Annotated in this window: 50 protein-coding genes and 1 tRNA gene (2 of these 51 cut by a window edge); 24 read left to right on the top strand and 27 right to left on the bottom strand. The window is 67.4% G+C overall.

Annotated elements, in window-relative coordinates; translation table 11 throughout:
• The 6 genes from DMR_RS03950 to thrB form a co-directional block, all read right to left on the bottom strand.
• Positions 1-442, bottom strand: the 5' portion of a protein-coding gene (locus DMR_RS03950) for an ABC transporter ATP-binding protein (protein WP_012750382.1). The gene continues 260 nt to the left of window position 1, outside the view; only the first 442 of its 702 coding nucleotides appear in the window; its start codon is at positions 440-442; its stop codon lies off the left edge, out of view.
• 4 nt (positions 443-446) lie between these two features.
• Positions 447-1,577, bottom strand: a complete 1,131-nt coding sequence (locus DMR_RS03945) for an FtsX-like permease family protein (RefSeq protein WP_012750381.1) — start codon at positions 1,575-1,577, stop codon at positions 447-449.
• A gap of 467 nt (positions 1,578-2,044) precedes the next feature.
• Positions 2,045-2,833 (bottom strand): acetoacetate decarboxylase family protein, encoded by a 789-nt coding sequence (locus tag DMR_RS03940; RefSeq protein ID WP_012750380.1) that lies wholly within the window; start codon positions 2,831-2,833, stop codon positions 2,045-2,047.
• A gap of 124 nt (positions 2,834-2,957) precedes the next feature.
• Entirely contained in the window at positions 2,958-3,494 is a 537-nt protein-coding gene (locus tag DMR_RS03935) for a hypothetical protein (protein WP_043600038.1), read from the bottom strand.
• 126 nt (positions 3,495-3,620) lie between these two features.
• A complete protein-coding gene (locus tag DMR_RS03930; RefSeq protein WP_012750378.1) occupies positions 3,621-4,229 on the bottom strand; it encodes a hypothetical protein in 609 nt (202 codons plus the stop codon).
• Entirely contained in the window at positions 4,226-4,756 is a 531-nt protein-coding gene (gene thrB, locus DMR_RS03925; protein WP_012750377.1) for a homoserine kinase, read from the bottom strand. The genes DMR_RS03930 and thrB overlap by 4 nt, the downstream gene beginning before the upstream one ends.
• Before the next feature lie 146 nt (positions 4,757-4,902).
• Here thrB and DMR_RS03920 point away from each other — a divergent pair, with 146 nt between their 5' ends.
• The 4 genes from DMR_RS03920 (at position 4,903) to DMR_RS03905 (ending at position 8,206) form a co-directional block, all read left to right on the top strand.
• Positions 4,903-5,517 carry a D-sedoheptulose 7-phosphate isomerase gene (locus DMR_RS03920; protein WP_012750376.1) on the top strand — a complete coding sequence of 205 codons (615 nt, stop codon included), beginning with the start codon at positions 4,903-4,905 and terminating at the stop codon, positions 5,515-5,517.
• 111 nt (positions 5,518-5,628) lie between these two features.
• Entirely contained in the window at positions 5,629-5,865 is a 237-nt protein-coding gene (locus tag DMR_RS03915) for an FmdB family zinc ribbon protein (protein WP_012750375.1), read from the top strand.
• Between the two features lie 94 nt (positions 5,866-5,959).
• Positions 5,960-6,895 carry a hydroxymethylbilane synthase gene (hemC, locus tag DMR_RS03910; protein WP_012750374.1) on the top strand — a complete coding sequence of 312 codons (936 nt, stop codon included), beginning with the start codon at positions 5,960-5,962 and terminating at the stop codon, positions 6,893-6,895.
• Between the two features lie 3 nt (positions 6,896-6,898).
• Complete coding sequence (locus tag DMR_RS03905; protein ID WP_012750373.1) at positions 6,899-8,206, top strand: hypothetical protein; 1,308 nt, start codon at positions 6,899-6,901, stop codon at positions 8,204-8,206.
• Between the two features lie 9 nt (positions 8,207-8,215).
• Here the strand turns inward: DMR_RS03905 and DMR_RS03900 are convergent, their stop codons facing one another.
• From DMR_RS03900 to DMR_RS03885, 4 genes are all read right to left on the bottom strand, one after another.
• Positions 8,216-9,769: a GGDEF domain-containing protein gene (locus tag DMR_RS03900; protein WP_012750372.1), complete on the bottom strand. Its 1,554-nt coding sequence runs from the start codon at positions 9,767-9,769 to the stop codon at positions 8,216-8,218.
• Positions 9,770-10,069: 300 nt separating this feature from the next.
• Complete coding sequence (locus DMR_RS25550) at positions 10,070-11,884, bottom strand: methyl-accepting chemotaxis protein (protein ID WP_043600036.1); 1,815 nt, start codon at positions 11,882-11,884, stop codon at positions 10,070-10,072.
• A gap of 169 nt (positions 11,885-12,053) precedes the next feature.
• Positions 12,054-14,009, bottom strand: a complete 1,956-nt coding sequence (metG, locus tag DMR_RS03890; RefSeq protein ID WP_012750370.1) for a methionine--tRNA ligase — start codon at positions 14,007-14,009, stop codon at positions 12,054-12,056.
• Positions 14,006-15,439: a PSP1 domain-containing protein gene (locus DMR_RS03885; RefSeq protein ID WP_012750369.1), complete on the bottom strand. Its 1,434-nt coding sequence runs from the start codon at positions 15,437-15,439 to the stop codon at positions 14,006-14,008. The genes metG and DMR_RS03885 overlap by 4 nt, the downstream gene beginning before the upstream one ends.
• A gap of 179 nt (positions 15,440-15,618) precedes the next feature.
• Here DMR_RS03885 and DMR_RS03880 point away from each other — a divergent pair.
• A tRNA-Lys gene (locus DMR_RS03880) sits at positions 15,619-15,694 on the top strand.
• Positions 15,695-15,756: 62 nt separating this feature from the next.
• Here DMR_RS03880 and DMR_RS03875 read toward each other — a convergent pair.
• From DMR_RS03875 to DMR_RS03845, 7 genes are all read right to left on the bottom strand, one after another.
• Positions 15,757-16,056, bottom strand: a complete 300-nt coding sequence (locus DMR_RS03875) for an NHLP leader peptide family RiPP precursor (protein ID WP_043600034.1) — start codon at positions 16,054-16,056, stop codon at positions 15,757-15,759.
• A 68-nt stretch (positions 16,057-16,124) separates the two neighbouring features.
• A complete protein-coding gene (locus tag DMR_RS25210) occupies positions 16,125-16,463 on the bottom strand; it encodes a hypothetical protein (RefSeq protein WP_012750368.1) in 339 nt (112 codons plus the stop codon).
• 20 nt (positions 16,464-16,483) lie between these two features.
• Positions 16,484-17,233, bottom strand: a complete 750-nt coding sequence (locus DMR_RS03865) for a hypothetical protein (RefSeq protein WP_012750367.1) — start codon at positions 17,231-17,233, stop codon at positions 16,484-16,486.
• A 12-nt stretch (positions 17,234-17,245) separates the two neighbouring features.
• Entirely contained in the window at positions 17,246-18,007 is a 762-nt protein-coding gene (locus DMR_RS03860; protein ID WP_012750366.1) for a DUF2092 domain-containing protein, read from the bottom strand.
• A gap of 91 nt (positions 18,008-18,098) precedes the next feature.
• Positions 18,099-18,890 carry a hypothetical protein gene (locus DMR_RS03855; RefSeq protein ID WP_043601482.1) on the bottom strand — a complete coding sequence of 264 codons (792 nt, stop codon included), beginning with the start codon at positions 18,888-18,890 and terminating at the stop codon, positions 18,099-18,101.
• Between the two features lie 300 nt (positions 18,891-19,190).
• On the bottom strand, positions 19,191-19,820 hold the full coding sequence (locus DMR_RS03850) for a class I SAM-dependent methyltransferase (RefSeq protein ID WP_012750364.1): 630 nt from the start codon (positions 19,818-19,820) through the stop codon (positions 19,191-19,193).
• A 79-nt stretch (positions 19,821-19,899) separates the two neighbouring features.
• Positions 19,900-20,400 carry a YchJ family protein gene (locus DMR_RS03845; protein ID WP_012750363.1) on the bottom strand — a complete coding sequence of 167 codons (501 nt, stop codon included), beginning with the start codon at positions 20,398-20,400 and terminating at the stop codon, positions 19,900-19,902.
• A 193-nt stretch (positions 20,401-20,593) separates the two neighbouring features.
• Between DMR_RS03845 and DMR_RS03840 the strand changes: the two genes are divergently transcribed.
• The 9 genes from DMR_RS03840 to DMR_RS03800 all read left to right on the top strand — a co-directional run bounded on the left by DMR_RS03840 (position 20,594) and on the right by DMR_RS03800 (position 32,845).
• Positions 20,594-22,978 carry a methyltransferase domain-containing protein gene (locus DMR_RS03840; protein ID WP_043600032.1) on the top strand — a complete coding sequence of 795 codons (2,385 nt, stop codon included), beginning with the start codon at positions 20,594-20,596 and terminating at the stop codon, positions 22,976-22,978.
• 249 nt (positions 22,979-23,227) lie between these two features.
• Complete coding sequence (locus DMR_RS03835; protein ID WP_043600031.1) at positions 23,228-24,766, top strand: methyl-accepting chemotaxis protein; 1,539 nt, start codon at positions 23,228-23,230, stop codon at positions 24,764-24,766.
• A gap of 137 nt (positions 24,767-24,903) precedes the next feature.
• A complete protein-coding gene (locus DMR_RS03830) occupies positions 24,904-26,901 on the top strand; it encodes a proton-conducting transporter membrane subunit (RefSeq protein ID WP_012750360.1) in 1,998 nt (665 codons plus the stop codon).
• Positions 26,898-27,797: a respiratory chain complex I subunit 1 family protein gene (locus DMR_RS03825; protein WP_012750359.1), complete on the top strand. Its 900-nt coding sequence runs from the start codon at positions 26,898-26,900 to the stop codon at positions 27,795-27,797. Before DMR_RS03830 ends, DMR_RS03825 begins: the two co-directional genes overlap by 4 nt.
• Before the next feature lie 2 nt (positions 27,798-27,799).
• The gene (locus DMR_RS03820) at positions 27,800-28,435 is read left to right on the top strand and encodes a hydrogenase-4 component E (protein WP_012750358.1); all 636 of its coding nucleotides are present in this window, start codon (positions 27,800-27,802) and stop codon (positions 28,433-28,435) included.
• Positions 28,436-28,438: 3 nt separating this feature from the next.
• A complete protein-coding gene (locus DMR_RS03815) occupies positions 28,439-29,917 on the top strand; it encodes a proton-conducting transporter membrane subunit (protein WP_012750357.1) in 1,479 nt (492 codons plus the stop codon).
• A 5-nt stretch (positions 29,918-29,922) separates the two neighbouring features.
• Entirely contained in the window at positions 29,923-31,407 is a 1,485-nt protein-coding gene (locus DMR_RS03810; RefSeq protein ID WP_012750356.1) for an NADH-quinone oxidoreductase subunit C, read from the top strand.
• Between the two features lie 11 nt (positions 31,408-31,418).
• Complete coding sequence (locus DMR_RS03805) at positions 31,419-32,195, top strand: 4Fe-4S binding protein (RefSeq protein WP_012750355.1); 777 nt, start codon at positions 31,419-31,421, stop codon at positions 32,193-32,195.
• Between the two features lie 98 nt (positions 32,196-32,293).
• Positions 32,294-32,845: a hypothetical protein gene (locus DMR_RS03800; RefSeq protein ID WP_043600029.1), complete on the top strand. Its 552-nt coding sequence runs from the start codon at positions 32,294-32,296 to the stop codon at positions 32,843-32,845.
• A 172-nt stretch (positions 32,846-33,017) separates the two neighbouring features.
• Here the strand turns inward: DMR_RS03800 and murI are convergent, their stop codons facing one another.
• Positions 33,018-33,830 (bottom strand): glutamate racemase, encoded by an 813-nt coding sequence (gene murI, locus DMR_RS03795; protein WP_012750353.1) that lies wholly within the window; start codon positions 33,828-33,830, stop codon positions 33,018-33,020.
• A 76-nt stretch (positions 33,831-33,906) separates the two neighbouring features.
• Positions 33,907-36,621 (bottom strand): response regulator, encoded by a 2,715-nt coding sequence (locus DMR_RS25545; protein ID WP_012750352.1) that lies wholly within the window; start codon positions 36,619-36,621, stop codon positions 33,907-33,909.
• A 738-nt stretch (positions 36,622-37,359) separates the two neighbouring features.
• On the opposite strand from DMR_RS25545, the gene DMR_RS03785 reads away from it, so the two are divergent.
• Genes DMR_RS03785 through DMR_RS03775 form a run of 3 tightly spaced genes read left to right on the top strand, consistent with a single transcriptional unit; the run spans position 37,360 to position 41,821 of the window.
• Positions 37,360-37,866, top strand: coding sequence for a complex I 24 kDa subunit family protein (locus DMR_RS03785; RefSeq protein WP_012750351.1), 507 nt, complete (start codon positions 37,360-37,362; stop codon positions 37,864-37,866).
• Positions 37,866-39,755: an NADH-ubiquinone oxidoreductase-F iron-sulfur binding region domain-containing protein gene (locus DMR_RS03780; protein WP_012750350.1), complete on the top strand. Its 1,890-nt coding sequence runs from the start codon at positions 37,866-37,868 to the stop codon at positions 39,753-39,755. The genes DMR_RS03785 and DMR_RS03780 overlap by 1 nt, the downstream gene beginning before the upstream one ends.
• A gap of 2 nt (positions 39,756-39,757) precedes the next feature.
• Positions 39,758-41,821, top strand: a complete 2,064-nt coding sequence (locus tag DMR_RS03775; protein WP_148208350.1) for a [FeFe] hydrogenase, group A — start codon at positions 39,758-39,760, stop codon at positions 41,819-41,821.
• Positions 41,822-41,990: 169 nt separating this feature from the next.
• Here the strand turns inward: DMR_RS03775 and DMR_RS03770 are convergent, their stop codons facing one another.
• Together DMR_RS03770 and DMR_RS03765 are read right to left on the bottom strand one after the other, a co-directional pair.
• A complete protein-coding gene (locus DMR_RS03770) occupies positions 41,991-42,515 on the bottom strand; it encodes a hypothetical protein (protein ID WP_012750348.1) in 525 nt (174 codons plus the stop codon).
• A gap of 102 nt (positions 42,516-42,617) precedes the next feature.
• On the bottom strand, positions 42,618-42,959 hold the full coding sequence (locus tag DMR_RS03765; protein WP_043600025.1) for a DUF4405 domain-containing protein: 342 nt from the start codon (positions 42,957-42,959) through the stop codon (positions 42,618-42,620).
• A 166-nt stretch (positions 42,960-43,125) separates the two neighbouring features.
• Here DMR_RS03765 and DMR_RS03760 point away from each other — a divergent pair, with 166 nt between their 5' ends.
• The 4 genes from DMR_RS03760 to DMR_RS03750 all read left to right on the top strand — a co-directional run bounded on the left by DMR_RS03760 (position 43,126) and on the right by DMR_RS03750 (position 45,997).
• Positions 43,126-43,815: a response regulator gene (locus tag DMR_RS03760; protein ID WP_012750347.1), complete on the top strand. Its 690-nt coding sequence runs from the start codon at positions 43,126-43,128 to the stop codon at positions 43,813-43,815.
• Positions 43,812-45,065, top strand: a complete 1,254-nt coding sequence (locus DMR_RS03755; protein WP_012750346.1) for a HAMP domain-containing sensor histidine kinase — start codon at positions 43,812-43,814, stop codon at positions 45,063-45,065. Before DMR_RS03760 ends, DMR_RS03755 begins: the two co-directional genes overlap by 4 nt.
• A 356-nt stretch (positions 45,066-45,421) precedes the next feature.
• Entirely contained in the window at positions 45,422-45,586 is a 165-nt protein-coding gene (locus tag DMR_RS25015) for a hypothetical protein (protein WP_012750345.1), read from the top strand.
• Positions 45,587-45,688: 102 nt separating this feature from the next.
• On the top strand, positions 45,689-45,997 hold the full coding sequence (locus DMR_RS03750; RefSeq protein WP_012750344.1) for a hypothetical protein: 309 nt from the start codon (positions 45,689-45,691) through the stop codon (positions 45,995-45,997).
• 58 nt (positions 45,998-46,055) lie between these two features.
• Here DMR_RS03750 and DMR_RS03745 read toward each other — a convergent pair whose 3' ends face one another.
• Positions 46,056-47,819 (bottom strand): ATP-binding protein, encoded by a 1,764-nt coding sequence (locus DMR_RS03745; protein ID WP_012750343.1) that lies wholly within the window; start codon positions 47,817-47,819, stop codon positions 46,056-46,058.
• Between the two features lie 137 nt (positions 47,820-47,956).
• On the opposite strand from DMR_RS03745, the gene rlmD reads away from it, so the two are divergent.
• Positions 47,957-49,309, top strand: coding sequence for a 23S rRNA (uracil(1939)-C(5))-methyltransferase RlmD (gene rlmD / locus DMR_RS03740; protein WP_012750342.1), 1,353 nt, complete (start codon positions 47,957-47,959; stop codon positions 49,307-49,309).
• Between the two features lie 130 nt (positions 49,310-49,439).
• Here rlmD and DMR_RS03735 read toward each other — a convergent pair whose 3' ends face one another.
• Positions 49,440-50,684 (bottom strand): hypothetical protein, encoded by a 1,245-nt coding sequence (locus DMR_RS03735; RefSeq protein ID WP_012750341.1) that lies wholly within the window; start codon positions 50,682-50,684, stop codon positions 49,440-49,442.
• A 145-nt stretch (positions 50,685-50,829) separates the two neighbouring features.
• Between DMR_RS03735 and DMR_RS03730 the strand changes: the two genes are divergently transcribed.
• Positions 50,830-52,113 (top strand): DUF362 domain-containing protein, encoded by a 1,284-nt coding sequence (locus DMR_RS03730; RefSeq protein ID WP_148208349.1) that lies wholly within the window; start codon positions 50,830-50,832, stop codon positions 52,111-52,113.
• A gap of 237 nt (positions 52,114-52,350) precedes the next feature.
• Here the strand turns inward: DMR_RS03730 and DMR_RS03725 are convergent, their stop codons facing one another.
• The 3 genes from DMR_RS03725 to DMR_RS03715 all read right to left on the bottom strand — a co-directional run bounded on the left by DMR_RS03725 (position 52,351) and on the right by DMR_RS03715 (position 55,674).
• Complete coding sequence (locus DMR_RS03725; protein ID WP_043600024.1) at positions 52,351-54,381, bottom strand: methyl-accepting chemotaxis protein; 2,031 nt, start codon at positions 54,379-54,381, stop codon at positions 52,351-52,353.
• A gap of 200 nt (positions 54,382-54,581) precedes the next feature.
• Entirely contained in the window at positions 54,582-54,896 is a 315-nt protein-coding gene (locus tag DMR_RS03720) for a peptide-binding protein (RefSeq protein ID WP_148208348.1), read from the bottom strand.
• 418 nt (positions 54,897-55,314) lie between these two features.
• The gene (locus DMR_RS03715; protein ID WP_043600021.1) at positions 55,315-55,674 is read right to left on the bottom strand and encodes a hypothetical protein; all 360 of its coding nucleotides are present in this window, start codon (positions 55,672-55,674) and stop codon (positions 55,315-55,317) included.
• A gap of 203 nt (positions 55,675-55,877) precedes the next feature.
• On the opposite strand from DMR_RS03715, the gene DMR_RS03710 reads away from it, so the two are divergent.
• Positions 55,878-56,519 carry a peroxiredoxin gene (locus tag DMR_RS03710; RefSeq protein ID WP_012750336.1) on the top strand — a complete coding sequence of 214 codons (642 nt, stop codon included), beginning with the start codon at positions 55,878-55,880 and terminating at the stop codon, positions 56,517-56,519.
• A gap of 101 nt (positions 56,520-56,620) precedes the next feature.
• Here the strand turns inward: DMR_RS03710 and DMR_RS03705 are convergent, their stop codons facing one another.
• A protein-coding gene (locus DMR_RS03705; protein WP_012750335.1) for a LysR family transcriptional regulator crosses the window boundary here: on the bottom strand, positions 56,621-56,688 show its 3' end. The gene runs 811 nt beyond the window's last position; the window shows 68 of its 879 coding nt (coding positions 812-879); its start codon lies off the right edge, out of view; it ends in the stop codon at positions 56,621-56,623.

Below are 56,688 nucleotides of genomic sequence, written 5' to 3'. Positions count from 1 at the left end.
AATCGCGGGGCAGCATCCGGTATTTGTCGCCAAGGCCCACGGCGTCAAGGGCCTGCCGCGAGCGTTCCACGGCGTCGCCCCCCTTGACGCCGCGCAGGTCCAGGGCTACCCGGACGTTCTCCTCGGCCGTAAGCGTCGGAAACAGGTTGTAGCCCTGGAAGATGAAGCCGAAGTGGGCCAGACGCACCTTGGCCAGCTCCCCCTCGGGCAAGCCGGCCGTGTCGCGGCCAAGGACAGCCACGTTGCCGGCGCTGGGGGACAGGATGCAGCCGAGGATGGAGAGCAGCGTGGTCTTGCCGCTCCCCGACGGCCCCATGAGCAGCGCCACTTCGCCGGCCGCGACGGTCAGGTCCACGCCGCGCAGGGCCGGGACCTCCACCTTGCCCAAGCGGAAGGTCTTGGCCACGCCTTTGGCGGCGAGGAGCGTCTTGGCGGCGGCCATGGCGTCAGGCTCCCCGGAAGACCATGGCCGGGTCGATGCTCGTCACCTTGCGGATGGAGACCAGCCCGGCCGTCACGCACATGACGACGGTGAGAAAAAACAGCCCCACGGCCATGCCCGGCGGCAGCACGATGGACGCCCCACCCCGCTCGGCCAGGCCGACCAGGAAATAGCTGATGACGATGCCAAAGCCGTAGCCCACCAGGGCGGCGGCCACGGCCTGGGCCACGATGATGCGGTGGATGTAGCCCCCGGGCGCGCCCATGGCCCGCAAGGTGCCGAATTCCGGCAGATGGTCCACGGTGGTGGCGTAGAGCGTCTGGGCCACCACCACACCGCCGACCACCAGCCCAAGGGAGGCGGCAATTAAAAGCGCCATGCCGGCTCCGGTGGTGAACATCCAGTAGTGCTGGGTTTTGCGGGCGAACTCCTCGCGGGTGAAGACGTCCACGTCGGGCACACCGGCGGCGATGGCGTCGCGCAAGGCTTCGGCCGCAACACCCGGGGCCGGGCGCACCAGCACGTAGGCGCTCTGGCTGCGGCCCAGGCTCGCGTACTTGAGGCCGTTTTCGTAGGAGGTGAAGATATAGGGCGAGGTGGTGAACGACCGGATGCCGCGCGTCAGCGCCACCACCCTGGCCCGACGGTCGTTGATCTCGGCCCGATCGCCCAGGCCCTTGACCCCGAGCTTGGCCAGATAGATTTCGTCCACGGCCACGGTATCGGGCAGCAGCAAGGCCGCTTCCGAACCGGCCGTGACGATCCACGGCCGCCCCAGGCCCGAGCCAGGGTCAAAGCCGATGATCTCCACCGATTCCTGGCCGCCGGCCGGCTTTTTCCAGTTGGCGAAGCGCACGATGAAGCGCTCGGCCCGGCCCACGCCGGGCACGCCGAGGATCTGGTGGTACTTGTGGTCGGGCAGGGGGTGGGTGACGTCGAAATTGCGCACGCCCCGCGAGGCGACCCAGACTTCGGCCTCGGTATTCTCGATGACGCAGGAGGTGGCCCGGGTGAAACCGACGAAAAGCCCGCCCTGGACGGCGATGAGCACCACGGCGAAGACCACGCCGGTCAGCGTGACGGCCAGTCGCACCCGGTCGTGCAGGAGGTTTCGCAGGGCGATGCGGATGATCATGGCGCTTGGCCGGACATTGGTCGGATTGCCGGCCCCTTGGCGCTACCCCAATGGGGCGGGCGCGTAAAGGGTTTGGCGGCAGGCCCGGGCGGACGCCTGGGCCGGGGCGCACACGCAGAAGCGGCGCTGCATCGCTGCAACGCCGCTTCTGCACGTACGCGGAACGCCTAACCATCGCCATAACCAGCCAAGGAGGGGTGGGGAGGCAGCCTTTCGAGTGGAGGACTTCCCGTCCAGCCGCGTCCCCGGGCACCGGGGTCGATGGAGTTATTACAAGGGGCGTGCCAAAAGTCGAAAATGCCGCCAAGCGGGGCAGGAGGCCGATTTTGCCGTGTCGCCGGCCCGACAAAAAAGCGGCGCGCCCCACAAAGGTGTAGGGCGCGCGACAAATTTGTAGCGCCTCGGCCTTGGCCGCGTTCTGGGGCGACCTGGGACGACGGTCTTGGCCCGACCGTGGCGCGGCGCACCTACAAGGCCGCCTCCCGGGCCCCGGCCACGGTGATGCCGATCCAGCCGACGCTGGCCGTCTGGGCCCGAAGCTCGCCAAGCAGGGACAATTCCTCCACGGGATGCTCAAACGTCCGGACCAGGGCCGTGGCTTCATGCCACTGCGAGGCGACCTTGTCCCGGATGTCGGGCAAAAGCCAACGCAAGTGCGGCGGTTCGCCCGGCCGGGTCAGGTCCGGCCAGCCCACGGAGCCGATGGTGCGGTTGGCCAAAAAGCCCAAGGGACGGCCCGGATTGCCGGTGAGTTCCAGGGCGGCTTCCACCAGCCGCCGATCCTTGACGCACAGCGAGGCCCCGAGCTTGGTGCCCGCCTGAAGTGGAGCGGCCGCCAGGTGGTCGATGGGCAGGGAGCGCGTCATGGAGGTCGCGCCGAATTTCTTGGGCCAGCCCTGGAGCAAGCCCCGGATGAGGGAAATGTCCTGATCCACCCAGATGAAGGGGCAGAAATTGGCCAGGGAGCCGTCCGGGAGTTCGATCTCCACGATGATGATGGTTTCGCGGTACTGGGCGTAGATGGGATCGAGCAGTTCCCGGCCGTCGGTGGTGGCCTGCCAATCGGCGAAATGGATGCAGCCCGAGCCGGTGAGCCGGCCAAGGGCGGGCGGCACGAGACTGGCGCTGGCCGAGGTGTCGCAGGCAATGGCCACGTTGAGGAGCCAGCCGGCGTAATGCCAGGGCGGCGGCGGCACCAGGGCGGCCCGGCCGCTGGCGGTGAACGGCGCGGTGAAACTGGCGAAAGCGTTTTCCATGACCTCTCCTTGGAGCGGGCGGCCAAGCGCGGCCGAGGCGTCGCCTCAAGGGGCGGCCGGACAACCCGCCTGTCTCCGGTGTTTCGTTGCCAAGGCGGCCGGGGCCGCCGGGAAGCCCTGCCGGCTACTGCATCCGCACGGCCCCTTCGCCGGCGAAAAACACGGCCCCGGCCGGGGGCGGACCGCCGGGAGAGACGGCGCCGCGGGCAGCCTTGGAGCCAAAGACGGCCTTGTAGCCAAAGGAGATGCCGTAGTTGCCGGGCTCGTCGCCTTCGGGGGAGAGCGTGAACTCGAAGGGCACGGCCGCGCCGTCGCCGAGGTTCATGCCGGGATAGCGCTTCTCGGCCGTGGACAGCACCGTCCCCGAGGGGTCGCGCAGGTAGGCGGACAGGGTGAGTTCTTCCAGCCGGTCGCACCAGGGCGGCAGATCGTCGGGCACGGGCACGGCCCGGCCGCGAAGGACGTAGCCGGCGTCGGACGGTTTGCCGGTGAATTCGAAGCGGAAATATTTCATGGTCAGGCTGGCCGGCGCGGCGGTCACCGCCGGCCGGGATTCGAGATGCGACACCGTGGTGCGGGCGCAGCCCATAAGGCCCGCCGCCAGAAGCAGACCACCGGCCAGCGCGACGGCGGCCCGCCGCGAACAACGCAAGGCATCCATGCCATCCCCCTTTTCCTGTTCCCGGCGGCAACCGCCGGCCCCCTTACCCCTTTCCCCATCCGGGGGGTCCGGGGGCCTCAGGCCCCCGGCCGCCGGAGGCATCTTCCTCTTTGTCTCCCTCTTCCGCTACTCCTCACGCCCGCCGGGACCGCCGGCCACGATCATCTCGGCCAGGGTCAGGTCGACCTTGGGCGGCCGGCCGGGCTTGCTGCCCCACAGTTCCATTTCGAGGGCGGCCAGGCGGCGCAGCAGCGGCGTGCGGTCCATGGCCTTGGCGTCCTTGCCGCCAGCGGTCAGGCGTTGGCAGGGGCCGCAGCCGGGAAATTCGCGGATATTCATGCCGGCCAAGAGCACATTGGGCACGCCGTGGAGCCGGCAGATCATAAGCCGGTGTCCGTAGAGGCCGCACAGGCCGTCGTCGTTGACCGGGCACATGACTTGCGGCGTCTCGCCGCGCGAGAGCGCTTCCCTGGCCTGGGCCAGATAGTCGCGGGCGCGGTCTTCGTAGGCCTGGCGGCGCTCGGGCGGGAGCTTGGCCAGGCCCTCGCGCAGGTAGAGCCATTCGACGTTGGTGTGGTGCTGAAAAAAGCTTGTGCAGCAGTTTTCGGCGCAGCCGGCGCAGGACAGGCCCGCGGCGGCGGCAGCGGCCGTGTAGGCCGCGTCCATGTCGGCGTAGAGCGCCGTCAGTTTTTTGAGGACCGCCCGGGTGCGGGAGGCGGGAAACGATACGGTCACGACCGGATTCCTTGCAGGATGGTTTCGACGCAGGCCTCGGGCGTCGTGCCGCAGCTGGCGACGGTGAGGTCGGCGGCGGCGGCGTACAGGGGTTGGCGCTCGGCGTAGACGTCGGCCATGGTCAGGCCGGCGGGCATGACAAAGGCGCGTTCCCCGGGATCGCCCACCCGGGCCAGGAAGGTGGGCAGATCAATGGACAGGTAGACCACCGGCCCCATGGATTTGAGGCGGGCCATGGCCCGGGCTCCGTAGACCACGGAACCGCCCGTGGCCACCACGCAACGCTTGACGCCAAGCCCGGCCACCACGTCTTCTTCAAGGGCCAGAAAGCCGGCCAGTCCCTGACCGGCCAGGATGTCGGGCAAGGGGGCGCGGCACTGGGCCTCGATGAGACGGTCGGTGTCCAGACAGGCCCAGCCCAGGCGTCGGGCCAGAAGCCCGGCCAGGGTGGTCTTGCCGGCTCCGGCCATGCCTATGAGACTCACGCACCGTTCATCGGATACCCGGCCTAGAAGCGTCGGTTCCATGCTGCCTTGTCCCGCCTTCGCGTTGATTGCCAAGCCTAGCCTATTTGTGGCGGAATTCAAACCGCAAGCGCGGCGTTGTCAGCGGGCCGCCGTTTGGCTACAAGGGGACCCGGACGGCGCATGCCGCCGTCGCCATAAGGAACCCCATGTCGGAAAACGCCCTTCGTCTCATCGCCTCCTACGTCGAGGAGGCCGCCGCCGCGCGCGCCCGGTTTTTCACCGACCACGCCGAGCTGGTGGACGCCGCCGCCCGCACCATGGCCGTGGCCCTGGCCCGGGGCGGCAAGATCCTTTTTTGCGGCAACGGCGGTTCGGCCGCCGATGCCCAGCACCTGGCCGCCGAATTCGTCAACCGGTTCGAGCTGGAGCGCCCGCCCCTGCCGGCCCTGGCCCTGACCACCGATTCCTCGGCCCTGACCGCCATCGGCAACGACTACGGCTTCGACCGGGTTTTCGCCAAGCAGGTCCAGGCCTTGGCCGGGCCAAGCGACGTGGTGGTGGGCATCTCCACCTCGGGCAACAGCCCCAACGTCCTGGCCGCCCTGCGCGCCGCCCGGGACAAGGGCTGCGTCACCGTGGGACTGGCCGGACGCAACGGGGCCATCGTGCCGCTTTGCGACTACGCCCTGCTGGTGCCCAGCGACCGAACGGCCCATATCCAGGAAGTCCACGCCACCATCGGCCACCTTTTGTGCAAGCTCGTGGACCACTACCTCTTCGAGGCGGTCATGGAGCTTGGCCCTTATCTCGAGGACCACTAAGCCGGCCGGCGCGGACCATCCCCTTGCCGACAGGCCGAAAGGGCTTATCTGACAAGGCATTCGACCAGACCTCCCGGCGCAAGCGCCGGTATTGTTTCAAGGAGCATCGCCATGCCGCTTTACGAATACTGCTGCAACAAATGCGGCGCCGAGTTCGAGGAAATGGCTTCCAGCTCGGCCACCACCACCCCGCCCTGCCCCCAGTGCGCCTCGGGCGACACCAAGAAACTCATGTCCGCCTGCCGCGCCCGCACCAAGCCCGGCCAGACCGGCGCGCGCACGGCCTCCGCCGGCGGCGGGGGCGGCTGCTCGGGCTGCGCCGGCGGCAATTGCGCCACCTGCCACTAGCCAGGCGCATCGAAACGCCTTTCAAGACAGGCCCGGCCGGCGCGGCAAACCACGCCGGCCCTGCCCGCAAACGCCATCCAACCACCGGAACCCCATGCGCGAAAAACTCGTCATCGCCACCCGAGGCAGCAAACTGGCCCTGTGGCAGGCCAACCACGTGGCCGACCGGCTGCGCCAGACCCATCCGGGCTTGGCCGTGGACCTGCTCCCCATCAAGACCAAGGGCGACATCATCCTGGACGTGCCGTTGGCCAAGGTGGGCGGCAAGGGGCTGTTCGTGAAGGAAATCGAGGAAGCCCTTCTCGACGGCCGGGCCGATCTGGCCGTGCATTCCATGAAGGACGTGCCTGCCGAACAGCCGGCCGGCCTGGTGGTCGGCATCGTGCCCGAGCGCGAGGACCCGTGCGACCGGCTGCTGTCGGTGGCCTACGACTCCCTGGCCGCCCTGCCCCAGGGGGCCACGGTGGGCACGAGCAGCCTGCGCCGCAAGGCCCAGCTGCTGGCCCTGCGCCCGGATCTGGCCATCGTGGACCTGCGCGGTAACCTGGACACCCGGGTCAAAAAGCTTCTCGACGGCCAGTTCGACGCCATCATCGTGGCCGCCGCCGGCCTCAATCGCCTGGAACTGTCCGCGCCAAAGGCCGTGCGCCTGGGGCCGCCGGAGTTCCTGCCGGCCGCCGCCCAGGGGGCGCTGGGCATCGAATACCGCCTGGATGACCCGGAAACCGCCGCCATGCTGGCCTTTTTCGACCATCCCGAAAGCCACGACGCCGTGGCCGCCGAGCGCGGTTTCCTGGGACATCTGGAAGGCGGCTGCCAGGTGCCCATCGCCGCCCACGCCGTCATCGACGGGGACATGATCCACCTGGAGGGCTTGGTGGCCGACCCGGAAACCGGCCAGACCTTCCGCGAAGCCGCCTCCGGCCCGCGCAGCCAGGCAACCGCCCTGGGCGTGGCCGTGGCCGAGGCCGTCCTGGCCCGGGGCGCCAAGGCCGTGCTTGACGCCGTCTACAAGGCCGGCGCATCCTGAGGCATGGGTAAAACCGTCGTCAAGAATCTGATCCTGGGGCTCGTGGCCGCCGCCATCCTGGCGGCCATGAGCGCCATGGCGTTTGAGAGCCGCTTCAACGTCCACCCCGACGAGGCCGACCACGTCAGCGCCGGCCGGTTTTTCATCACCTATTGGGATCTGCCGGCCATGGACGATCCCCGGCTGGCCAACACATTCAGCAACTACGGCGTAAGCTACCTGCAACAGCTCGACGTGGTCTATTTCTTCGCTGGCAAGTTCGCCGCCGTGGTCCTGCCGCTGCTGGGCCAGGACTATCTGGCCCTGCGCTTTTTCAACGTCTTTCTCTTCGCCGTGCTCATGGTCCTGTTCCTGCGCCTGCCAGACGACCGCAAGATCGCCTTCCTGCCGCTTTTTATCACGCCGCAAATCTGGTACGTCTTCTCGTATTTCAACGGCGACGCCCTGCCCCTGTTCCTGTCGTTTTGCCTGGTCTACGTGGCGGCCCGGGCCGACGTGCCGGCCTTGCCCGGACCGGGCGGCCCGGACCGGCTCCAGGCGCGACGGCTCGTGGCCATTGGCCTGCTCCTGGGGCTTCTCTGCATCTCCAAGCAAAACTACTACGTGTTCGCCGGATTCGTGCTGGCCTTTTTCGGGGTCTGCGGCCGGGCAGCCGGCGACATGAAGACGGCGGCCAAAAAAGCCGTTCTGGTCTTTGCCGTGGCGGCGCTGCTTTTTGGGGCGCGCTGGAGCTACAACGTCTATGTCAACCGCACGGTGCGGCCGGAAGTGCCGACGCTTAACGCCGAGAAATACGCGGAGAAAGAATACAAACCGTCGTCCCAGGAAGCGGGAACCCAGTTCTGGGGGCTCAAGATGCGCGACCAGGGCCTGACCTATCCCCAGCTTTTCACCATCTGGGACTGGCATATCTGGTCGTTTCGCACCTCCTTTGGCGTCTACGACTACATGAAGATCTACGCGCCGCTGCTGTTTTACCGCTACATCGGCTACCTGTTCTGGACCCTGGCCGGGGCCCTGGCCGTGGCCGTGGCCCTGCACGGCGGCCGGGGCGGGATCAGCGCCCTGCTCGTCTTTCTGGTCTTTGGCGGGCTGACCATCTTCCAGTCCACCTGGCATTCCTGGAACAATGATTTCCAGGCCCAGGGCCGCTACCTCTTCCCCATCGGGGCCATGGCCGGACTGGTGCTGGCCCGGTTCGCCCCGGCGGCCAACCGCACCCTGCCGGTCACCGGCGTCCTGGCCGGGGCCATGTACGCCCTGTCGCTGTATTCCTTCGTCTGGGTGGGACTGGCGCGCATACCGCGCTGATCCCGGCCGTCAATCCTCCAGGGTCGTGTCCTCGCGCAGCACGTAGCGGTTTTTGCCCAGGCGCTTGGCCTCGTACATGGCCTGATCAGCCAGGGCCAAGGCCCGGGACAGGCTCGGCGTGCAGGCCAGACACACCGACACGCCGATGCTGCAGCCGATGCCGAAGCCGATGCCGCCTATGCCCGCCACGACGCGCTCGGCAATGGCAGCGGCCGCGTTTTGCACCTGCCCGACGGGCGCGGCCAGACAGACGGCGAACTCGTCGCCGCCAAGCCGCCCCACCACGTCCTTGTCGCGCACGATGTCGCGCAGCACCTCGGCCGTGCGGCGCAACACCCAATCGCCCCGATCATGGCCATGCAGATCATTTATCTGCTTGAACCCGTCGAGATCAATGAACATGACGGCCAATCCGACATCAGTGTTCTCGCGGCCTTGGCGCTCCAGCTCCCTGGCCATTTCCCAGAAAAGCGCCCGTCCCGGCAGTTCGGTCAGGGAGTCGATCTTGGCCTGTTCCTCGCGGTCCCGGGCCGCCAGCAGACAGGCCCGCACCTCGCCGATCTCCCGAATGATGATGCCGGGATCGATCTGGCAAGCCCTTTGCTCGCCCCCCCGGGCGGAAGCAGGTTCCAGCAACGTGCCCATCTCCCGCCCCAACCGTTTGGCCAGATAGAACGAGGCCACAAGGCCAATGCCGAGACAGACGGCGGCGGCGGCCACAAAACGCAGCAGCAAGGCGCGAAGAGGCCGGGCAAAAGTGGACTCCGGCACGCTCACCGCCGCCCGCCAGCCCCAGGTTCCGACGCCGGCCACCGCCGTTTCCACCAGTTCCTCCTCCCCGATGCCGTTGGCGCGCGGAAAAAAAACGCCCCGCCCCCCTTCGCCGCCATCGGTCATGGCCAGGAGCCGGCCTGCGTCGTCTGCCCGGGCCGCCGCCACCGGCTTGTCCTGGTCCAGATAGGCGGCCATCCAGCCCGGAGAAAGATGCTTGCGGACCAGCAAGGCTTCCACGTCGGCCACGGCAATGACGGCGCGCAGGCAATAGCGCTGGAACATTTCCCCGCTCATGGGCACGTCCAAGGCCACCACACGCTGTCTGGAAACCGGCCCGTCATAGGCCGGCGAGACGCTGGGCTCGCCGGTGGCCAACACGCGGGCGATCTGTTCCGTCTCGCGGGTCTCGCCCAGGGGGTCGCCGTAGGGCTCCATGGTATGAAACAGGATGCGCCCCTGCCGGTCAACCAGGGCCACGGCAAACTGGTCCGAGGCTTTATGGGCGATGCGGCGGGCATGGCGGTAGAGTTCGTCGATGTCGCCGCGCATGGCCGCGTCGCTGGCGGCCAGGGTGCGCAGCATGGCTTCCCGGGCGGCAAAATAGCCGTCGAGGTCATGGGCCAGGATGGTGGTGGCCCGGCGCAACTGACCGGCCTCGAGGACATATTGGCCGCGCGCGATGTAGCTTAAGGAAGTGATGGAAAAGGCGATCATGGGCAGGGCGGAAAAAACCGACAAGATCATGAGCCAGGTGCGAAACCCGATCAGAAGGCGGGGATGCGTTGCCATGGCCTACCCCTTGTCCCGGTAACGACGCCGAGCACCTTAGTATAACCTGTTTCGGCGCAGCGTAACAAGGGGAAAGCGGCGACGGGTTGTCGCTGCCCGGACCGGCTCGCGGCGCGTCCCTGAAAACGCCCTTTCTGCGTTGCCGGCAACCATCAACGCTATAGGCTATTCATAACGCAGCCGGCGTGCTCCAGGGGCGCAGCCCCAGCCGCAAATCGGACGCGCCACCCGACCCAGGGCTAGACAAGGCCGGCTGGACAGGCGGGGCGGGCCTTGCCGGAAGGCCCACGGCCAGCCGGCCTAGCCGAACACCTTGATGTCCGCCCCAAGCACGCCCACGACCTGATCGCCCTGGTGGATGGGCACGGAAATGGTCAGGCAGTATTCGCCCGAGGCTTCCGAAAGATAAATGGGCGAGATGGCCGTGCCCTGGTTTTCCCGGACGCTGGTGAACCAGGGGCGCGAGGACCAGTTCTTGCCGACCATGGAGGCCGTGCTCGTGGACTTGAAGCCGGCCGGGGCGATGTTTTCCGTCACCTGCACGCCCTTGGCGTCGGTGGCGTAGAGCAGCTCCAAGAAGGCGTTGTCGGTAAGCGCCCGGCGCATGAGGCGCTCCATGCCCTCCCGGTCCAGGGCGGCCATGGCCGGCGCGGCGGCCAGGGCCTCCACGGCGTCCTGGGCCGCGCCCTGGCCGATGAGCTTGAACACGCCGTTTAACTTGATGAGTTCCTCGATCTCGCCGCCAAGGGCCTCGATGGTGGCGGCGGAGCGGGCCATGCCGTCGGCGGTGCGCAAGGACAGGTCGCGGATGCGCCCAACAGCCGACTGGACGCGTTCCCCGGCGGCCACCTGGGCCTCGCAGGACCGGGCGATCTCCCCGACCTGGCCGGCGGCGTCGCCGGACAGGGCCACGATCTCACCCAGGGCGGCCCTGGACTGGCCGGCCAGGCTGGTGGCGTCGTCCACGGCCGCCCCGGCCTGATCCATGCCCCGGATGTTGTCAAAGGCTCCGGCCTGGATGGCCTGGATGACCTGCCCCACTTCCTTGGTGGCGGTCATGGTCTTTTCGGCCAGCTTGCGCACCTCGTCGGCCACCACGGCAAAGCCGCGCCCGGCCTCGCCGGCCCGGGCCGCCTCGATGGCGGCATTGAGCGCCAGCAGGTTGGTCTGGTCGGCGATGTCGGAAATGACGGTCATGACCTGGCCGATGGATTCGGCCTGGCGGCCAAGGCCGGCCATGTTGTCCTTGAGGGCGGCGGCCAGGGTCGAAACCCGGCCGATGGCGGCCACGGAATCGTCCACCACGGCGGCTCCGGCGGCGGCCCGGCGGCGGGCTTGTTCGGCGGCCCCGGCGGCCTGCTCGGCGGCCCGGGCCACGGCCACGGTGGCCTCCACCATCACGTCCACGTCGGCGGCGGTGTCGTCCACCCGGGTCTTTTGCTCCTCGGCCCCGGCCGAGACATCGCGGGCGTCCTGGCGCAGCGATCCGGTCGCCTGCTTGATGGAGTCGGCCACGCCCTCCAGGGTTTCGCCGGCCCCGAGCATGCCCTGGCGGCGGACGGCGTCCTTTTTGACGGCCAGCCGGGCTTCGCGGCCGGCTTTTTCGGCCACGGCGGCCTGGGCGTCGGCTTCGGCGGCATGGTCGCGCACCAGGGCGAGCTGGCCGGCCATGGCCGCGACCATGGCCTCCAGGCTGGCCTTGAGCCGCCCCAGGCGACCGATGAAGCGGGGATCGTCGGGCAGCGGTTCGGCCCGGCCCTGGGCCACGCGGTCGGCGTAGGCGGCCAGCATGTCCAGGGGGGTCATGAGATGCCGGCCGATCAGCGCCAGAAAGACCAGGACGATGCCGGCGGCGCAGACGCCGCCAGCCCCAGCCGACACGGCAACAGCCTGCCCCGGCAAGGCGGCCAGCACCCTGTCCAAGGATTCGAGATCGGCCCGGGCCGCCGACGCCTCGGCGGACCCCAGGTCGCGGCGCACCTTGGCGACCTGCTCCCGGGCCGTCCCGGTCAGGTCGGCAAGCCGCCAGGACACGGCCACATTGGCCGCCAGCACCACCAGGACAAAGCCGACGACGGTCGTCAGCGTCAGCCGCAACTGTAAGGAAAGTCGCATACGCCCCCCCACGACAAGAATGCAAGACGTGCGGCGGCCGGCCGAACCCACCCCACGTGGCCCGGCCGGCCGACACGCAAAAGCCCTCTCGCGCGTCCTTTCGTAACACAAGAGGGCTTCAAGTCAACGACGGCTAAAACGCGCCGTTTTTGACAAAAACATGACTTCTCTAGGACACCCGGTCTCCCGGCGCCACCGGAACCGAGGCTGTCATCAGGGCCATGCCCCCGGCATGGCGCACGGCCAGGATCATGCCGTGGGAGACCACGCCCCGCAGCTTGCGCGGTTTGAGGTTGGCCACGATGGTCACCTGGCTGCCGACCAGCTCCTCGGGGGTGAAGTGCTCGGCCAGCCCGGCCACCACCTGGCGCGGGGCCTCCTCGCCGATGTCCGCCTGGACGATGTAGAGCCGGTCGGCCCCGGGCACGGGGGCCACGGAGACCACCTTGCCCAGGCGCAGGTCGAGCTTGGCGAAATCGTCGTATTCCACCTCGGCGGCCGGTCCGGGCTTGGCCGGGGCCTCCTTGGACTTCTCTTTTTTCTTGTCTTCCTTCGCCGGCTTGGCCGCCTTGGGCGCGGCCGCTTCTTCCCGGACCGGCGGGTCCAGGCGCGGGAAGAGGTTGGACGTGGCCGCCACCTGGGCGGCGGCGGCAAGGGGCGCAAAGCCCTTGGCCTCGTCCATGAGGTTGACGGCGGCCGGGTCCTGGCCGAGCTGGGTGAGCAGCGTGGCCGCCGCCTCGGGCATGACCGGCGACAGACAGGCGGCCACCGTGCGCAGGCCGCCAAGGGCGCTTCGCATGACCGTGGCCAGCCGGTCGGTCCGGCCTTCCTTGAAGAGCGTCCAGGGGGCCGTGGCGTCGACGTAGCGGTTGAGCCCGCGCACCAGCTCCCACAAGGCGTCCAGGGCCCGGGAAAACTGGGCCTGACGGAACAGGGCCAGGTAATTGGCCACGGCCGTCTCGGCCAGCTGGGCCAGCTCGCCGTCGGCCGGGTCGGCCTCCTGGCCGGCCGGCAGCACCGAGCCGAAATACTTGGCGGTCATGGCCAGGGTGCGGTTGGCCAGATTGCCGAGGTCGTTTGCCAGATCGGCGTTGAAGCGCCCGACAAAGCCCTCTTCGGTAAAGCTCGCGTCGGCCCCGAAAACCATTTCGCGCAACAGGAAATAGCGCATCCCGGACAGGCCGGCCCTCCCCGCCATCTCGCGCGGCTCGACCACGTTGCCCAGGGATTTGGACATCTTGGTGTCGCGCACCAGCCAATAGCCGTGGACATTTAAGTGCTTATACAGCGGCAAGTCCATGGCCAGCAGCATGGTGGGCCAAAAGACGGCGTGGGGCTTTAAGATATCCTTGGCCACCAGATGCTCGGCCGCGCCCCACCAGGCCCCGAAATCCGGGGCGTCGGGCCAGCCGACGGCGGTCAGGTAGTTGATGAGCGCGTCGAACCAGACGTAGGTGACGAAATTGGCGTCAAAAGGCAGTTCCACGCCCCAGGTCAGGCGCGACTTGGGCCGGGAGATGCACAGATCGTCCAGCGCCCCGGATTCGAGGAGGCTCACGACCTCGTTGCGGTACTGGCGCGGCCGGATGAAGTCCGGGTTGGCCTTGATGTGCTCCAAAAGCTGGCCCTGGTACTTGGACATGCGGAAGAAGTAGTTCTTCTCGGCGATGTAGTCGGGCTTGACCTTGTGGTCCGGGCACAGGCCGTCCACCAGCTCTTTTTCGGTCAAGAACCGCTCGCAGCCCGTGCAGTAATGGCCGCCGTATTCGCCGAAATAGATGTCGCCCTTGTCATAGACGAGCTGCAAGGCCCGGCGCACGGCGTCGATGTGGTCGGTGTCGGTGGTGCGGATAAAACGCGTGGGCGTGATGCCGAGATCCGGCCACAGCGAGGAGAAAAGGCCGCTGATGGCGTCGGCGTATTCCTTGGGCGTCTGGCCGGCCTTGGCCGCGGCCTCGGCGATCTTGTCGCCGTGCTCGTCGGTGCCGGTCAGAAAAAAGACGTCCTCGCCGCACAGCCGATGGAACCGGGCCAGGGCGTCGGCCACGATGGTGGTGTAGGCATGGCCCAGGTGGGGCTTGGCGTTGACGTAGTAAATGGGCGTGGTGATAAAAAAGCGATTCACGATCCGCTCTCCGGTTCACGGGAAGGTTTGCCGCCCTGGGGGCGTCCCTCGGGACGCCGGGACCGGTGGCGGGGGTTATGCGGGGCTTCGGGCGCGCCGTCGCCACCCGGGGCGGACGGACCGCCGGGACCGGTCGGGCGGCCGGGCCGGCGGCCGGAGCGGCGGGAACGCCGGGACGAGCGCGAGGCTCCGTCGCGGCCTTGCGGCTCGCGGGGCTGGTTGTCACGGGGCAGCCCGTCGCGTGGCTGCGGCTCGCGGGGCTGGCCGCCGGCCTCGTGGGTATGGGCGTCGGTTTCGGAGGCGGCCGGTGCGGTGTCGCGGCGGCGCTCGGCCTCGCGGTGCGGGTCGCGCCCGCCCTCGCGGCTGCTCTCTCGTCCGCCGTCCCGGCCGTGGTCACGCCCGCTGTCGCGGCGTTGTTCGCGTCCGCCGTCGCGTCCGCCGTCGCGGCGAGAGTCGCGGCGTTCGCTGGAGGAACCGCCCTCACGGCGGGCATCGCGGCGGCCGTCGCCGCGTCCGCTCTCGCCGCGCGGCGGGCGGCCGGTCTCGGCGCGGCGCGGTTCCGGACGGGGCGTTTCGGCCTTGGCCGCCTCGGCGGCCTCGGCGCCGGGTTCCACCGGGGCGGGACGGTTTTCCAGGGCCTGGGTCCATTCCTCCACGGTCAATTCATGCTCGTCGCCAACTTCGTCCAGGACGCTGATGGTTTCCCGGAACAGATTGGTGCGCAGCACCTTGACCATGCCCAGGGAAGTGGAAAACTTCTTGCCCACGCGCGGGCATTTTTTCTGGAACTGCTCGTAGTTTTCCTGCTCAAAGGACAGGCAGCACAACAGCCGGCCGCAGATGCCGGAAATCTTGGTGGGGTTGAGGAACAGATTCTGTTCCTTGGCCATCTTGATGGTGACCGGGGCGAACTTGCGCATGAACCGGCGACAGCAGCAGATCTGGCCGCAGTTGCCGATGGCCCCGAGCATCTGCGTCTCGTGGCGCACGCCGATCTGGCGCAGTTCGATGCGGGTGTGGTAGGCCTTGACCAGATCCTTGACCAGCTCGCGGAAATCGACCCGGCCCGGGGCGGTGAAATAAAAGACGATCTTGCTGCGGTCGTGGAGCACTTCCACGTCCACGAGCTTCATGTCGAGGTTTCGGGTCTCAATGCACTTGCGGCACCAGGCATGGGCCTCGCGGCCGAGCTGGTCGTTTTCGCGCTTGGTGTCCCGGTCCTCGTCGGTGGGCAGGCGGAAAATGGGTTTGAGTTCGCCCTCATGGGCGTCTTCGGGCAAATCATCGCGCACGGCGACGACATGGCCCATGCCCAGGCCCTGTTCGGTCTGGACCAGGACGTCGTCGCCCAGGGCCACGACAAAGGGGCCGGATTCGAAATAATAGACCTGTCCGTGGTCACGGAACTTGATGCCGAGGATATGGCTCATGTGCGCCCTATGGGTACGCCGCGAGGCGGCGGTAATTTGCGTCCAGGGAGCGCCTATATTCCATATTGGGGCAAACGGCAAATGGCGTCGCCGGCTTGTCGCGATTTTTTTTCAAAAAAGCGTTGACACCCCACCCCTTCCCGCGTAGACATCCTCTTCGCCGCACGTGAGTGCAGCACGGGCCATTAGCTCAATTGGTAGAGCAGCGGACTCTTAATCCGTTGGTTCAAGGTTCGAGTCCTTGATGGCCCACCAGAGATTTCAAGGGGTTCGTCGCAAGACGAACCCCTTTTTCGTTGTCTGACAGATGCGGTCCTCTACTCGGCGCAGCCCGCCGCAGGGTTCTTGCACGTCTTGGGGTCGCAGCCCGCCACCTCGACGCCGTCCACCTCCTGCACGGCGACATAGGGACTCAGGAACTTGATGTGCTCTACGTGGCTTGGCAACACCAACCACAGTTCCTTTGGCGTCGATGCGACGATGTTGACCGTGACGCCCTCAGGAATCGCCACGCCTTCCTCAGCCAGCACTTTTGCCGGTTCGGCAAGCAATCGCTTCTTGAACGCCGCGTCGGAAAAGGCCTTTTCGACAATCTCGCACCATTGCTTATCGTTCATCGTCGCCCTCCTGGGTTCGCGCAAATCGAGTCGCCGATATGGCCGCCAACAATCTGCCGGACCGGCCGCTATTTGCTCTTGGGATACTGGCGCAGGCACTCCTGCTCGCACAAGTCGCTACCCCGCCAATACATGTAGCCGCAGTCCTGGCCGGGAGACTGGTAGCTCAGCTGATTGAAGGCCTGGTTGCAGGCCGTGCGGCAGGCCCCGGCCGTGGCCCATTTCTGGGTGATGACGTCTTCAAAGACCTGGCAGATGCTCATGTCCGAATCGCAGGGATCGGCCCCCATGGGCGTGATGCAGTTGCCGTAAAACATCGACGGCGAGGCGGGCTTGGGCGGCACGCAGCCGCCAAGGCTCGCGCACAGCAGGGCAACGGCCAGACAGGCAAGGCAAAAACGCTTCATGGATTCCTCCGGGGTTGCGGTCAATCGTCGTCGCCAAAGCCGTCGTCGTCGCCCGACTGGGGCGGATTGACCTGGACATAGACGGTGGACCCGTCCTGGATCACGGGCTGGTAGTAGGCGTTGCCCACGGCGTAATAGGTCGCGCCGGCGATGGTCACGGCCGCCGCAGCGGCCGGCAGCGCCCACAGCGCCCCGGCGTAGGGGCCGGGACCGGGGACCGGATAGGGAACCGGCACGGGGGCGATGGGGCGCGGCCCGACCCAGGGCGCGGGCGGCGGCGGCCCCACCGGCCCGAAAGCCGGGGCAAAGGGGCCGGGATGCGGCCCGGGCATGGGCGCGGGGCCAAAGCCCGGTGCGGGGCCGGGCATGGGCGGCCGGGGCGCGTCGCCGAAAGCCGGCGGCCCCATGGGATGGGGCGCGCCCATGGCTCCGACCGGGGCCATGGGCGCCATGCCACCGAAGCCGGCCGGCTCGGGCGGATGCATGCCCCCGCCAAAGCCCATGCCGCCTTCGGGCGCGGGCGGACGGAACCCGTCGCCGCCAAAGCCCATGCCGCCCTCAGGGGGATGGAACCCTCCCCCGCCAAAACCACCTTCCGGCGGATGGAACCCGCCGCCGCCAAACCCGCCGCCGCCGAAACCGCCGTGGAAGCCCCCGCCGCCGAAGCCCCGAAAGGCCTGGCCGGCCCCGGGAACGGCGACAACGAGTCCGGCGGCCAGCCCCAAAACGCCAAGAAGGCGGCAAAAGCCGCGCGTGGAAAGATGTGCCATGGCGCGCCTCCGTTACGGCTTGGCGGCCGGGGCCGGCTTGTGGGGGGCCGTAGCGACCCGGGTCGCGTCCTTGGGCGGCGTCCAGGCAAACGTCTTGGCGCTAAAGCCCGAAACCGGCTTCCAGTCGGCGTATTCGACCAGAGTGCGGGGATCGCCGTGCAGCGTCTTGTCGGTGACGGCCAGACGCAAGGGCCAGGGCGTCTTGCCGGCGTCGATCCACAGCTCGAAATCCCGGGTCAACTGGCGAAAGGCCAGATGATGGCAGGGCTTGCCGCCCACCTCGCTTTGGCCCACGTAGACGGCCTCAAGCACGCCGTCCATGATGCTCTTGTAGGGATCGTCGGCCAGGAAATCGACCATGGGGCCGACCAGCCGCAGCTTGGCCAGGGCTTGCCCCAGGGCCTGCTCCAGGCGCGGCGGCACGTCCAGGGCGACGTAGGCCTTGGTCCTGGCGTCGTACAGCGTCAGGTTCGGGCCGTTGACCAGCCACAGGCCGGACACGTCGTCGCCCGCGGCCTCGGCCCGCAGCTTGTCGGGACGCTCGGCCTTGATGGTCGTTTTGTGGAAAAAGGCCACTTTCTGGCCGTTGGGGAACACCCGGTCCACCAGACTGGCCTCGGTGACGGAAAAGGCGTTTAGGCCTTGCAGGTTGGCGACCATGGCCCGAAGGACCGCCTCGGCCTTGGGATCGACGGCCGGGCCGGCCAGGGCCTGACCGGCGGCCAGGAGCAGGGCCAGGGCGGCGAGGATGACGGCGGGAAAGCGTTTGCGCATGGGGGACTCCTTGGGTTTGCCGCCGGCCGGACGTTACGGCCAATGCCGGCGCGGCTGGTTCCGTGACAAAAGCCGGCCGTGTCCCGCCGGATCAGAAGGTGAAGGCCAGACCGATGATGGGACCATTTAAGGTCGCGTCGAATTTGAAGGCGCTTTTGCCGCTGCCCGTGTTGTAGTTGACGCCCACAGCCCGGTAGCCGGCCAACAGCGTGCCGTGCTCCCAGAAGGTGTAGCCCAGAAGCGCCGTGGCATCCCAGGTCAGAGCGGAGCTGACGGAAAAGCCGCCGATGCCGCCGCGAAGGCTCACAAGCCAGGCGTCGGTGAGCCGGAATTCGGTCCGCGCGCCCACGATGGGATCAGCCCAGGTGCGTTGCTCGTAAATGTCGCGCCCACCGCGCGGCCGGTCGCCGTCGAGCTTCAATGCCAGGCTCCAGATGCGCGCCCCGGCCAGCACGTCGAAGGTCATGGAAGAGGTCTGGTTCTGGCCCAGGGGCACGGTCCCGACCCGGTAGAAGGCGGCGACGTCGGTCAAAAACAGGCTGGTCTTGCCGTCCAGGGAAATACGCTTGCCCGAGGCCTGATCGCCCAAAAGCGAATAGTTGATGTCCGTGAAAAGCCCGACCCGGCCCTGGTAGAGCATCTCGATATGGGCCATGGCCCCGATGTTGAGATACTTGGACAGATCGGCAAAGGAGCAATCGACGGTTGTCTGATAGCCTCTGGCCCCGACGGTTCCGGAAAGGCCGGTCAGCCAGGCGTAAGGGATCACGGTCCACTGGAAATCGCCGCGCGTTTGTTGTTGCGGCGTCTGGGCCAGGGCGGCGTTGGAGCTGAGGATCAGAAGAAAAACGATGATGCCGACAAAATGCAACCTGCTGCGCATGAACTGCTCCACCATATTCGTTTGGCCGCGCCCGGCAGCGCCGGCGGCGTTTGACATTTCCCCCGATCTGGAAGGATGGCCCGAGACGATTGCGGCAAATAGTATCTGATATGACGGACGGCGTCTTAGACGAAAACGAACGCGTTGCGTGAAAAACGAATCCAACGCCCAATCCGCCGCCGGTTCCTGCATCCGGCATCCCACGCCCCAGGCCGTGGAACCGGGCAAGCCCTTTCCCCATACATGGCAGACTAAATACCGATGGCCTGATTTTGTCAATGAACCTGCTTTGGGACAGGCTCAGTCCGTATCTCGCGAAACGTCCTCGGCGCTGTTCGCGGACGCGGCCTTGGGGAGCTTGTGGGCGATGACGGCCACGATGGGGCCGCCGGGCTTGTTGATCAGTTCGTAGCGGGCCACGCGCCAGCCGGCAAAGGGCAGCGACCGGCACCAGGCGGCCACGGCCTCGGTTTCCTCGGCCCCGCCGGCATGGCCGCCGTAGCAGGCCAGGGCGATGACGCCGCCCGGGGCCAGGATTTCCCGGCTCGCCTCCAGGGCGGCCAGGGTGGTTTGGGGCCGGGTGGTGCGGGTTTCGTCGCCGCCGGGCAGATAGCCGAGATTGAAGACCACGGCCGTCGCCCGGCCATGGTCAGCTTCCGGCAGGACCTCGGCCAGGCGCTCATGGCCCAGGACATGGAGGCGCACGCGCTCGGCCAGACCGGCGGCGGCCAGGAGCCGTTCGGCCGAGGCGATGGCCTCGGCCTGGACGTCAAAGCCGTGGACCAGGCCCGACGGGCCGACCAGCCGGGCGAGCAAGGCCGTGTCGTGGCCGTTGCCCACGGTGGCGTCCACGGCCAGATCGCCGGGGCGCACGGCCTCGGCCAGGATGTGCTGCAAAAACGTGAGCGAAGCCGTGATCCGAGCCGCCATTGTTCCCTCGTTGCGCACCGGCAACCCGTTGGGGGGTCCGGGGGCCTCAGGCCCCCGGCCGCCGGAGGCTTCTTATCCCCTACTTACCGCAGCACTTTTTATACTTCACCCCGGAACCGCAGGGGCAGGGGTCGTTGCGGCCGGCCGGGGCGCGTTTGGGGGCGGCTTGGGGTTCGGCCGCTTCCAGCTTGCCGTCGAGGTAGTACCAGCGACCGCCTTTTTTGCGAAACCGGGCGTGTTCGCGGATGTCGCCGGCCTGGCCGTCCTTTTCGTAGGAGGCCACGAAGCGCACTTCGCCGCGCTCGTCGTCCGGGCCGCCCTGGGCGGTTTCGAGGATCTCCAGCCCTTTCCAGACCACGTCGGCATTCCAGGCGGCGATGGTCGAGGCGGAAAAGCCGGGCCGTTTGGCCGCGACCAAGCTGGCCCCGAGGTAGGCCATGTCGTTTTTGACAAAAGCGGCGTAGCGCGAGCGCATGAGCGCCTCGGCCGTGGCCGCCTTGGCCGTGCCGGCCAGGATCGGGCCGCAGCAGTCGGCAAAGGGCCGGCCGGAGGTGCAGGGACAGAGTTCGGTATCGGTCATGGGGCATCCTTTGGCGGCGATGGCCGCCGCAGGGCTGTTTCCACAGCCGGGCGGCCGGGTCAATCCCCTATCGGTGGATCGCGCTCTTGCCCGTCAACCGGCCGGCCTTGTCGCCAGCCCCGGCCCTGGGTTAGGGATGGCAGGCCCGGCCGCTTACCGTCCGGGGATACGCCTTGCCGCCCGGGAGACCGCCATGCCTTTCGAACCCGACCGCTGGACCCATATTGCCGTCGACGACGCCGCCGTTTATCTTTTTCCTCAGGGGCCGGACTGGTTCGTGCCCAACCCGGCCGGCCAGGCCGCCATTGAGCGGGCGGCTGCGGGCTGCGCCGGGTCCGTGGACGACGCCCTGTTCCTGGCCCGGCTGCCCGAGGCCGTGGCGACGCCCTACGCCGGCCGCCACGAGGCCCTGACCCTGTCGCGCCTGGGTGAGCTGTGGCTGCACGTCACCGACCGCTGCAACCTGGCCTGCCGCCACTGCCTTTTTTGCTCCGGTCCGGCGGCCGGAGCCGAGCTGCCGACAGCTGTCGCCCTGGCCCGGGTGGCCGAGGCGGCGGCCCTGGGTTGCCGGGTCTTCGCGCTCACCGGCGGCGAACCGTTTTGCCATCCGGGGCTTTCTGACATCGTGGCCGCCGCCCTGGCCGTGCCGGGCAGCCATGTGGCCATCCTCACCAACGGCACGGGCTTTTCCGACCAGTCCGCCCTTGTCGCCTCCTGGCCCCGGGACCGGGTGCATTTCCAGGTGAGCTGCGATGGTCTGGCTCCGCGCCACGACGCCCTGCGCGGAACCGGCGCGTTCGCCCGCCTGGCCGACGATCTGGCCCGGGCCAGGGCCATGGGCTTTGGCGTCACCTTGTCGGCCTGCCCCACCAGGGACAACGTGGCCGACCTGCCGGACCTGGCTGATTTGGCGGCTAACGTCGGCGCGGCCGGACTGCATTTCATGTGGCATTTCGCCGCCGGCCGGGGCCGCGACGATCATCGCCCTGACGACGACGCGCTGTTTGCCGCCGTCACCGAGGCAGCCCGGCGGGCCGAGGCGGCCGGCGTGGCCGTGGACAACCTCACGGCCCTGGCCGGCCAGGTCTTTTCCCCGGCCGGCACCCGCCACGACGGCGCGACGTCGGGCTGGGAATCCGTGGCCATCGGCCCCGACGGCCGGCTCTACCCGAGCCCGGCGCTTATCGGCGAGGCGGCCGTGGCCACGCCCGTCGGCCCCGGCGGGCTGGCCGCGGCCTGGCGGCACAGCCCGGTTTTGGCCGGACTTCGCCGGGTCACCTGCGCCGATTCGGACGACCCCTGGCGATTCGTGCTGGGCGGCCCGGACCCGGACCATGCCTGGCGGCATGACGGCCGTTTTGACGGCGAGGACCCCTATCTGCCCCTGCGCCGCCGTCTGGCCGGCTGGATGATCGCCCGGGAAGCGGCGGGCGTGCCTGATGGCCGGCCGGACCGGCCCGGGCTGCGGCTCAAAATGGGCGAGACCCACGAGAGCTGCCATGCCCACGGCGAGGTGGCCCTGGCCCACGCCAACTGTCTGCTGTCCATGGCCGGCACGACGAGCCTTGGCCACATCAAGGACTTCTACACCGAGGCCGCCGCCGTGGAGAAAGGCGACATCGTCAATCCGGTGCGCTATCCCCTGGAACTGGTGGACCATATCCCGGAATTTTTCCGGGTGCGCGGCTATGGCTGCGGTTCGCCCGTGGCCGACGCCGCCCTGGCCCCGGGCGAGACGGTCATGGACCTCGGCTGCGGGGCCGGGGTGGAATGCCTCATCGCCGCCCGCCAGGTGGGGCCGACCGGCCGGGCCATCGGGGTGGACATGCTGCCGGCCATGCTGGGCCGGGCGGCCAAGGCCGGAGCGGCCACGGCCGAGGTGCTGGGCTACGCCAACGCCGTTTTTCTCCAGGGCTATCTCGAAGCCCTGCCCGTAGCCGACGGGTCGGTCGACTGCATTGTCTCCAACTGCGTGCTCAACCTCTCCACGAAAAAGCGCCGGCTCTACGCCGAGATCCTGCGGGTGCTGGCCCCGGGCGGGCGGCTGGTCTTTTCCGACGTGGCCACCGAAACCCCGGCCCCGGCCGTCATCCGCAACGATCCGACCCTTCGCGGCGAATGCATCTCCGGCACGCTGACCCAGACCGATCTGGTCGCCATCCTCGAAGAAGCCGGATTTGCGGCCGTGCGCATCCTGCGCCGCTTTCCCTACCGGGTGGTGGGCGGCCACGATTTCTATTCCGTCACCGTGGAAGCGAAAAAACCGCTGGCCGCGCCGGCGCGCCGCCGGGTGCTCTACCGGGGGCCATTTCGGGCCGTGGCCCTGGCCTCGGGCGAGCTGCTGCCGGCCGGAGAGGTGCGCGAGGTGGAACTCCATGAGGACGACCCGGCCGGGGCCTTTTTGCTGGTCCTGGACGACCGAGGAAACATCGCCAATCCGGATTTCGACGCCGGCGGCTCCTCATGCTGCTGCGGTCTGGCCCCGAACGAAACCGTGGCCGCACTTTTACAAAAAACGGCCAACCAGCCGGCCTTGGCTCCGTTCAATATCGGCCCGCCCGTTCGGAACAATTCCTAGCCGCCGCGTGCAAAACCGGCCGTTGCACCAACAACGGCCGGCTCCCGACGACGCCTCGCAGTGACAGATCTACACAGTTGCACTGCTTTCCTCGGTCTGGCTCCAACCTCCTGCGGACCATCGCCGTGCGGCAAAATCCTTCACGATTCCCGGGCCGACGCGTGTCCGGCGTGTTGCGCTTTGCAGTCCGTTGCGTTACGCAAACTCCACCCGTGCTTACGGAGTCGCCCATCGGCGTCGGAGGATCGTATGAAATCGTTCCCGGTTGTCTGCTGCGTCATTGTCAATGCCCTGCTCCTGGCCGCCGCCGGCTTTCTGGGCAGCGGACCGGCCGCCATGGCCTTGTTGGCCGCCTCCTTCGCCCTGACCACGATTTTCGTCTTCTGGACCCAAAGCGCGGTCAACGGCGCCTGCGCCCAGATGCAGGACACCTTCGCGGCCATGACTTCCAACGCCTTTACCTGCAGCATCACCGACCATCCCCTGCTTGAAACCGCCGCCCTGCGCGAGGCGCTGATTCCCCACGAGACCGCGCTCAAGGCCCGCCTGTCCCGGGACGAAGCCATGATCGGCAACATCATCACGCCCATGGCCATTGTCGACGAACAGGGCAAGATCAAATGGCTCAACGAATACATGGTGAAGCTGACCGAAAACGACGGCGCGCCGGAAAAACACATCGGCACGTCCTTCTCGCGGTTCTTCTACGGCGACTCCCGCGAAACCGTGGCCGAACACGCCCTGCGCACCCGCCAGAAACAATCCTCCAAGACCGAGTTCGACACCCGCAAGGGCCACCACAAGTTCATCAGCATCTTCTCCGCCCCGGTCGTCGATTTCGACGGCAAGCTCATCGGGGCCTTCGTGTCCGTGGCCGACTTCACCGGCGTCGTGCTCAAGGAACGCACCATCACCGAGCAAAACAACCGCATCGCCAGCGGCGTCAAGGAAGCCACAGCTGTGGCCGAAAGCCTGGCCGAAGCGGCCGAGCAGATGAGCGCCCAGATCGGGCATTCCACCGAAGGCATGGAAGAACAGCGCGCCCGCACCGCCGAAGTAGCCACGGCCATTGAAGAAATGAATTCCACCATCCTCGAAGTGGCCCGCAACGCCGGCGACGCCGCCGCCACCGCCGGCCAAGCCAACTCCATGGCCGCCACCGGCGCGGGACTCGTGGACAAGGTCATCGAGGTCATGGAATCGGTGAGCGAAAAAGCCAACGGCCTCAAATCGGAAATGCGCGGCCTTGGCGAACAGGCCCAGGGCATCGGCCAGATCATGCAGGTCATATCCGACATCGCCGACCAGACCAATCTGCTGGCGCTCAATGCCGCCATCGAGGCGGCCCGGGCCGGCGAGGCCGGACGCGGCTTTGCCGTGGTGGCCGACGAAGTGCGCAAGCTGGCCGAAAAAACCATGACCGCCACCAAGGAAGTCAGCAACTTCATCCGGGCCATCCAGGACAGCGCCAGCCGCAACATGGCCGCCACCGACGAGACCACCCACGTCATCGAAAAGGCCGACGCCCTGGCCCACGACGCCGGCGACGCTCTGCGCCAGATTCTCAACTTCGTCGAGCGCACCTCGGATCAGGTGCGCGGCATCGCCACCGCCGCCGAGCAACAGTCGGCCACCTCCGAAGAGATCAACCGCTCCACCGACCACATCAACACCATCGCCGAATCCACGGCCGGAGCCATGGCCGTGGCCTCCTCGGCCGTCAGCGACCTGGCCCACCTGGCCAGCGACCTCAAGACGTCCATGACCCGGATGCATCTGGAGCAATAATGGCTTTTTCCCCTTCGTTTCCGGTGCGGGCTTGACATTTCGCGGCCCCGGGGCTTACCCCGGGGCCGTTTTTCTTGTGATCGGCAACGGGACCGACCGGATGCAGTGCGCCGGCCCCGCGACAAGGGTGGTCGTCCATGGAACTGTTCGGACTGTCGCTGGCCTTCTATCTTTTGGGGGCCCTGGCCTCCCTGGCCTTCGCCGGCCGGGAAACGGCCAATCGCCTGGGGCCTGCTGGAGCCGTGGCCGGCTCCCTGGTCGGCTTGGCCGGCCTGGCGCTGACCCCGGCCAGCGCCGTTGCCCAGGTCACCCTCCCCTGGGGACTGCCCTTCGGGTCCCTGGCCCTGGGCCTGGACCCGTTAAGCCGCCTCTTCCTCCTGCCGGTCTACGCCGTGGGCGCGGCCGCCGCCGTGGCCGGCGTCCTGGCCTTGGCCGACCGTGACCCCGACCATGCCGGCCCGGACCGGCGCGGACCGCACTGGTTCTTCTTCAATATCCTGCTGGCCGGGCTGGCCCTGGTCATGGCCGCCCGGGACGGGGTGGTGTTCCTCATCGCCTGGGAAGTCATGTCCCTGGCCCCGTTTTTTCTGGGCAGCCTGCATGACGACGAGGTCGAGGTGCGCGAGGCGGCCTGGACCTACCTTGTCTGCGCCCACCTCGGCGCGGCCCTGCTCATCGCCTTTTTCGCCCTGGCCATGGGCCAGGCCGGAGCCACGGGCTTTGCCGCCCTGGCCGAGGCCGCCCGGGCTGGGCACCTGACCATGCCCAGTTTGCTGTTCTTCCTGGCGTTTTTCGGATTCGCCGCCAAGATCGGGCTGGTTCCCTTCCATGTCTGGCTGCCGGCCATCTATCCGGCCGCGCCGGGCCACGTGGCCGCGCTCATGTCCGGCGGCATGATCAACGTGGGCCTCTACGGCTTGTGGCGGGCCCTGGAAATCCTGCCCCCGCCCGCGCCCTGGCAGGGCTGGACCATCGCCGGCCTGGGCCTGGCCAGCGCCCTGCTCGGCATCCTGGCCGCCCTGGGACAGGGCAACCTCAAACGTCTGCTCGCCTATTCCAGCGTGGAAAACATGGGGCTTATCTGCCTGGGCCTGGGGCTCGGGCTGGTCGGCCTGTCCTGCGCCAACCCGGCCATGGCCGCCCTGGGCCTTGGCGGGGCGCTTTTTCACATGCTGTGCCATGCCGGCTTTAAATCCCTGCTCTTTTTGTGCGCTTCCGAGGTGCTCGCCGCCGTGGGCAGCGCCCGCATCGCCCACCTGGGCGGCCTGGCCAAGCGGATGCCGGCCGTGGGGACGCTCTTTCTCCTGGCCGGAGCCGGCATCGCCGGCCTGCCGCCCCTGCCGGGCTTTATCGGCGAGCTGACCTTGGCCCTGGCCATGCTGGCCGGCCTGGATCTCCCGGGGCTGTTGCCGCGTACCGCCTCGGCCGCTTCCCTGGCCGCCCTGGCCGCCGTGGGCGGCTTCGCCCTGGCCGCCTTTGCCAAGGCCGGCGGGCTGGCCTTTCTCGGCGCGCCCCGCACCCCGGCCGCGGCCAAGGCCGAAGCGCCCCCCCGCGCCGCCCTGCTCGCGCCGCTTTTCCTGGCCGCCGGCCTGGTCGCCGCCGCCGCCCTGGCCCCGGCGCTGCTGCGCTTTGTCGGCCAAGCCGTTCTGGCCTTCCCGGGCATGGACCCGGCCCCGGCCCGGGCCGCCCTGGAGCAGGCCGCCATGGCCGCCCGCACCGTGGGCTTTTTCGGGGCCGGCATCATCACCCTGGCCGGGGGGCTCTTGTGGCTGCGCGCCCGGGCCGCGGCCGCCCATGGCCGCCGCCGCGAGCCGACCTGGGGCTGCGGCTACACCGCCCCCACCGCCCGCATGCAGTACGGCGCGGCCTCGTTCGTGGAACCCACCGCCAAGCTCCTGGCCGGCCCCATGGGCCTGACCCGCCGCCTGGACATGGACCAGGGCCTTTTCCCCAAGCGCGCGACCCTTTTCGTCGTCAGCCGCGACGCCGCCCGGGACAAGCTCTTCACGCCGCTGTTCGAAACCGTGGCCCGACTGTGCGACGCCGCCAAGGTGGTGCAGCACGGCAAGGTGCATCTCTACATCCTCTACGTGCTGGCCACCGTCGTGCTCCTCTTGGCCTGGAAGCTCTCATGAACGCCTGGCTCCACATCCTCGCCGCCCTCGTCCTGGCCCCGCTGGTCCCCGGCATCGTCAACCGGGTCAAGGCCCGCCTGTCCGGCCGCGTCGGCAAGCCGCTGCTGCAGACCTATTTCGATCTGGCCAAACTGACACGCAAGGGGCTGGTCGAAAGCCATACGGCCAGCGCCATGCTGGGGGTCGGGCCGGCCGTGTCCCTGGCCGCCATATGCGGCGCGCTGTGCCTGCTGCCCGGGCCGGCCAGTCCCGCCCCGGCCAGCTTTGCCGGCGACTTCATGCTGGCCGCCTATTGCCTGGGGCTGTCGCGCCTGGCCATCATCCTGGCCGCCCTGGACACCGGGTCGAGCTTCGAGGGCATGGGGGCCAGCCGCGAGGCCGCTTTTTCCGCCCTGGCCGAACCCGTGCTGTTCCTGGCCCTGCTCGCCCTGGCCGCCGACGCCCCGTCCCTGTCCCTGTCCGGGATGCTTGGCCAGGGGCTTTCCGGCGCGCTGGCCCCGGAGCGGCTCTTTGTCCCCTTGCTCCTTTTCATCCTGCTTCTCACCGAAAACTGCCGCATCCCGGTGGACGATCCCAACACCCACCTGGAACTCACCATGATCCATGAAGTCATGGTGCTGGACCACTCCGGCCCGGACATGGCCATGATCAGCTACGGCGCGGCCCTCAAACTGTGGTTTTTCGCCGCCGCCGTGACCCTGTCGTTGCTGCCGGTCCAGGCCATGGCCCCCCTGGCCGCCTGGGCCGCCTTCCTGGCCGGCGTCGTGCTGGTCGCCGTGGCCGTGGGGCTGGTCGAATCCTCCATGGCCCGGCTGCGGCTGCTGCGCGTGCCGCGTCTGCTCGGATCGGCCGGGGCCCTGGCCGCCTTGTCCCTGGTGCTTACGGTGTGGAGGTAGCCATGGCCGCGATACAATCCCTGCTCGTCGCATTGGTGGTGGTCAATCTGGCCTATCTGGCCGTCACGCGCCTCAAAACCCTCACCCGCATCACCGCCCTGCAAGGGGTGCTCCTGGCCGCCACGCCCCTGGCCATCGCCGGTCCCCACGGCCACGGGCTCGTTTTGTCCCTGGCCGTGCTGGCCATCAAGGGCATCGGCTTTCCCTGGCTGGTGGCCCGCACCCTGTCGCGCCTGGAAGTCAATCCCGTGGTCGAACCCTACTTCGGCTTCAACATGTCGCTTTTGGCCGGCGTGGGCGGCCTTTTATTCTCCCTGTGGCTGGAGTCGCGCCTGCCGTTTCCGCCCGGGCTTTTCCCGCCGCTGCTCTTCCCGGCGGCGCTGACCTCCATCTTCTCGGGCCTGACCCTGGTGGTGGCCCGGCGCAAGGCGCTCACCCAGGTCATCGGCTATCTGGCCGCCGAAAACGGCATCTTCCTCCTGGGCGTGCCGCTTGCCGCCCAAGGCTCGGTCTGGCTTGAACTGTCCGTGCTCCTGGACGTCTTCGTCGCCGTCTTCGTCATGGGCATAGCCCTTCACCACATCAACAAAACCTTCGAGTCCATCGACGTCGGACGGTTTTGCAGCCTGCGGGACTAACCCATGCTTGCCGCCTTGCCCCTTATCCCCTTGCTGGCCGGCCTCATGGCCCTGGCCCTGCCCGCCGACGGCCCGCGCCGCTGGCTGCTGGTGGTGGTCGGCTGCCTCCATCTCACCCTGGTGGGCACGACATGGGTCCATCCCCCGGCCCCGGCCTACGGCGGCCTGCTCGAACTCGATCCCCTGGGCCAGCTCTTCCTAACCTTGGCCAGCCTGCTGTTTACCGCCGCCGCCTTCTACGCCGTGGGCTACCTGCGCCACGAAGGGGCGGTCCACGAAAAGCGCGACTTCCAGGACGGCGCGACCTTTGTGAACGCCCCGGAACGGGTCTTCAGCCTGTGCCTGTGCCTGTTCCTAGCGGCCATGACCGTGGTCTGCGCCACGCGCAACCTCTCGGTGTTGTGGGTCGGCATCGAGGCCACCACCCTGTCCAGCGCGCCGCTGATCTACTTCCACCGCCACCGCCGCTCCCTGGAAGCCACCTGGAAATACCTCGTCATCTGCTCCGTGGGCATCGCCCTGGCCCTTCTGGGCAACATCCTCGTGTCCGTGGCCTTCTACGATCCGGTGGCCCCGGCGGCCTCCATGGACCTGGCCGAGCTGCTGCCCCTGGCCCCGGGCGCGGCCAAGCCCTGGCTGCGGGCGGCCTTTATCTTCCTGCTGGTCGGCTACGGCTCGAAAATGGGCCTGGCCCCCATGCACAACTGGCTGCCCGACGCCCACAGCCAGTCGCCGTCCCTGGTCTCGGCGCTTTTATCCGGCGCGCTTTTAAACTGCGCCTTCCTGGGCATCCTGCGGGCCGTGCAGATCCTGTCTCCGGCCGGGCTTGGGGCGTTTTGCGGCGAGCTGCTGGTGCTTTTTGGCCTCATCTCCATGGTCACGGCCGCCGTCTTCATCGTGGGCCTTGGCGACTACAAGCGCATGCTGGCCTACTCCAGCGTCGAGCACATGGGCATATTGGCCCTGGGCGTGGGCATCGGCGGCGGCGCGGCCTTCGGGGCCATGCTCCACGCCGTCAACCATTCCCTGACCAAGGGCGCGCTGTTTCTGATTTCCGGCAACATCCTGGCCGTCTACCACACCCGCTCCTGCCACGACGCCCGGGGCGTGTCCCGGGCCCTGCCCATAACCGCCGCCCTGTGGACGGCCGGGTTCCTGGCCATCTGCGGCTCGCCGCCTTTTGGGCTGTTCGTCAGCGAGCTGGCCATCCTGCGAGCCATGTTCGCCGGCGGCCACGGCCTGGCCGCCACCGTCTACGTCGTGGCCCTGGCCGTCATCTTCGTCGGCATGGCCACCTCCGTGTGCCGCATGGTCCAGGGGCCGCTGCCGCCGGCCGTGCGCCATCCCGGCCCCGAGCGCGTCCTGTCCGTGGCCTCGCCCCTGGCCCTTTTGGCCGCCGCCTTGACCCTGGGCCTCTATGTGCCCAAGGGCCTGGCCGACGTCTTGGCCCGGGCGGCCGCCGCCGTCTCCCTGGGAGGATAGCAGGCATGGAATTTCCCCATTGTCAGGCCGTGCCCCTGGCCGGCGCGGCGGTGCTGCCGCCGGTGCTGTTTCGGCGCGAGATCCTGGCCCGGGTGGACGCCGGCTGGCGGATGCTGGCCTTATTTGGCTTGCCCTGTCCGGGGGGCGTCGGGCTGTGCTGCCTGCTTGGCCGCGACGCCGACGGCCGGCTGGCGTTCTTGCGCCAGGTCCCGGCCGAAAGCTATCCGTCGCTGACCCCGGACTGCCCCCAGGCCCATCTGTTCGAGCGCGAAGTCCATGAACAGTGGGGCATCGTCCCCCAAGGCCATCCCTGGCTCAAGCCGGTGCGCTTCACCGGCTGCCCGGCCCGGCCCGAAGAGCCCCGCCCGGCTCCAGGCGTGGCCGACCATTTCCATCTGCGCGGCGAAGAAGCCCACGAGGTGGCCGTGGGGCCGGTCCATGCCGGCATCATCGAACCCGGGCATTTCCGCTTCCAATGCTCCGGCGAGGACGTCTACCACCTGGAGATCAGCCTGGGCTTCCAGCATCGGGGCATCGAGGCCCGGCTTATCGGCGGCCCGGACAAGCGCACCGTCCATTTCATGGAGACCCTGGCCGGCGACACCACCATCGGCCACAGCCTGGCCCACGCCGCTCTCGTGGAGGCGCTGACCGAAACCGCCGTGCCGGCCCGGGGCCGGGCCATCGCCCGCATCGCCCTGGAGCTGGAACGTCTGGCCAACCATACCGGCGACCTCGGGGCCATGGCCGGCGACGTGGGCTACCAGCCCACCATGGCTTACTGCGGCCGCATCCGGGGCGATTTCCTCAATCTCACCGGGCTTGTCTGCGGCAACCGCTTCGGCCGGGGGCTGGTGCGGCCCGGCGGCGTCGCCTTTGACCTCGACAAGCCGATCATCCGGGAACTGCTCTCCCGCCTGGAGCTGACCCGCCGGGCGGCCTTTGGCGCGGCCGAGCTGCTGTTCCTGTCTTCCACCACCCTGGCCCGGTTCGAGGGCACGGGACGGGTCAGCGCCGAAACGGCCCGGGAAATCGGGCTGGTGGGGCCGCCGGCCCGGGCCTGCGGCCTGCCCCGCGACGCCCGCCACGCCTTCCCCCTGCCCGGGGCCGGCCCCAAGGACATCCCCATGCAGCTCCACGACTTCGGCGGCGTCTACGCCCGGGCCTTGGTGCGGCGGCTGGAGATGGAAGCGTCCCTGGATTTCATCCACGACGCCCTCATCGGCCTGCCCGAAGGGCCGGTGCGGCAAACGCCAGCGGGCGTGCTGCCGGGCGGCATGGTGGCCGTGGGCCTGACCGAAGGCTGGCGCGGCGAAATCTGCCACGTGGCCGTCACCGGCGACGACGGCCGGTTTGCCGCCTACAAGGTGGTCGATCCGTCCTTCCACAACTGGTTCGGCCTGGCCGTGGCCCTGCGCGGCCAGCAGATTTCCGATTTTCCCCTGTGCAACAAGAGCTTCAACCTGTCCTATTGCGGACATGATCTCTAGGACTGGCGCCTATGCTCAATATCCTGCTTGAACGCCTGCGGCAGGGAAAGCGCACCGTGGCCTTCCCTGCCGCCATGCCGCCGCTGTCGCCGCGTTTTCGGGGCTTGCCGGTCCTGGCCGATTCGCCCTGCGCCGAGGGCTGCGCCTCCTGCGCCGGGGCCTGCCCCACCGGGGCGCTGGGGGCCGACGAGGACGGCCTCTACCTGGACCTTGGCCGCTGCATCCTGTGCGGAACCTGCGCCGAGCTGTGTCCCGGCCGGCGGGTCAGTTTCTCGCGCGACCATCGCCTCGCCTCCTCCACCCGGGACGGGCTGGTGCTGCGCCCGGGCGGCCGGCTGCCCCATGTCGCGCCCCTGGAGCCGGCCCGGCGCAAGCTTTTCGCCAAATCCCTGCGCCTGCGCCAGGTAAGCGCCGGAGGCTGCAACGCCTGCGAGGCCGACACCAACGTGCTCACCACCATCGTCTTTGACCTCGGGCGCTTTGGCATCGACTTCGTGGCCTCGCCGCGCCACGCCGACGGCGTGGCCGTCACCGGGCCGGTGACGCGCAACATGCTGGAAGCCACATTGGGAACCTTTGCCGCCGTGCCCGATCCCCGGGTGGGTATCGCCATCGGGACCTGCGCCATATCGGGCGGACTTTTCGCCGGCAGCCCCGAGACCACCGGCGGGGCCACGCCCCATCTGCCGGTCGATCTCTACATCCCGGGCTGTCCGCCCCATCCCCTGACCATCCTCGACGGCCTGCTGCGGCTTTTGGGGCAGCAGACGCCGCCGCCGACGGCCTAAGCGGGTCGGCGAGAGTTGCGAAACGGCCCGAAAGGGTGCAAAAGGGAGGATCGGCGCACCCATCCGGTGGACCCGCAACCAACTGCCAAGGAGTCGAAATGCCCACCGCCACGAATTTCACGCTCTTTAGCGGCGGCGCCCAGGGCGCTGAAGCCGAATTCGGAAGACAGGCCGAGCGCTACGGCGTCGCGGAAGTCAATTTCACCTTCGAAGGCCACCGCATCGACCGCACCCGCGGCATCCGCGTGCTGACCAGCGAGGAGCTGGAGAAAAAAGACGTCAGCCTGACCTACGTCTCCAAACTGCTCGGCCGCAAATTCAGCAACGGCCCGCAGATCCGCATGGTGCTGCGCACCATCATGCACCAGATCGACGCGGGGCTTGAGATCTTCGTCGTCGGCACGATCCAGGAAGACGGCACGGTCACCGGCGGCACGGGCTGGGGCGCGGAATTCGCCAAGATCTGCAACAAGCCGCTGCATGTCTTCTGCCAGGAGAAGCAGGCCTGGTTCAGCTGGGAGCATGGGGCCTGGAAAGCCGGCGGCGAGCCGGTCATCACCCACACCCATTTTACCGGCACGGGAACCCGCTTCCCCAACGAGGCCGGTCTGGCCGCCATCGACGGCCTTTTCAAACGTACTTTCGGCTAGCGCCGACCAGACGCCACGCGAAAACGAAAGCCCCGGCGCGCCTTGCACAGGCGCGCCGGGGCTTTATCATTGCGATACGGCGGACTTCCGCCCCCCTCTACCCCTTTTCCCCTTTGGGGGGTCCGGGGGCCTCAGGCCCCCGGCCGCCGGAGGCACTCTTCTCTTTACCTTCCTAACAGTTATCCAAATTTTCCAGTCGCACGTCCGCCATCTCCCGCCCCAGGAAGCGTTGGCCGATTGCCTGGAACCGGTGGGGCATGTCGGTGACGTGGAAGCTGTGGCGCGGCGAGGGGCCGGCGTGGCGCAGGCCTTTTTCGTCGAGGATGGCGGCGGCGCGCCGGGCCACGGCCGTGGCCGAGTCCTGCAGGCGCACGGATGGGCCTACCACGTCGGCCAGAAGCGGGGCCAGCAGCGGATAGTGGGTGCAGCCCAGGATCAGGGTGTCGAGATTTTCGGCGGCCAGGGGGGTCAGGTATTCGGCGGCGATGAGGCGCGTGGCCGGATGGTCGGTGAGGCCTTCCTCGGCCAGGGGGACAAACAGCGGACAGGCCTTGGCCACGGTGTGGACGTCCGGGCCGCCCAGGCGGGCAAGCGCCTGTTCGTAGGCCTGGCTGGCGACGGTTGAGGGGGTGGCGATGATGCCGATGCGCCGGGTGCGGGTGGCGGCCAGGGCGCTGGCCGCTCCGGCGTCGATGACTTCCAGGACCGGCACCGGGGCGATGTTTGTTATGGCCGGCAGGGCCACGGCGGCCATGGTGTTGCAGGCGACGATGAGGAGCTTGACGTTTTTTTCGAGCAAAAACCGGGTGATCTGGGCGGCGTAGCGGGCCACGGTGTCCGGGGATTTGACGCCGTAGGGGACGCGGGCGGTGTCGCCGAAGTAGACGACCGGTTCGTTGGGCAGAAGTTCCATGACGGCCCGGGCCACGGTGAGGCCGCCGACGCCGGAGTCGAAGATGCCGATGGGGGAGTTGTTGTCGTGCACGGGGTGTCGCCCTTGGGGGAATTACGTCCGGGGTATGCCGGGCGCAGGGCGGTTGGAACGCCGACAGGCGGCGGCGTCAAGCCTTTTTTCGCGCCGCTTCGGCCCGCCTGTCCAGGGCGCGCTTCATGGCGTCGAGCATTTCCGCGACCTTGACCGGCTTGGCCAGATGGTCGTCCAGGCCGGCTTGGAGGAAGCGCTCGCGGTCGCCGGCCATGGCGTAAGCGGTCAGGGCGATGATGGGTGTGAGGGGATCGAAACGGCCGTCGGCGTTTTCGCGAATGCGCCGGGTGGCCTCCAGGCCATCCATGACGGGCATTTGGATGTCCATGAGGATGAGGTCCACGGACGGCTGGGCCTGGGGCGTCTGGCCGGCCAGGAAATCCAGGGCTTCCTGGCCGTTGCAGGCGGTGTGTACCGTGAAGCCGAGTTTCACGAGCATACGCTGGGCGGCCATGCGGTTCATGTCGTCGTCTTCCACCACCAATACGACGTGGCCGGAGGCGGTTTCGGCCTGGCTGCCGGTCGGAGCAGGAACCTGGGCTTCGGCCGGAAGCGGGGTGAGGGGAACAACCGCCCGCATGGACGTGCCCTGGCCTTCGACGCTGCACAGGTGGATGCGTCCGCCCATGAGTTCGACCAGTCGTTTGACGATTGCCAGCCCCAGGCCCACGCCGCCCTGGGGGCCGGCGGCGGGATCGGTCTGGACAAAGGGCGAAAAGACGCTGTCGAGCTTATGGCCAGGGATGCCCCGGCCGGTGTCGGCCACGACGAAGACGACCTCGAAGGGCGCGCCTTCCCGGGGAGGGCTGTCGGGGTCGCCGGGGAAAACGGCGACGTGGACGAAGCCGGAGTCGGTGTATTTGACGGCGTTGCCCACGAGATTGAGCAGGATCTGGCGCAGCCGGACGTCGTCGCCCATGACGCGCCGGGGGAGCGCCTGGGCCAGATCGACGCTCAGCGCCAGATTCTTGTTGCGGGCCATGGGACCGAAGACGTCGAGGATGGCTTGGCGAAGTTCTTCGAGTTCGAAGGGGGTCTGTTGCAGGACCAGGGCCCCGGATTCGACCTTGCTGAGGTCGAGGATGTCGCCGAGCAGGCGGCTTAACCGTCCGGCAGCCCGGCCGGCCATGGCGACGTATTCCTGTTGTTCTTCGGTGAGGGCGGTGGTCTCCAGCAGTTGGAGCATCCCCACGACGCCGTTTATGGGCGTGCGCACCTCATGGCTCATGTTGGCCAGGAACTCGCTTTTGGCCCGGCTGCCGGCGTCGGCCATTTCCTTGGCCCGGCGCAGTTCCCGTTCGTGGTGGTGCTGTTCGGTGATGTCGCGGTTGGCGCCCCGGCGTCCGAGGTTTTCGCCGCCAGGGCCGAGGATACGGCCGCAGACATGGGCGATGTGGGCGACGCGGCCATCGGCGCGCAGGATGCGGAAGTGGAGTTCTTCGTGGACGGCCTCCAGGGCCTCCGGGCTGTCAAGATGGGCGTCCCAGGCGGCCCGGTCCTCGGGATGGATGAGGTCGCGCACGGTCAGGGAGCCTGGGCCGAGGAAGGCTTCGGCTGGATGGCCCGAGACGCGGGCGCAGGCCGGCGAGACCCAGCGGCACAGGCCGTCGGGGCCGTCCCAGAATTCCCAGTCATGGGAATTGTCGGCCACGATGCGGAAAATGTGTTCCCGTTCGGCCAGCCGGGCTTCGACCTGCTGGCGGGCATCCTCGGCCTGGCGGCGTTCGGCGGCCCGGGCGGCCAGCAGGTCGGCGGCGCGGCTGAGCGCCTCGCCCACGGCGGCGGTTTCGGCCAGCCCAAAGCGCTGCTGCGGCAGGGGCAGGCCCTGGCCCAGGGCTTCGGCCGCCGGAACGAGGGTGTCGATGGAGCCGGCGATGCGCCGGGCCAGGGCCAGGGCCAGCAAGAACCCGCCCAGGGACAAGGTCAGGACGCCGCCGCCGGTCCACCACAGCCACCCTTGCACCTCGGCCAAGAGCACGCTGCGCGGCACGGCCACGGCCACGCCCCAGCCCGAACCTTCGGCCTGGTCGTAGGCAGCCAGGGCCGGTTCGCCGTCGAGGCGGATGGTCTCGAAGGCGGCAACGTCGTCCCGGGACGTCTCCAGGCCGGCCAACAGTTCGCCGGCCGGCCGGCCGGCCCAGGTTTCGGCCTGGCCGGCCCGGGCGGCCACCACGGCGGCGGCGTCGATGACGGCGGCGGTCCAGCCGGCGGGCAGGCGTTCCGCGGCGAGCAGTTGGTCGAAGCGGGCGACGGGCACGGTCATGGCGAGATCGTAGCCCACGGCCGCCCCCTGCCAGACCGGCATGTCGAGGCTGACGAGGTAGCGGCCGGTGACCGCGCCGCGAAAGAGGTTGCTGATGCCGGGTCGGCCGGTTTCGAACACGCGGCGCACGGTTTCGCGCACGGCCCGCTTGGGCAGGGGCGCGCCTTCGGGCAGGTAGGAATTGAAGACCTGCTGTCCGGAGGCTTCGGCCACGATGATGTCGGAGGCGGGGTATCCGGCCAGCAGGGTTTTTACCTGCCGCCGAAAGACGGGGAAGTCACCGGTCTGCAAGGCCGGAGAGGTGGCCAGGCCTTCGGCGGCGGCCAGCAGGATGGCGAATTCGCGGTCTACGGCCAGGGAGAGGTTTCGGGCGACCTCGACCATGTGGGACTGGATGAGGTTTTTTTTGGCGGTGTAGGCGTAGTGGACGAGGTAGGCGGCGCACAGCCAGACGGGCAAGACGCAGGCGGCGACAAGGCCGGCGAGATGGAGTCGCAGGGAGAGCGGGGTGCTGGTGGGAGCGGTCATGGGCCTATCCTGCTGGCGCGGCGCGGGCGCGGGAGTCTTCTGTTCTCGGAGTATAAGCATGGAAGGCAGCGTCCTGTCCATGCGCGCGTCGGCCTCGACCTGATGAGGGCGTTTCGACGGGTTGTCCGTCGCCTGGGCCAGGGACGCGGGGAAGGCTGCGCGGCGTTTTTGTCCGTCACGGCGGCAGTGCGGCCGGGTTCATCCGGGGAACTGTCGGCCGGGATTGGCCGTGCCGCAAACCGTGCATAATTGCAACACAGTGCAAATGCGCAACATGACTCGCCGAGCAGCTTTCGTCGATTCCTGACAAACACGGAAGGAATTGTGCCGAAATTGATGCGAATTCGCAACATTCACCTGCTATCCACAAGCCCCCCGCTCTAAATCGCCAGGCCAAAAACTCCTCAACAACTTTTAACAATGCAATACCAGCATGTTACGCCTAAAAGCCGAACGCTTGTCCAAAAAGTAGCATGCATCTTGCTGCACACGCCTGCCAAGCTTTGCATGTTGCGATTTTGCACTGCCCCACCCGCCGGAGGCAGGCGTCCGGCACATGCGCCTGGCTCTCGGCCGCACTTCGCCCACGCCACCCCCCCGGCGTCGGCCGCGGCCGGCCCTGGCGGGATCGTCGCGCTTGTCGGGTTGGCGCGACGCATCCCCCGTGCGGCCCGGCTTGTCGTTACAAACCCGACCGTGAACTCCGAAGAACGCCACTGCCGAAAAAGGAGATCATTGATGGAGCCCTGTCTGGCCCCCGCCCTGGCCGAAACCGCCAAGTTTGAAAAACTGTGCGGCATCCTCGACCGCTACGACCGCCACCCCGCCCGGCTCGTGCCCATCCTCCAGGCCCTCCAGGAGGAGTACCGCTACCTGCCCCAGGAAGTGCTGTCCTACGTCGCCACCTCGCTGCGCATCCCCGAAGCCAACGTCTTCGGCGTGGCCACCTTCTACGCCCACTTCGCCCTGGAGCCCAAAGGCAAGTACGTCGTGCGCCTATGCGACGGCACCGCCTGCCACGTCAAACAGTCCATACCCATCCTGGAAGCCCTGCGCGCCCGCCTCGACCTCACCGAGGCCAAGGCCACCACGCCGGATATGCTCTTCACCGTCGAAACCGTGGCCTGCCTCGGCGCTTGCGGCCTGGCTCCGGTCCTGGTCATCAACGAAGACGTCTACGGCCAGATGACCCCCGAACGCGCCGTCGACCTCATCGACGCCATTCGCGCCAAGGAGCTGCAATAATGGAAGGCCCCATCCTCGATCCCCAGCACGCCGCCGCCGCCGAGGCCGCCTCGGGCGGTCGCCGCGTCATCGTCTGCGCCGGCACCGGCTGCGTGGCCAACGGCTCCAAGAAGGTCCTCGACGCCCTGGAAAAACACATGGGCGAAGCCGGCCTCGACGTGGTTCTCGAATTTCGGCCCGAAGGCCATGGCGACGGCGTGCGCGTCTCCCACAGCGGCTGCCAGGGCTTTTGCCAGATGGGACCGCTGGTCACCATCCTGCCCGAGAACATCCTCTATACCAAGGTGACCGCCGACGACGTCGCCGAGATCGTCACCGAGACCCTGGTCGCCGGCAAGGTCGTCGAGCGTCTGCTCTACGTCGAGCCCCGCACCAAGGAAAAGTGCCTGGGCCCCGACCAGATCCCCTTCTACCAGCGCCAGACCCGCACCGTCCTGAAGGAGTGCGGCTTCATCGACCCCGACGACATCCGCGAATACGTGGCCCACGGCGGCTACGCCGCCGCCCGCAAGGCCTTCGCCGACATGGACGCCAAGGGCGTGTGCGACGTCGTCAGCCAGTCGGGCCTGCGCGGACGCGGGGGCGGAGGCTTCCCCACCGGCCGCAAGTGGGAAGCCGCCCGGGTCCAGACCAACCCGAAAAAGTACGTCATCTGCAACGGCGACGAGGGCGATCCCGGCGCGTTCATGGACAGAAGCCTCATGGAAGGCAATCCCCACTGCGTCATCGAAGGCATGATGATCGCTGCCCGGGGCATCGGGGCCGACGAAGGCTACATCTACGTGCGGGCCGAATATCCCCTGGCCGTCAAGCGCATGCGCAAGGCCGTGGCCGACGCCGAAGCCGCCGGCTACCTCGGCGACAACCTTTTCGGCTCGGGCCAGTCCTTCCGCCTGGAAGTCATGGAAGGGGCCGGCGCGTTCGTGTGCGGCGAGGAAACGGCGCTGATCGCCTCCATCGAGGGCCTGCGCGGCATGCCCTCGCCCAAGCCGCCCTTCCCGGCCCAGCAGGGCCTGTGGCGCAAGCCCACCATCATCAACAACGTCGAGACCCTGGCCCAGATTCCCCGCATTATCAGCGAAGGGGCCGCAGCCTACCGTGCGCTCGGCACCGAGACCTCGCCCGGCACCAAGACCTTTGCGCTCACCGGCCACGTCTCCAACACCGGCCTCATTGAAGTGCCCTTCGGCGCGACCCTGCGCGAAGTGGTGCTCAACATCGGCGGCGGCGTCACCGACGACCGGGGCTTTATCGACGAGAAAGGCTTCAAGGCCGTGCAGATCGGCGGCCCGTCCGGCGGCTGCCTGACCCCGGACCTGCTGGACCTGCCGCTGGATTTCGACTCCCTGCGCTCGGTGGGGGCCATGGTCGGTTCCGGCGGTCTGGTGGTCATGAACCAGAAGACCTGCATGGTCAGCGTGGCCCGGTTCTTCATGGAGTTCACCCAGCGCGAGAGCTGCGGCAAGTGCGTGCTGTGCCGTGAAGGCACCAAGCAGCTGCTGGCCCTTCTGGACGACGTCATCGAAGGACGCGGCACGGCCGAAACCCTCTCCCTGCTCGAAACCCTGGGCCACGCCGTCCAGGTCGGCTCCTTGTGCGGCCTGGGCAAGACCGCGCCCAACCCGGTGCTCTCGACGCTCAAGCACTTCCGCAAGGACTACGAAGAGCACGTCTTCGAGAAGCGCTGCAGCGCCGGCCGCTGCAAGGCCCTGGCCATGCCGACCATCAACGCCGCCCGCTGCAAGGGCTGCCGCCTGTGCGTCAAGGCCTGCCCGGCCGGAGCCATCACCGGCGAGAAGAAACAGCCCCACGTCATCGACGAAACCTTGTGCATCAAGTGCGGCGCCTGCGCCACGGCCTGCAAGTTCGGCGCGGTGGAGGGAATCTAGCCATGACCATGGACCAGCAATTCGTCACCGTCGAAGGCCGCGCCATCCCCATCGAGGGCGAGCGCAACCTTCTGGAAATCATCCGCAAGGCCGGCATCGAGCTGCCGACCTTCTGCTACCACTCCGAACTGTCCGTGTACGGGGCCTGCCGCCTGTGCCTGGTGGAAGTGGCCGGACGCGGCGTCCAGGGCGCGTGTTCCACCCCGCCCGAACCGGGCCTGGACATCAAGGTCAACACCCCGCAGCTGCGCGAGATCCGCAAGATCGCCGTGGAACTGCTCCTGGCCAACCATGACCTGAGCTGCCCCAGCTGCTTTAAAAGCGTGGACTGCAAGCTCATGGATGTGGCCCGGCGCGTGGGCGTGACCAGCGTGCGCTTCAAGCCCGTGCAGGAAAAAGCCCCCCTGGACTTCTCTTCGCCGTCCATCATCCGCGATCCCAACAAGTGCGTGCTGTGCGGCGACTGCGTGCGCATGTGCTCGGAAATCCAGGGCATCGGGGCCATCGGCTTTGCCCATCGCGGCCACCAGACCGCCGTGCTGCCGGCCTTTGGCAAGGGCCTGGGCGAAGGCGAGTGCGTGGGCTGCGGCCAGTGCGCCAACGTCTGCCCCACCGGGGCGCTGGTGCCGCGCAGCGAAATGGACGAGGTGCTCACCGCCCTGGCCGATCCCACCAAGACCGTGGTGGCCCAGGTGGCCCCGGCCGTGCGCGTGGGCCTGGGCGAGTGTTTCGCCAGCCCGGCCGGCGATCCGGTCATGGGCCGCATGGTGGCGGCGCTCAAACGCCTGGGCTTCGATGCGGTCTACGACACCACCTTCGCCGCCGACCTCACCGTCATCGAGGAAGGCCAGGAGTTTCTGACCCGCGCCGCCGCCGGCGAGAAGCTGCCCCAGTTCACCTCCTGCTGTCCCGGCTGGGTGCAGTTTGCCGAGCAGTCCTTCCCGGAACTGCTCCCCAATCTGTCCTCCTGCCGCTCGCCCCAGCAGATGTTCGGCTCCCTGGTCAAGGAGATGCTGCCTGAAAAGCAGGGCATCGCCCGCAAGGACCTGATCGTCGTTTCCATCATGCCCTGCACGGCCAAGAAGTTCGAGGCACGCCGGCCGGAATTCGCCGTGGACGGCTCCCCGGACGTGGACTTCGTGCTGACCACCCAGGAGCTGGCCCGGATGATCGACGGGGCCGGCCTGCGCTTCAATAGCCTGGAACCCGAGTCCCTGGACATGCCCTTTGGCTTCGGCACGGGCGCTGGCGTCATCTTCGGCGCGTCGGGCGGCGTCACCGAGGCGGTGCTGCGCTTTGCCGCCGAGAAGATCACCGGCAAGCCCCTGGCTTCGGTCGATTTCGCCGAAGTGCGCGGCGACTCCGGCCTGCGCGAGGCGACGCTGGAAGTAGGCGGCAAGACCCTGCGCCTGGCCATTGTCCATGGCCTGGCCAACGCCCGGGCCGTGGCCGAGCAGGTCGTGGCCGGCAACAGCGAATACGACCTCATCGAGGTCATGGCCTGCCCCGGCGGCTGCATCGGCGGCGCGGGCCAGCCCGTGCCCAAGGATCTGGCCGACCGCAAGCGCCGCACCAAGGACCTCTACCAGTGCGACAAGACCTTCCCGCTGCACAAGGCCCAGGACAACATGTTCGTCACCGAGTGTTACGACAAGTTCCTTGGCGACGTGGGCGGGCACAAGGCCCATTCATTGCTCCACACCCACTACCAGAGCCGCCGTCGCGTCAGCGACGAGACGCTCGTGCTTTTAAGCGGCGATCCGGCCCAGACCAAGGTCCGGGTGCGGGTGTGCCTGGGCACGAGCTGCCACCTTCGCGGCGCTCAGGACATCCTGACCGGGATGCTCAAGCACATCGTGGAAAACGGCCTGGAAAACGCCGTGGACGTGCGGGCGTCGTTCTGCTTCGAGCAGTGCGCCAAGGGCCCCACCGTGGAGATGGACGGCGAAGTGATGACCCACTGCACCCTGGAGAGCGTGCTGGCCGCCCTGGACGCGCACCTGCGCAATCCCCTGCCCCAGCCCACCAAGCCCAGCGCCGGCTGTGGTTGCGGCTGCGGCAAGTAGCTGAAAACGCGAGAGAGAAGATTAAAAAAGGGCCGGCCCGCGAGGGTCGGCCCTTTTTCATGGTCCGCGACAGGTTCGCGTCTTTGGAGCAAGCCTGCCGTCCCACGGTCATACCGGAAGCATCCCCTGACATGGCGGGCGCTTCCCGAGCCACCTCCCAGGGAAGTTTCTAGCAGAGAACAAGGACGAAAGCCGCGACGACGCCGACAACGGCGAGGATCACGCCTCGGCGCGCCTGGGCCGACCCGCTCTTATACATGAAAAATGAGGATATGGCCAAAAACAAGAGCATGACGCCATAGGCGACCCCGGCATAATGAATCAACGAGGCGCTCGGCGACAAGTGGATGGCATTGAACTTCTGGATGATCCAGGGATGCTCCTGGGTCGTGTAGGAAACATGCCCCGTCAATCTGTTATACTCGCCGTAATTGAAGACAATCTTGTCGCCTTCCTGCTTGAGAATTTTCATCTTTCGCAAATGCAAGGCTGACTCGAGATCTTTTTCCGACAAACCCTGGGCGATTGTCGTTTCCACACTATTGGCAAATTGCATAAACCCCTTATCCCTGTAGATAAGGATAATGCCGCTCAGGCAATAGATCAACGTCAGTCCAACAACAAAGAAGCCGATATCGCGGTGCAGGTTTCGCATGACGCGAACCATCGACCGCTTCTCCGAAGAATTGCTCACGATACCTCCACAATCAGGATGCTGTTTGGTATTTCGATGCTCAGGCGATAGCGGTTACAATCCCACCGATGGCATCAAGCCCTCGGCGACAGACCTGCCGCCTCACCTGCCTGCGATCCGGCTGCCATAGCCTGTGCCGTGATGGCCGCGCTCCCTGTTGTCTCCAGCGGTACCCACAACGATCACGCCGCACGTCAGGAGACTGACGAGCGCGATGACCAGAGCTGCCGACCCGCCACGGCAATGATGGCAAAGGGGCTTCCAATTGATGGCGACATGCAGGCAGCACAGAACGATAAAGGCCACGCCAGCCCACTTGTGCATTCCAACGACACCTTGAAATCTGGCGTGAAACAGCAAGCACACGCTCGTCGCCATGACCACCAACCCCATGGAAGCAGTCGCCATGGATATGGCCGCCCGGTTCTTTCCCAAGTTTATCATGATATGCCTCCCTCTGTGGTTTTCTGAAAACGCACAAAAGGTCCTACGCTGACGGGGATGGGGATGTTCGGGGATTCTGTTGAAAAGTATTAAAAAGTATGATCCGGCCACATTTGCGCTGCCGATTGTTTCCAAAAGGCCGTATGTCTTGCCGACGAGGCCGGACATGAAAGACGTGGTGCTCATTATCGACGACGATTTGAAATTGCGAAAAATGCTTGGCGACTATCTGGCGGGATACGGCTACGAAGTCCGGGAACTGCCTGATGGAGGCGAGGCGGCTAAAGCCCTTGAGCAGTTGCGCCCATCGGTTGTGATCCTCGACATCATGATGCCGGGCAAGGACGGCCTCGAGGTGCTCGCCGACATCCGCAGGGCATCGACTGTCCCGGTGATCATGCTCACGGCCAAGGGCGACCCCATGGATCGCGTTGTCGGCCTCGAAATGGGCGCGGACGATTACCTGCCCAAACCGTTCAATCTCCGGGAACTCCTTGCCCGCATCCGGGCCGCCTTGCGTCGCCATGCACCTGAGGCCCCCAACAAGGGCAGGCTGAAAAGCGGCGGCATCTCCCTCGATCTCTCCCTGGAGACGCTGACCATCGGGACGACGCGGTACGAATTGAGCACCGTCGAATTCAACGTCCTGTCCGCGCTCATGCGAAACCCCGACATCCCGCTGTCCCGAGACGCGTTATTGAATCTGGGCTGGGGTGAAGACGCGGTCGTCTCCGACAGGAGTGTCGACGTGCATATCAGCAAGCTGCGGAGCATCTTGAAGCAACACCACGGGCATGAGAAACGCATCAAGACCGTATGGGGCTTCGGCTATAAATTTTCGAGCAAATCCACATGAATCGATTATACTGGAAAATCGTGCTCGTCGAAGGCGTGCTGCTGCTCCTCACCATCTTCGCCGCCATGTGGGTCATGGGTCTCTGGCATCGGGCCGTCGAGTCGCAACACCAACAAGACAAAAACGCGGCCATAGAACTCTTGCGTATCGGCTTGCGAAACGATCTTCCCGAAGAAATTTCCATCGCCAACCTCGAGAACATCGCATCGCATATATTCAAAGGCCATGTCCAAATTGTCGCGTCCAAGGAATCCGATGGCATAACCGGATCTGATGGAATCCTTTTTCGCCAAAACGGCCTGCGCTACAAACTTGTGGTGCCGCATCCTTCTGGTCACAAAGACAATCCACGAGGGTTCGCCTTCCCCGTCTACGAAAAATACGTTGGCTCTCTCCTTTTCATGGCGGCGGCGCTCAGTCTGCTGGCCATTCCCCTTGCCCGTATCGTCACCAAGCCCCTCGGCATCCTGCAACAGGACATGAAACGGTTCGCTGCGGGCGAGCTGTCGCACCGCAGCGCCGTGGCATCAAAAGACGAAGTCGGTGAAGTCGCCAGGGATTTCAACGAGATGGCCGACTCGATTCAACGACTGGTCCGTGTCGGAAAAGAAATGACCGCCCACGTGTCCCACGAACTGCGAAGCCCCTTGACCCGAATCGACATCGCCCGGCAGCTTTTGGAAGACCAAGCCACCGATAAGCAACGGGAGCTGCTGGATTCCATGCGCGAAGAAACAGAGGGCATGGACGCCCTGATCGAGAGAATCCTTCGCCTGTCCCGCCTCGAACTCAATGAGAGCAAACCGGAACCGTTGTCGTTCACGGATATCGTTGGAGAAGCCGTCCGCCGCAACACCTGCCGCGCGGGCGCAAAACGTCTGCACTTGGCCGACAATCTTCCCAAGAACTTCCCGGGTGTCGGCGTCCGGGAAGACCTCGCCTGCCTTGTAGACAACCTGCTGACCAACGCTTTGAAGTTTTCCCCTGCTGACGGCGACATTGCCGTGACGTTGCAGGAGGCATCGGGAACGGTCAGGCTCCGCGTCTCCAACGACGCGCCGCAGCCGGACATCGACCTCATGCGGTTGACCGAGCCATTTCAGAGGGGCCGGGCCTCCGAGTCCGTACCCGGCTCGGGCCTCGGCCTGGCCATCGCCAAGCGAATCGTCGAGAACCACCGGGGAGTCATCGCCGTGTCCTGGCTCGACGGGAAATTTTGCGTCGACATCCGATTGCCGCAGGACGCATGATACGCGTCATCATCACGCCGAGATGCCAGGCGCCTCCGCGGCCATCCGGCAAGGAAGCCCTGAATTCAGACGGTGGCGGCATCACATCCCCCGAGCCCCGCACTATGCCGGACGCTAGGCAGACAAATCCCCACGCCCCCATCTCCATCGCCCTCCTTATCGGTCCATCGCCAGTAGCGGGCTTCCCCTGACCTCGTTCCCCTTCCCGGGAGCCCCGGCCGGGCCCACGCGAGCAGGCCAATTCGTGTCGCCCAAATATTGACATTGATTTTCATTATCGCTAATACCCCGCCATCACCCCGGCGGTCCGCGCCCCGGCCTTCCGCCCGCGCCTGCCGCCCCACCCGGAGGTCGCCATGCTGTCGCAGTCTTCCATTTCGTCCAAAGGCCGTACAACGACCTGGGCCAGCCGCTTCCTCGGCTCCGCCCGGCGCGAACCGGCCGGCGGCGTAAGCCGCGAACAATCCGACTTCGCCGACGCCAAAACCCCGCAACCGTCCGACGCCGCCGGGGCCAAATAACCCCTTGCCGCGTCCCGCCGCCCGACCGCACGGCCCCACGCGCTCCGGCCTCTCCCCCGGGCCGGCGCGACGGACCGGGTCGGCCGCCATGGAGACACCGCCATGACCACCATGCAATTCCCCTTCGGCGACCAGGCCGAATGCATCGAAAAACTGCTCGCCGCCTACCGCTACCGGCCCGTGGTCAACCACCGGGGCCAATGGTACTACGAAACGCGCCTGGCCTGGCGCGGCCGGCTGGTGCTGTGCCGCCTGGGCGTCGCCGACCTGTCGCGACTGCCGGCCGATCTCTACGGCGAAGTCTGGTGCGGCTACTACGACGCAGCCGAGCCCGACGCCATGCTCGACGACGCTGTCCACGCCAACATCTTTGCTTTCGTCAAAAACGTGCACATGGCCGAAGCGGCCTAGAAAAAAGCACGACACCGATCTTTTGGCGAGTTGCGGCCAGACAAGGCCGCACCAAGGCTCAGACGGCGCAGGACAGGGCCAGCGGCAACTCCACGGTAAACGTGGTCCCAACCTCGGAGGTCGTGAAACGGATGTCGCCGTGGTGGTCCTCGACGATGCGCTGGCACACGGCCAGCCCCAGGCCCGTGCCGGATTCCTTGGTGGTGCAGAAGGGATCGAACACCCGGGCGCGCATGGCCTCGGGGATGCCGCCGCCGGTGTCGGCCACGGTCACCCGGGCGCGGTCGCGGACAATCTCCGCCGTCACCGTGAGCGAGCCGCCATGTTCCATGGCCTCGGCCGCGTTTTTGAGCAGATTGAGCAGCACCTGCTTGATGCGAGCCGCGTCGTGGGGCACGGCCTCAAGCCCTTCTCCGAAACCCGTGGTGACCACGATGCCGCGCGACTCCATGGCCCCGGCCATGATGGCCAACGACTCGCGCACCGTGGCCGCCAAATCGCGCGGCTCGATTTGCGGCGGAGCCGGCCGGGTAAAATCGCGCACCTCATTTAAAAGCGTCTCCAGCCGCTTGGCTTCGGATTCGATGATGCCGAGCTTTTCATAATCCGCGCCGTCTTCCGGCACATGCCGCCGCACCTGGTTGGCGAAGCCGCCCATGAGCATGAGCGGATTTTTGATCTCATGGGAAAGCCGCGCCGCCGCCTCGCCGATGGCCGCGAACCGGGCCGAACGAATGAGCTTTTCCTGAGCGCCGAGCAGTTCCCGCCCGGCCTTGTCGCGCTCCTCGCGTAGCCGGCGCGACCAGCGCAGGGCCAGATGCACTGTGGCCACGAACATGGCGAAGACCACCACCTCGAAAAGCCCGACGATGGCCCACTCCCGCACCATCAGCCGGCCAATGAGCCCCTGGACCTCATCCTCGGGCGCGGCCAGGGCCACGGCCCAGCGGTTGCCCGGGTCCTCGGCTCCGCCGAGAGACACCGGGCAAAAGGCCACGAATTTCTTCACCGGCCCGATCTCGCCCCGGTGCCAGCCCGAAACGTACCAGTCCATGCCGCGCTGCCCGGCCATGACCCGTTTATCGATAAGCCAGGTCAGCCGCGACCAGTCGATGGACGGGTCACGCTGTCGGCGCACGTCCAAAGACTCCCGGCCGATGAACTCCGCCTCGTGGTGGTCCAGGAAATAGCCGGCGTCGTCGAGCACCCAGGCGTAGCCGGTCTGGCCCGAGCGCACGTTGTGGGCGTAGCGTTGGGCCACGGCCAGGGCGTCCACGACCAGCACCAGTCCGCCCACGGTCCCGTGCTCGTCGGCCAGGGGCATGGTCATGGCCATGAGCCGCCGCCCGGCCAGAGGGCCAGTCTGGGGCGCATAGACGCGCGTCAGCTTGATCTGCCCCAGCTTCGCCCCGTCGCCAAAGACCTTGGCGCAGGCTTCGGGGCACAGCCCGGCCGTGTCGATCTCCCGGCCGGCGGCGTCGTAAAAGACCGGTGTCGCCGCCCCCGGGGCCAAGACCCCAAGGGCCGCCACGTTCCATTCGGCAAAAATGCTGTAATAAGCCGGAATGGCCAGCCACGGCCGGCCGTCGGAGGCCGTGCGCTCGCGCCACATAAGCGACAGGCTGTCCAGGCAGGTACGCAAAAACGCGAAGTGATCGCCGATGTCCGCGGCGATCTGCTGGGCCAAAATGAGCTGCTGGTGGTTGAACTGGTCCGTGACCACGGCCTCAATGTCCGTCTTGGCCCGATACCCCATGCCGGCGATGGCCAGGGTCAGGGCCACGAACAACAGGCACGCGGCCAGGATGTGCTTGCGGGTCATGGGCCGCCTCCAGCTTTATCCCGCCTACCTGATTTCCTCCGTACCCGCAATCAGTTAGACGCGACGGCCGGCCCGGCCGCCATTTCCGGCCCCCCAACCCCCTTGCGCCCGGGGGCGGGGACGCGCATAAGGCCGCCATGAACATGCAAGCAAACGACGAATTGGAATTGTCCGTCGCCCGCCTGGCCCTTGGCGGCCGGGGTGTGGCGCGTCTCGACGGCATGGTGGTTTTCGTGGACGGCGCGCTGCCCGGCGAGACGGTCATGGCCAAGGTTACCCAGGTGAAAAAAGGCTTTGCCGAGGCCGTGGCCGAGCGCATCATCACCCCCACCCCCGAGGCTGTCGAACCCCGCTGCCCCCATTTCGGGGTCTGCGGCGGCTGCGACTGGCAGCGCCTGGACTACCCGGCCCAACTGTTCTGGAAACGCGAACAGGTGGCCGAAACACTCGCCCGCCTGGGCGGTCTGCCGGACGTGCCCGTGGCCGACACCGTGGCCTCGCCCGAGGTCTACGGCTACCGCAACAAGATGGAGTTTGCCTTTGCCGGCCGACTCCACCTGGGCCTTCGCGAACGCCGCAACCCGGCCCGGGTGCTCGACATCGATACCTGTCCGCTCATGGCCCCCTGGGCGGGCGAAGTCGTAAACGCCGTGCGCGAGCTGTGCCGCGAAACAGGCCTGGCCGCTTACGATCCCCGCACCGGCAAGGGCGTGTGGCGGCATTTGGTGCTGCGCGACTCCCGCCACGACGGTTCGCGCTTGGCCCACATCATCACCGGCCCGTCCCGGGCCGCCGGCGACGCCGTGCATACCCTGGGCAAGACCCTGCTGGCCCGGTTCCCGGAACTGACCGGCTTCGTCCATTCCGTGCGCCGCGCCCCCACCCCCGTGGCCCACGGGGAACGCCAATCCATCGTGCTCGGCCGGGGCCACCTCACCGAGAAAATGGGCCAGGCGACCCTTCGCGTCCTGCCCGACGCCTTTGCCCAGACCAACACCGGCGCGGCCCAAAGCCTCTACGAGATCGTCACCCGCGAGGCCAGCAGCGACCCGGCCGGCACGGCCCTGGACCTCTACTGCGGCTCGGGCGGCCTGGCCCTGAATCTCGCCCCGGCCTTCGCCGAGGTGCGGGGGCTCGATATCGACCCGCGCTCCATCGAAAGCGCCAAGGCCTCGGCCAAGCTCTCCGAAGCCCACAACTGCGTCTTCGAGGCCGCCGACGCGGCCGACGCCCTGGACGATCTGGCCGGCGATCCGCCCACCGTGGTGGTCCTCGACCCGCCCCGGGCCGGAGCCGCGCCCGAGGTCATCGCCGCCATCCTGCGGACAGCGCCGGGGCGTGTGGTCTACGTGTCCTGCAATCCGGCCACCCTGGCCCGGGATCTCAAACGCCTGGCCGAAGCCTACGACGTGACCAGCGTCACCCCCGTGGACCTCTTCCCCCACACGGCCCATATCGAAGCCGTGGCCAGTTTGACGCTGCGGGGGTGAGAGGGAAGGGGGATACCTCCGGCGGCTGGGGGCCTGAGGCCCCCAGATCCCCCACATGGGGAAAAGTAAAAAGTAAAGCGTCCTGGGTTCGTTGGTCGGACCCGGGACGCTTTGGCGTTGATGCGGGGAATTACTGGACGCGGCAGGCCGGACAGTTGGCGGCCAGGGCCTTGCCGCCGTCAACCTGCCCGGCGGCCAGCAGGCAGGCATTGACCGGCGCCTCGTCCAGGGGCGGCGCGGCGGCGGCCAGGCAGGCGTCGCCGCCCGGCAGTGCCGCTTCAGGCAGGCCAAGCCACTGCCGGCCCACGAACCGGGCCACGGCCTCGCCGGCCAGCCGATTGCCGGCCACGTTCCAATGGATCTCCCGGGGCGGATACAGCATGTCGCCCCGGCCGGCGGCGCAGACAAAGGCCGGGGTCAGGTCCAGCACCGCCACCTCCGGCGCGGCCTGCCCCAGCACGGCCCGGGCCATGCGCCCGGCCAGCCAGGGATCGTAGCGCTCGATCTGGCCGCCGGAAAACGCCGCCGCCTCGCGCCACAGCCCCGGGCGCGCCGCCACTTCCGGCGGAGCCAGCACCACGGCCGTGGGGATGCGCCGCTGTCGGCCCAGACGCTCCAGATCGCGCCCCAGCTCGGCCAGGGCCTGCCAGCCCTTGGACAGTTCGCCGCAACGGGCCGCCTCGCCGGCCACGGCGAAATTGGCTGTCTGGCGCAGGTAGCGTTCGGGCGGCAAGGGCGCGTAGAGCGGCGAAAACGGCTCCGGCGCGCCGGTTTCCACGTACGCCCCGGCCAGCACGAAGTCGGCCAAGGCCGTCGTGTAGTCGATCAGGCGCAGGCCGAAACGATGGGGCGGCGCGGTCAGGCGCTTGCGGTCGTTGGCCACGGACACCGGACAGGCACGCAGCACGGCGTTGACCGGCTGGTCCGGGTCGGCCGCGTCCCAGGCCGTTTCCTGGGGATCGTTGCCCAGAAAAACCACCACCATGAGGCCGTCGGCCTCCACCCGGCCGCTCCAGTGGGCCAGGGCCTTGCGGTAATGGGCGAAACTGGAGCCGGGTTCGCCGAAATTGACCAGCCGCGTCCGCGCCCCAGCCTCGGCCAGGGACCGCGAAGCCGCGCCCTGAAGCGTATATTGCGGCTTGACCGTGCCGCAACAGTAGGAATCCCCAAAGGTGAGAATACGAAATTCCCCGGGCGTACGCCTCCGGGGCAACGGTTTGTCGTCGTTGTAATTGAGCGCCGCCAGATCAACAGCCTCGCCTTCTGCGGCCAGGGCCTGGCTATCGCCAAGGGCATCGATCAGACGGCAGACTATTTCGCCGGCAGCAACAAACACGCAGGCCGTAACGGCCAGGATGCAGCAAGCCTTTCGCATGAACCCTCCGAACGCACCGCTTGTCGCGGCATGTTCCCCGGCCATGTCGCACGGGACGTCCCGGAGGTTTCACTTCCCCTGCCGGAGCGACGACGCTATCGTGAACCACTCTCTCAACAGCCCAACAACCCATTGGATAATGCCCATGCCGACGCCCCCTTATCTGCTGCGCCTGCGCCGGGCCGACGACGCCGCCGCTGTGCGCCGTGTCCTTAACGACGTGCTGCCCGACTTCGCCCACGTCTTCCCGGCCGACAAGGCCGCGCCCATCCTCGTCAAGCCCAACGGCAACGCCAACATGAACGCGCTGACCGGCAACACCACCGATCTGCGCCTGCTCGTCGCCCTGCTGGGGCATCTGCGCGACGCCGGCTACACCGACGTCACCGTGGGCGAAGGCACCAACAGCGGCTTTTACCGCAACAAGATCGGGGTCATGGAGCGCCTGCGCATAAACGCCGCCGCCGCCCGCTTCGGCTACGCCGCCATCGACCTCAACCAGGCCGAGGGCCTGCCCGTGCCCTTCGAGAACGGCGTGACCGCCCTGGTCGCCCGGCCGGCCCTGGAAGCCGCCCTGGTCATCAACCTGCCCAAGCTCAAGACCCATTTCGAGGCCGGCATGTCCGTGTGCCTCAAAAATCTCATGGGCTGCCTGGTCGGCCAGGAAAACAAGAAAAAGACCCACCAGAGCCTGGCCGCCAACATCGTGAATTTGAACCTCGCCCTGCGCCCGGCCCTGCACATCGTGGACGCCCTGGTCGCCATGGAAGGCCTTGGCCCCACGCGCGGCACGCCGCTTCGCCTGGACGCCTTAGTCTTCGGCGAAAATCCCTACCTGATCGATCTGGCCTGCGCCCGGCTGGCCGGCTTCCCGGCCGACAAGGTCCGCCCCCTGGCCGAGGCGCGCCGTCGGGGGCTGGCCACCCCGAACATGGACGCTTTCCTGGACGGCCTGGCCCTGCCGCTTTTGGCCGGCAGCCCCCTGGCCCCGCCCGTGGCCGGCCCGCTCGCCACCTTCATCCACCACCCCAAGCGCCAGAAATATTTCCTGGCCATCCGCAACACGCCCTTTTTCACCTGGCTGGCCGGCACGGACTGGTTCGGCGCGTTGCTGTTTAAAACCGGCCTGCGCCAGGACGTCTTTTGCCGCGACGAACTGCGCCTGGACGCGCTGACCCTGGACGCGGCCGCCTGCGACGACTGCGGGGCCTGCCGCCGCTTCTGCCCGGCCGGACTCGACCCCAAGGCCGTGGCCGCCTCCGGCGACCGTTCCCAGTGCCTGGCCTGCCTCTACTGCCTGCTCGTCTGCCCCCGCCGAGCGCTGAGCTTCCACGGCGAACCCGGCTACCTGACCGAGCAACTGCGCCAATACGACGCCCTGGTGCGCGAACTGGACGGGAGGCAGCCGCAGTGGAAGGGGGAAGTGTAAGCAAAGAGGGAAGATGCCTCCGGCGGCTGGGGGCCTGAGGCCCCCAGCCCCCCCCGAATGGGGGAAAAGTTTAAAGGGGTATCGGCGGGGGTGGTTTTCTGGTCGACCGGCAGGCAAGGGGCAGCGGTTCCCTGGCCGGGAACAGCGGCCAAGGGGCTTACCCCTGGGCCGACGCAAAAAACGAGGCCGCCTTCCCGGATCGGGAAGGCGGCCTCGTAACGTTGCGGCGGCGACGCCCTAGGCGCTGCGCAGCTTGACGATGATCTGATCCATGTCGCCGGACAGATCGGCCAGGGCATGGACGGCCTGGGCCGACTCGTGCATGCCGTTGCTGGTGGTTTCCACCACCTCGCTGACTTCGTTCATGGCCCGGTTGATCTCCTCGGCGGCGGCGGACTGCTCTTCGGCGGCGGCGGCGATGCCGGCCACTTCCCGGGCGCTGGCCTCGGCCAGGGCCAGAATCTCGCGCAACACCCCGCCGGACTTGCCGGCCAGCTCCGTGGCCTCGGTCACGGCCTGGGCCGCCTTGTCCACGCTGTGGATGTTGCCGGTCACCGACTGCTGGATGCTGACCACGGCCTGGCCCACTTCCTTGGTGGCGGTCATGGTCTTCTCGGCCAGCTTGCGGACCTCGTCGGCCACCACGGCAAAACCGCGCCCGGCTTCGCCGGCCCGGGCCGCCTCGATGGCGGCGTTAAGGGCGAGCAGGTTGGTCTGGTCGGCGATATCGGAGATGACGGACATGACCCGGCCGATGGCCTGGGTCTGATCGCCAAGGGCGCTCATGGCCGCCTTGAGGTCGGCAGACACCGCGTTGACCCGGTCGATGGAGCGCATGGATTCCGCCACGACCTCCGCGCCGGTGGAGGCCTTGGCCTTGGTGTCGTCGGCGGACTGGGCGGCCCGGGAGGCGTTCTTGGCCACGTCCAGAACCGTGGAGGTCATCTGGGCGATGGCTTCCACGACCTCGCGCAGCCGGTCACGCTGGTGGTCGGCCCCGGTGCGGACCTGCTCCACCTGGGATTCCAGCTGGTTGGAGGCGGCGATGATGCTTTCGATGACCACGCCGAGATTCTCGGCGGCTTCCTGCATGCCCTCGCGCTTGGCGATCTCGGCCATGGCCCGGGCCTTTTCGGCTTCCTCCCGGGCGGTCTCGGCGCACTTGGCCTCTTCGCCGGCCTCGCGGCTCATGGCCTCGGCCTCGGCGATCTTGGCCTTGAGGCTGACGACCATGCGCTCCAGGGTGTTCTTGAGTTCCTCGGTTTCACCGGAATAGCGTCCCTCGGCCACGGCGTCGAAGTCGCCGCGCGACACCTTGCGGGCGAAATCCATCACCCGGCGCAGCGGCGCGGTCATGCCCCGGGCCGTGAAGAACCCGACGACCATGACGATGAGCGCCACCGCCGTGGAAGCGGTCAGGGCCGAAAAAAGGATGGTGCGCTCGGTGGCGTCGATGCTGGCCCGGTCGCGGCCGATAAAGAGCATGCCGGCGATCTTGCCGTCGGCCCCGTGCATGGGCCAGTAGGCGGTGTTGTAGTCCTGGCCGAGGATCTTGTTGACGTTGAGGAACCGCCCGCCCTTTTGGAGCACGGCCGCAAGCACTTGCGGGTTGTCCATCTTGGTGCCGACCGCCCGCTTGCCGTCGCGTTCGATGGTGGTGGCCACCCGGGTGTCGCCGTAAAAGATGGTGCATTCCGTGCCGAGGACCTTTTTAATGTCGTCAACAAAGGCGTTGCTGGAGGACAGGTTGATGCCGGTGGTTACCGAACCGACGATCTTGCCGTCCTGGTAGACGGGATAGCCGGCGCGCAGGGAAAACTTGACGGCCGTGCCCTCTTCCAGGCCAACCGACCCCTGGCCGGCCAGGGCCTTTTGGACATTGAGCTGATTCTTGACGGAATCGCCGGACTGGTCGGAGTGCCCCCGGGCCACCACCTTGCCCTCGGCGTCGGCGATGGTGACGAACTCGATGCGCAGTTCCCGTTGGGCGTCCTTGGCGATCTTGACCAGGGCGGCCTTGTCCTTGGCCACGATGGCGCTGGCCACATCAGGCCTGGTGGCCAGGAGGTAGGTGACGCCCTTGACCTCGCTGCTGGCCTCCTTGAGCATGGCGTTGACGGCGTCGGCCTTGGTGTCGATCTCGTGCTGGCTCATGCGGTTGAGCCCGTCGGACAGGTAATAGTGGACGGTAAGCGAGGTGGCCAGGGTCAGCAGAATCACGGTAAAGAGCAATAGCGCAATGATCTTTCCGGTGAAGGTCAGCCGCATACGCACCTCCTGGGCCGCCCTGGGGTCACCCCCGGGAAACGCCTGTCGTGAAATTTTGCACGAACACTTTCCGAAAAAAAGACAGTTTTTAGTATAGGAAAAATAATCCTCCCTGGAAAGCAAATCCCGCCTGTTTCGGCGAATTTTCCGCCAGAAACAGGCAGCTCGTCCGAATTATCACATGACAAGAACCCGGATGTTCACGGCCGCGCCAGCAATCGGGCCAACAGGAACCCTTGTTTGCCCGACGCCAGCGCCCGAACCTCCAGCCAGCCGCCCGGCACAACCGTCATCACCGACACCCGGTCGCCGTCATGCAGGTCTTCGAGCACGTCGCAGGTCAAACTCGGGCAGGCCAGCAGATTGGCCAGCGGCGCGGACACCGTGTACACGCTGGCCGGATCCACCGGCCCGGACGCCGTCTTGCCGCCCAGGCAGCCGCCAAGCATCACGACCGCCCCCAACAGCCACCCCAAAACCAGCCGCCGCCGCATCGTGTAAGTTGTCGTCGTCATCGTGCTCTTCCTTATTTTTGAGAACAAGAATCATTCCTATTGTCAAAGGAATCCAATTGGACTATTTCTCTCCGCGTTGGCCGCGTTGGCCGCGTTGGCCGCGTTGGCCGCGTTGGCCGCGTTGGCCGCGGCGGACGGGCCGACCAACGCGCCCTGAGCGTCTCTTGGCGGGCGTGACTAGCGTGAGGCCAGCCGTCGCGGCGACCATCCTTCGGCGTCGTCGTGCCCGGCCCGACGGCCGCGAACCGTCGCAACGAAAGTTGTCGCCCCGACCGTGGGGCGAGTTTGGACGAAAGGCCGGGGGCTGGCCGTATCGGGATGTTGCCGGCCAAGGGGCAAGGCCAGACCGAGACAGCCCGGCCAGGGAACAAGATAGAGGGGAGCGCGTGCGGACAGGGCCATGGCCGGCCGGTTGGAGCTAGTTGCCGTCGAAGGTGCGCATCTGTTTTTCGAACGCCCGGCGCGGAGCCTGGGACGGACAGTTGCAGACGGCATAGGCGGCGTCGTAGCGGCTGTCGGCGGTTATGCCGCCGGGGCCGGTGAACACGAGCTTCTCCGGGTCCGGCTGGGAGATGGCGTAGACGCCGGGATTGGTGGCGCAGGCCCCGCAGGTGACGTTCCAGGTGGACACGCCGGTCATCTGCACCTTGGCCACGCAGCAGTCGCCATAAGGATCGACCTTGCCGGTCTTGACGCCGGAATCGGCCCCGGCCGCCGCGGCCAGACCAAGGCTGAGGCAAAGCACGGCAACGAGGCAAAAAGTGTGGCGATGCGGCATGGTTCCTCCCTGGCGCGCGGCCCAAACACGGATATTTTGGGAAATTAGCCGGTCGGGACGCCCTTGTCCAGCCGGCAGCCGGACAGCCCTTTGGCGACGATGGCGCAAACCAGCTTGCCTTTTGTCGCCGACCGGGCCATAACCTGTAAGAGCGGGATTCGGACCCGGTTCCCATCCCCCAAAAAAACAAAGAGGACGTACCCATGCACGATCACGACCACGAAGAATACGACGAGTGCTGCACCGAGATCCCCGAGGCTTCCGTTGGCCAGCCGGTGGTGGACTTTTCCCTGAAAGTCTACGACCCGGAAGAAGGCTTTTTCGGCGAGATGGACATGGAAAAGCTCATGGAAGACGGCAAATGGGTGATCCTGTTCTTCTACCCGGCCGACTTCACCTTCGTGTGCCCCACCGAACTGGCCGATCTGGCCGCCAAGCACGAGGAACTCAAAAAGCTCGGCTTCGAGGTCTTTTCCGTCTCCACGGACACGGAATTCGCCCATCTGGCCTGGCGCAACAGCGAGAGACTGTTGGAAAACGTCAAGTACAAGATGGCCGCCGACCCCACCGGCAAGGTCTCCCGCTACTTCGGCGTCTATGACGAAGAATCGGGACTGGCCCTTCGCGGCACGTTCATCATCAACCCCGACGGCGTGCTGGTCTCCAAGGAGATCAACTTCTACAACGTCGGCCGCAACGCCGACGAGCTGCTGCGCAAGTGCCAGGCCAACGTCTACCTGCGCGAGCACCCGGCCGAAGCCTGCCCGGCCAAGTGGACCCCCGGCGACAAGACCCTGACCCCGTCCGAACAGCTCGTGGGCAAGGTCTACGAGGCCCTGTCCTAGACAGCTCCCTAGGCCTTGAAAACGCCCGAAGCGCCCGGCCCGGCCGGCGCGCTTCGGGTGTTTTTGCGTTTTTGCCGCCTCCCAGCTCCCCCGCGCCGCCGTCAGGCCAGCTTTTCCCGGGCCAGGACCAGCCAGGCCCGGGCCGCCGGCGACAACCGCGCCCCTTTGC

The sequence above is a fragment of the Solidesulfovibrio magneticus RS-1 genome (assembly GCF_000010665.1).
GTDB classification, from domain to species: domain Bacteria; phylum Desulfobacterota; class Desulfovibrionia; order Desulfovibrionales; family Desulfovibrionaceae; genus Solidesulfovibrio; species Solidesulfovibrio magneticus.
Note: the sequence above shows the minus strand (reverse complement) of the source record. Positions and strands in the feature narration are given on the sequence as shown.

Excerpts from the sequence above, each read along its gene's own strand:
- DMR_RS03945 (WP_012750381.1), bottom strand. The coding sequence starts at position 1,577 with ATGATCATCCGCATCGCCCTGCGAAACCTCCTGCACGACCGGGTGCGA.
- DMR_RS03940 (WP_012750380.1), bottom strand. The coding sequence starts at position 2,833 with ATGGAAAACGCTTTCGCCAGTTTCACCGCGCCGTTCACCGCCAGCGGC.
- DMR_RS03935 (WP_043600038.1), bottom strand. The coding sequence starts at position 3,494 with ATGGATGCCTTGCGTTGTTCGCGGCGGGCCGCCGTCGCGCTGGCCGGT.
- thrB (WP_012750377.1), bottom strand. The coding sequence starts at position 4,756 with ATGGAACCGACGCTTCTAGGCCGGGTATCCGATGAACGGTGCGTGAGT.
- DMR_RS03920 (WP_012750376.1), top strand. The coding sequence starts at position 4,903 with ATGTCGGAAAACGCCCTTCGTCTCATCGCCTCCTACGTCGAGGAGGCC.
- DMR_RS03915 (WP_012750375.1), top strand. The coding sequence starts at position 5,629 with ATGCCGCTTTACGAATACTGCTGCAACAAATGCGGCGCCGAGTTCGAG.
- hemC (WP_012750374.1), top strand. The coding sequence starts at position 5,960 with ATGCGCGAAAAACTCGTCATCGCCACCCGAGGCAGCAAACTGGCCCTG.
- DMR_RS03905 (WP_012750373.1), top strand. The coding sequence starts at position 6,899 with ATGGGTAAAACCGTCGTCAAGAATCTGATCCTGGGGCTCGTGGCCGCC.
- DMR_RS03900 (WP_012750372.1), bottom strand. The coding sequence starts at position 9,769 with ATGGCAACGCATCCCCGCCTTCTGATCGGGTTTCGCACCTGGCTCATG.
- DMR_RS25550 (WP_043600036.1), bottom strand. The coding sequence starts at position 11,884 with ATGCGACTTTCCTTACAGTTGCGGCTGACGCTGACGACCGTCGTCGGC.
- DMR_RS03885 (WP_012750369.1), bottom strand. The coding sequence starts at position 15,439 with ATGAGCCATATCCTCGGCATCAAGTTCCGTGACCACGGACAGGTCTAT.
- DMR_RS03875 (WP_043600034.1), bottom strand. The coding sequence starts at position 16,056 with ATGAACGATAAGCAATGGTGCGAGATTGTCGAAAAGGCCTTTTCCGAC.
- DMR_RS25210 (WP_012750368.1), bottom strand. The coding sequence starts at position 16,463 with ATGAAGCGTTTTTGCCTTGCCTGTCTGGCCGTTGCCCTGCTGTGCGCG.
- DMR_RS03865 (WP_012750367.1), bottom strand. The coding sequence starts at position 17,233 with ATGGCACATCTTTCCACGCGCGGCTTTTGCCGCCTTCTTGGCGTTTTG.
- DMR_RS03860 (WP_012750366.1), bottom strand. The coding sequence starts at position 18,007 with ATGCGCAAACGCTTTCCCGCCGTCATCCTCGCCGCCCTGGCCCTGCTC.
- DMR_RS03855 (WP_043601482.1), bottom strand. The coding sequence starts at position 18,890 with ATGCGCAGCAGGTTGCATTTTGTCGGCATCATCGTTTTTCTTCTGATC.
- DMR_RS03850 (WP_012750364.1), bottom strand. The coding sequence starts at position 19,820 with ATGGCGGCTCGGATCACGGCTTCGCTCACGTTTTTGCAGCACATCCTG.
- DMR_RS03845 (WP_012750363.1), bottom strand. The coding sequence starts at position 20,400 with ATGACCGATACCGAACTCTGTCCCTGCACCTCCGGCCGGCCCTTTGCC.
- DMR_RS03840 (WP_043600032.1), top strand. The coding sequence starts at position 20,594 with ATGCCTTTCGAACCCGACCGCTGGACCCATATTGCCGTCGACGACGCC.
- DMR_RS03835 (WP_043600031.1), top strand. The coding sequence starts at position 23,228 with ATGAAATCGTTCCCGGTTGTCTGCTGCGTCATTGTCAATGCCCTGCTC.
- DMR_RS03830 (WP_012750360.1), top strand. The coding sequence starts at position 24,904 with ATGGAACTGTTCGGACTGTCGCTGGCCTTCTATCTTTTGGGGGCCCTG.
- DMR_RS03825 (WP_012750359.1), top strand. The coding sequence starts at position 26,898 with ATGAACGCCTGGCTCCACATCCTCGCCGCCCTCGTCCTGGCCCCGCTG.
- DMR_RS03820 (WP_012750358.1), top strand. The coding sequence starts at position 27,800 with ATGGCCGCGATACAATCCCTGCTCGTCGCATTGGTGGTGGTCAATCTG.
- DMR_RS03815 (WP_012750357.1), top strand. The coding sequence starts at position 28,439 with ATGCTTGCCGCCTTGCCCCTTATCCCCTTGCTGGCCGGCCTCATGGCC.
- DMR_RS03810 (WP_012750356.1), top strand. The coding sequence starts at position 29,923 with ATGGAATTTCCCCATTGTCAGGCCGTGCCCCTGGCCGGCGCGGCGGTG.
- DMR_RS03805 (WP_012750355.1), top strand. The coding sequence starts at position 31,419 with ATGCTCAATATCCTGCTTGAACGCCTGCGGCAGGGAAAGCGCACCGTG.
- DMR_RS03800 (WP_043600029.1), top strand. The coding sequence starts at position 32,294 with ATGCCCACCGCCACGAATTTCACGCTCTTTAGCGGCGGCGCCCAGGGC.
- DMR_RS25545 (WP_012750352.1), bottom strand. The coding sequence starts at position 36,621 with ATGACCGCTCCCACCAGCACCCCGCTCTCCCTGCGACTCCATCTCGCC.
- DMR_RS03785 (WP_012750351.1), top strand. The coding sequence starts at position 37,360 with ATGGAGCCCTGTCTGGCCCCCGCCCTGGCCGAAACCGCCAAGTTTGAA.
- DMR_RS03780 (WP_012750350.1), top strand. The coding sequence starts at position 37,866 with ATGGAAGGCCCCATCCTCGATCCCCAGCACGCCGCCGCCGCCGAGGCC.
- DMR_RS03775 (WP_148208350.1), top strand. The coding sequence starts at position 39,758 with ATGACCATGGACCAGCAATTCGTCACCGTCGAAGGCCGCGCCATCCCC.
- DMR_RS03765 (WP_043600025.1), bottom strand. The coding sequence starts at position 42,959 with ATGATAAACTTGGGAAAGAACCGGGCGGCCATATCCATGGCGACTGCT.
- DMR_RS03760 (WP_012750347.1), top strand. The coding sequence starts at position 43,126 with ATGAAAGACGTGGTGCTCATTATCGACGACGATTTGAAATTGCGAAAA.
- DMR_RS03755 (WP_012750346.1), top strand. The coding sequence starts at position 43,812 with ATGAATCGATTATACTGGAAAATCGTGCTCGTCGAAGGCGTGCTGCTG.
- DMR_RS25015 (WP_012750345.1), top strand. The coding sequence starts at position 45,422 with ATGCTGTCGCAGTCTTCCATTTCGTCCAAAGGCCGTACAACGACCTGG.
- DMR_RS03750 (WP_012750344.1), top strand. The coding sequence starts at position 45,689 with ATGACCACCATGCAATTCCCCTTCGGCGACCAGGCCGAATGCATCGAA.
- DMR_RS03745 (WP_012750343.1), bottom strand. The coding sequence starts at position 47,819 with ATGACCCGCAAGCACATCCTGGCCGCGTGCCTGTTGTTCGTGGCCCTG.
- rlmD (WP_012750342.1), top strand. The coding sequence starts at position 47,957 with ATGAACATGCAAGCAAACGACGAATTGGAATTGTCCGTCGCCCGCCTG.
- DMR_RS03735 (WP_012750341.1), bottom strand. The coding sequence starts at position 50,684 with ATGCGAAAGGCTTGCTGCATCCTGGCCGTTACGGCCTGCGTGTTTGTT.
- DMR_RS03730 (WP_148208349.1), top strand. The coding sequence starts at position 50,830 with ATGCCGACGCCCCCTTATCTGCTGCGCCTGCGCCGGGCCGACGACGCC.
- DMR_RS03725 (WP_043600024.1), bottom strand. The coding sequence starts at position 54,381 with ATGCGGCTGACCTTCACCGGAAAGATCATTGCGCTATTGCTCTTTACC.
- DMR_RS03720 (WP_148208348.1), bottom strand. The coding sequence starts at position 54,896 with ATGACGACGACAACTTACACGATGCGGCGGCGGCTGGTTTTGGGGTGG.
- DMR_RS03715 (WP_043600021.1), bottom strand. The coding sequence starts at position 55,674 with ATGCCGCATCGCCACACTTTTTGCCTCGTTGCCGTGCTTTGCCTCAGC.
- DMR_RS03710 (WP_012750336.1), top strand. The coding sequence starts at position 55,878 with ATGCACGATCACGACCACGAAGAATACGACGAGTGCTGCACCGAGATC.